A 51534-nucleotide genomic window follows, 5' to 3' on the forward strand; every position below is an offset into this window, starting at 1 on the left:
CTGGTGTCTTCTGCGGCTTGACGCCCCGTCCGACGTTTCAAACTCTAGCCGATCCCTGCTCCGAAAAGCGAATCGACCGCAATCCAATAAAACGAGCACACCGATATACACACCGGGCCTCGCTCGCGCATGGCAAGCCGACCCGGCCCGAACCCGGGACGTGATGTTTCGAAAGGATTGGCCGCCCCGGGACCGTCCGCGCCGATGCGTGTCCGGTGCTCCCTGCCGAGCGACTGGCTGACAGTACCCCTACTCAGCGCCCGAAACAAATGCCCAGCCCAGGGTGCGCCCGCCAAGGCGCGCACGGACAGACCGTGCTCGACCTCGGCGGACGCACCCCCTACGAAACGCGACGCGCAGGGTCAGCCGACGGCGCCGAGGATCGGCGCCCAGGCGGCACCGGTGAGTGCGGCCACCGCCTGCTGCTCGGAGAGCGGAGGAGCGGCACGGGTCGGCTTCGGCGTCTCGGCGCCGGTGCCGCCGCCGGTGCTGTTCCACTGCACCATCTGAAGCTGCGCGCCGGTCGACTTCAGGGTCACCGTCACCGTCCAGCGGCGGGCGGTGTCGGGACGGACCGGGTGCGCGGCCGCGTTCTGCTGGAACATCACCAGGGCCCCGCCGGGAATCTCGGCGCTGCTCGGCAGCTCGCTCATCTTGCAGGTGTCACCGTCACGCTTGGGCTGCCACTCGCAGCTCAGCCCGTCGCCGTCCTTGAGCGGCAGCTGGAGCCGCACGGCCGAGACACCGACGAAGGCGGCGCCGTGCCCGTCGTCGAGGACCAGTCCGCCGTTGGCGACGCGTCCGTTGGACGGATCCGAGGGGTTGTTGCTCTGCCCGCTCTCCGCGCTGAACCGGCCGCCGGGGAACGTCGCCTCCAGAGCCTGGATCATCTGGGTGTCGGTGATCGCGGAACGCGGCATCGCCATCGCCGCCACCCTGATGTCGGATCCTTCGGAGTGCATCCCGGCGAGCACGTCGGGGATCACCAGGCCGGCCGCCGCGATCACGGTGCAGGCGCCGACCCCGGCGATGACGCCGGCCGTGCGCCGACGCCGGCGGATCCGCCCGCGCTGGACGGCTCCGCGCATGAGCGTGGTGAGGTCTGGTTCGAGGGAGTCGGTCGTGCGGTCCAGGGCGTGTGCGAGGTCTGCTTCGAACGGCATGCTGGCGTCACCTATTTCTGTCGCTGATGGGGGCTTCGTGGCGGTTTCGACCTGCGCGCACCGATGCTCAGTGCGGAACCAGGTCGGACAGGCTGTCGCCGAGCAGGGCACGCACCCTGCCGAGCGCCCGGGTGCCCTGGGAGCGGACCGCGCTGCTGCTCAGCTTGAGCATCCGGGCGGTCTCCTCGATGCTGCGGTCCTCCCAGTAGCGCAGCAGCAGCACCGCCCGGTCGCGGGGCGGAAGTTGGCCGAGCGCGTCCAGCAGTGTGAGTCGCAGTGCGGTGTCGGGGCCGGCCGCCGCGCTGTCGGGCATGTTCCCGATGGGGCGCTCGCCGCTGCTCCGTCGACGCCGCAGGCTGAGGAAGGTGCGGACCAGGACCGTCTGGGCGTAGGCGGCCGGGTTGTCCGCCTTGGCCACCCGCTTCCAGTGCACGTACACCCGGCTGAGGGTCTCCTGGACCAGGTCCTCGGCAAGATGCGCGTCGCCGGCCGCGAGGACGTACGCGGAGCGGTACAACGCCTTCGCCCTCGCCGCCACGAACGCCAGGTACTCATCCTCCTGTGCTGATTTCACTCGGTTCCCGCCTGTTCCCTTGTCCTGTGATCCCCGTGCATACCCCTCATGACTACGTAAGGCGGCAGCATGTCGCGCGGGCGGGGCACCTTCTTCTTTTTCACCGCTGCCGCGTCGGCCGCCCTCCACGGACACCTTCGTCTCCCCTCCGTCTCCCCGCGGCCGACCCCGCGAGAAGCGGCCCCGGCCAGCGGTGATGCGGTCGGTATCATGCGCCCGGGGGTTCGTTTGCAGGCAGAGGGGAACGGTCGGTGGGTGGGTTGCGGTTCACGGTGCTGGGACCGATACGGGGGTGGCGGGACGGCGGCGAGCTCGCACTCGGGTCGCCGCAGCAGCGGAACCTGCTGCTCTCGCTGCTGCTGAGGGCCAACCACCCCGTGTCGACCGGTCAGCTCGTCGACGACCTGTGGGGCGAGGAGCCGCCCGCCAAGCCCGTAGCCGTGATCCGGACGTACGTCCACCGCCTGCGCCGCGTCCTCGGGCCCGCCCCGCTGACCTCGCTCAGCGGGGGCTACCTGCTCACCGTGGATCCCGGGGAGCTGGACACCCACCGCTGCGAGGAACTCGTCGGCGCGGCGAAGGAGCTCAGCGGCGCCGGGGAGCACGCCCGCGCCGCCGCCACGCTGCGCCTGGCGCTGGCCCTCTGGCAGGGCGAGCCGATGTCCGGGCTCTCCGGCCCCTACGCCGAGCGGCAGCGCGGCGAGTGGACCGAACGCCGGGTGACCGTCCTGGAGTCGTGTCTGGAGGCCGAGGTCGAGGCCGGACCGTCCGGCGAGGCCGTCGCCGAACTGACCGCGGTCGCGGCCGAGCACCCGCTCAGGGAACGGTTCTCCGAGCTGCTGATGCTCGCCCTCTACCGGGCCGGCCGGCAGGCCGAGGCCCTGAGCGTGTACCGCGACACGGACCGGCGGCTGCGGGCGCAGCTCGGCGTCGCCGCCGGGCCCGGTCTGCGCGAGTTGCAGCGCCGGATCCTGGTGGCCGACACCGCCCTCGTGGCGCCCGCGCCGCCCCGGCCCGACACCACCACCACGGCCCGCCCGCCGTACCACGCGCCGATCCGGCCGACCCAGGTACCGGCCGACCTCGCCGACTTCACCGGCCGCGAGGCGCAGACGGAGGCGGTGCGGGCCGTCCTGCTCGCGCCCCGCACCGTGCCCGTGGCGACGGTGTCGGGCCTGGGCGGCATGGGCAAGACGGCCCTGGCCGTCCATGTCGCGCACGGCCTGGCCGCCGACTTCCCCGACGGCCAGCTCTACGTCGACCTGCACGGGGCCGACGGCCGCCCGACCCCGCCCGAGGAGGTGCTGGGCGCCTTCCTCCGCGCCCTCGGCGTGCCGGCGGAGGCGCTGCCCGCCGGGCTCGCCGAACGCTCCGCCCAGTTCCGCTCGCTGCTCTCCGGCCGACGCGTGCTGATGGTCCTCGACAACGCCCGGGACGCCGAACAGATCAGGCCGCTGCTGCCCGGCCGGCCCGGTTGCGCCGTGCTCGTCACCAGCCGGGCCAGGCTCGGTTCACTTCCCAACGCGCACGTCGTCGAGCTGCCGGCCTTCGCCCCGGAGGAGGCCCTCGACCTGCTCCGCCAGGTGGTCGGCGGGCAGCGGTTGCGGGCCGAGGCGGACACGGCCAGGGAGCTCGTGCGGATCTGCGGTCACCTCCCGTTGGCCGTGCGCATCCTCGCCGCCCGCCTCTCCTGCCGGCCGGGCTGGACCATGGCCCGGCTGCTCGACAAGCTGTCCGAGAATCGTCGTCGGCTGGACGTGCTGCGCACCGAGGACCTCGCCGTCGAGTCGGCGTTCCGCTTCGGCTACGACCAGCTGACGCCCGACCAGGCCCGGGCCTTCTGTCTGTTGGCGGTGCCGGACGTGCCCGACCTGTCGCCGGGCGCGGTCGCGGCGATCCTCGACCTGCCCGAGCACGAGGCCGAGGAGCTGGCCGAGTCGCTGGTCGACTGCTCGATGCTGGAGACCGCGCCGCCGGACCGCTACCGGTACCACGACCTGCTGCGCGCCTTCGCCCAGCGGCTCGTCCCGGAGACAGCGGCCGACGTCGAGGCCGGCGCGGGCTCGGCCCCGGAGGCGGACCGCCCGGCCGCCGTCCTCACCCGCCTGGTGATCCGCCAGCACGCCGAGACCGTCGCGGCCCTCGGCCCGGCCGCCACCCGCGCGGCCCTGACCGGCGCCGGTGCACCGTACGCTCCCGACTGCCGCGCCGTGGCCCGCGGTCGCGGTGAGTACCACGGCATCGGCGCTCTGGTCGGCCAGTACGCCGGGCTCCCCCAGCCGCCCCGGCTCGATCTGGTGGCCGAACTGCTGCTCGGGGGAAGCCTGTTGTGCGAGACCGGCCAGGCCGCCCGACCGCTGGGGCACGCGGCCAAGGTCCTGCTCCAGGCCGCCGTCCGGCAGGGCGACCGAACGGCCGAGGTCAGGGCCCGGCTGGTGCTCGGCCGGCTGCTGACCGAAGTCGGCTCCGAACCCGCGGCCCTCGGCGAGCTGATCAGGTCCCGCGACCTGTGCATCGCCCACGGCCTGCCGGGGCCGCTGCTCGCCCTGGCCCACGCCTCCCTGGCCGCCCTGTTCGTCCAGGTCGGTCGGCCGGGCGACGCGGTCGACGGCTTCGCGGCGGCGATCGCGGTCTGGGAGCGGCTCGGCGACCGGCGCTCGGTGGCGGGCGAACTGCTCAACCTGGCCGATGCGTTCACCGAGCTCGGCCGGCCCGAGGCGGCGGTCCGCGTCGTCGACCAGTCGCTGCTGATCTGCCACCAGCTCGCCGACCACGAGCTCCAGGCGCTCGCCCTCGACTCGTTGGGGACGATCGCCCACGATCGCGGCGAGTTCGAGCAGGCCCTGCGCCACCACCGCGGCGCCCTCGCCCTGCTGCGGCCGGACGACCGGCGCCGGACGGGCCGCACGCTCCTGCGGCTCACCGAGTCGCTGCGGGCCGTCGGCCGCGGCGACGAGGCGGTGGAGGCGGCCGACCGGGCGGTCGAGGTGCTGACGCTCGACGGCGACCGCCGGGGGCGGGGGCTGGCCCTGGCGGCGCTCGGTGACGCGCTCGCCGACCGCGGCGGCGCCGAGGACGCGGCCCGGGCGTGCCGGTCGGAGGCCTACGACATCCTGGCCTCCATCGGCTCCCCCGAAGCCGACCGGCTGCGCGCCCTGATCGGCCTCGGCGGGGCCGCCGACCGGCCCCGCCGGCAGTGGCCGTCCTGGCTGCCGGCCTGATCCTCCCCTCGCCCCGGGGGTGTTCGGCTGCCGGGCCGACGGGTCAGTGCAGCTCCCACACCTGGTTCTCCGCGTTCGAGCAGGCCGCCACCCTGACGTAGTAACCGGCTCCGTCTGACGTCAGGCAGCCCTTGGTGGCGCCGTTGACGATCTGGTAGCCACCCCGAAGCGGCGTGAGGGACCAGAGCTGGTTGTCGGTGTACGGCGGGCTCGTCCAGATCTGCACGCGCCCGTCGCCCGTGTCCAGGTCCAGCACCTTGGTGTAGTTGCTGGAGGCGTTGCGCAGGAAGTACTTCCCCTCGAAGACCTTCTCCAGCCGCCACACCTGGGCCGACGTGCCGTTGACGCTGAAGGTGCCGACCCGGTTGCCGTTCTGGTCCCCGGAGTAGGAGTTGTCCAGCGCGCCGTTGACGCCGGTGATCTGTGCCTGGGAGGGCAGCTGCGGCTGCGGTTTCGGCTCCGGCGTGGGCGACGTGGGCGGCGCCGACGTCGCGGACGGCGTGGGCGGTTCGTGGGAAGCGGGCGGGGACGGGACGGCGGAGGTCGGCGCGGGCGGGGCCGGGTTCTGGCCGGCGGTGGGCCCCGCGGAGGCCGGAGCCGGCACACCGGGCTGGGACGGGGAGGCGGAGGTCGGCGCGGGCGGGGCCGGGTTCTGGCCGGCGGTGGGCCCCGTGGAGGCCGGAGCCGGCACACCGGGCTGGGACGGGGAGGCGGAGGTCCGCCCGGCGACCGGCTCGGGCTCGGCGCCGGGCGTGGGGCTCCCACCCGCTGCCGGTCCGGGCGACGGCACCGGGGCCGTCGGCTCGGCGGACTGCTGTCCGGCGGGTTGGCGGTCGGCTGCCACCGCCGCGGGAACGGCCGGGCCCGAGAGGCCGGCCACCGGGCCCGCGACGGCGGCGGCGTCCGGAGCGTCGTCCTCGTCGGACCGGATCACCGTCGCGCCGGAGGCCCCGACCACGCAGAGCAGCGACAGCGCCGTCACCCCGATCAGCCCGCGCAGGCGGAACCTGGCCCACGGTGCGCGTCCGGCGACCGGCCGGGGCCCGATCGGAGCCGGCGCCGTCTCCTCGGCCGGTGCGAGGGCGTCCCGTACCGCCGCGGCCATCGTCGCCGCGTCGGGCCAGCGCTCGCCGGGATCCTTGGCCATCGCCCGCTCGACCAGCGCCCACACCGGCGCGGGCACGTCCTCCGGAAGCGGCGGCACGGGCTCCGTCAGGTGCTTGAGGATCAGTTCGAGGGCGGTCTCCCCGTCGAAGGGGAGCTTGCCGGCGAGGCATTCGTAGAGGACGACGCCGAGTGCGTAGAGGTCCGCCGAGGCGGTGACCGTCCCGGTGGAGGCCTGTTCGGGTGCCTGGTAGGCGGCGGTGCCGAGCACCATGCCCGGTACGGTCAGCCGGGCGTCGCAGCCGGGCCGGGCGATGCCGAAGTCCGCGATCACCGTCCGGTCGCCGCGGACCATCAGGTTGGCCGGTTTGATGTCCCGGTGGACCACCCCGGACTCGTGCGCGGCCTCCAGCGCCTCCAGCACCTGGAGTGCGATCCGGAGGGTCTCCTCCACCGGCAGCGCGCCGCGGCGTTCCAGCACGGCGCTCAGCGGTTCCCCGTCGATCAGCTCCATGACCAGGTAGCCGACCGAGGGCCGCCCGTCCACGGCGCTGTGCCCGTAGTCGTACACGCCGACGATGCCCGGGTGGCGCAGCTGCGCCATGACGCGGGCCTCGGCGTGGAAGCGTTCGGCGAAGCCGGATTCGTCCAGTAGGGCCGGCTTCACCACCTTGACCGCGACCCGGCGGCCCAGGACCTCGTCCTCGGCGAGCCACACGTCGCCCATCGACCCGCCGCCCAGCAGGTCCACCAACCGGTAGCGGTCGGCGAGCACGGTGCCGCGCATGATACTCCCTGAATCAAGCCCGAGGACCGGAGCGAATCCGGAGACCGGCCCGGTTCCATGGGCGCACCTTGGTCCGGGGCGCCCTCCGAGGATCATGACACCGGCAAAACAACTACTGGCTGTCCATCATATGAATCACGATCGACTCAAGCCATTCCCGCCCCACGCCCCACCCCACGCCCCCGCGCCTCGACGGCCGCGTTGACGCAGCCGGCCGGGTGGGGTGTCAGGCGCACTCCCCCAGCCGCGACCGGCCACCGGTCACCGGTCCACTCGAAGGAACGCCGTCGTCGAGCCTCGCATCGCGGAAGCCGTCGGCGGGGAGGCGGCTCGTCCTCGGTCCCGGACGGCCGCGGAGCAGGCCGTCAAGGCCTCCCGAAGCGCCGGACCGACTTCTCGCGCTTCTCGCGCCAAAGGTTCGTAGCAAAATTACCTGTCACTGGGATGCAGGTCACCAGGCCTTTTCGCATCGCGCCCCCGGACCGGCCGACCTAGCGTGGTTCGCGGCGCTCCTCCCGGACGTTCCTCGCCGCACGCGAGCCATGGGACTGAGCCGCGGATCCGCCCGAGCACAGCTTCGGCGGCACACGAACAGATGAATTCAGAAAGGCTCAGCCATGGGCTTCAACCATGTCGACGCGGTGATGGCCGTACCCGACAAGCCGAACCAGTTCTGGGTGTTCTCCAACACCGACTACCGGCGCGTCGAAATCACCGTGACGAGCAGCCACCCGTACCCGGACAAGCTCATCCTCAAGGGCACCATCCGCGAGGACTGGCCCAGCCTGTCGGACTTCGCGAAGATCGACGCCGTCATGAAGGTCCCGGACGGCAGCAACGAGTACTGGGTCTTCTCCGGCGACCGGTTCGTGCGGATCAACGTCGCCAACGGGGAGCCGCACACGGACACCAGGACCTACGGTCCGGCGCCGCTGAGCGAGTGGGAAGGCCTCACCAAGGGCTGACGGCCGCCTCGGGTGCCCGGACCGCACCGGACCCGCCGCACCCAGCACTGGACGCCCGGCCGGGCCACCCCCGGCCGGGCGTCTCCCGTACCCGTACGTGCCCCGAGCCGTCGGTCCCTTCGTCCGCCCCACCTCCCCCGCCCACGTTCACCCGCTCCGATCGGAGACCTGCCCATGGGTCAGTTCGTCACAGACGTCAACGTCCTGGTCGCCTACGACGACCCGGTGCGGAGTCCGTTCCACACACCCACCGGGTGGGAGTGGATCGACGTCGACCTGAACAAGGGCGCGCACGGCGCCTACCTGTACCTCGTCTTCGAACGGTCCGCCGACGACCGGCCCGTCACCGGCATCCGCGTCCTGAAGGACGACGAGAAGCCGCCCGCCGGGTACCAGCAGCTGCCGGTCGACCTCAACAGGGGGACGCCCGCACACGGCACGGCCCTGTTCCTGGCCGTCACCCGCCAGGAAGGAGCAGGCCGGCCCATCGTCGACCTCACCGTCACGCACTGGAAGGACGGGGCGCAGGAGATCCCTCCCAGGACGGGCTACACCCGCGTCGACACGGATCTCAACAAGGGCGCCAAGGGCGACTTCATCTACCTCGACTACCTCCGGGCCACCGAGAACGCATCCTCCGGTTCGCCCGCCACGCCGGACCAGGAGAACGCGTGAACACTCCCCACTCCCCGCAGAGCGCTCCGTCGCTGCCGGACTCGCTGCTGAAGGCCCTCAAGCGCGAACCCCGCCCCGGCGGTCTGAAGGCCATCCGACACGTGGTCTTCCTGATGCAGGAGAACCGTTCCTTCGACCACTACTTCGGCAGCAACTTCCGAGGAGTGCGCGGGTACGACGACCGCAACCTCGTCACGTTCCCCGGGACCGGCGGCCGCACCGTCCTCGACCAGCCCGACCCGGACCACCCGTCCACGCCCCGGCGGCCCTACCAGCTCAGACCGGACCAGGGTACGGCCGAGCCGGCGGCCCACAACTGGCCCACCGGCCACCAGGCGTGGAACAACGGTCGCTACGACCAGTGGATCAAGGCCAAGGGGACCGTCACGATGGGCTACTTCGACCAGCCGGAGGTCGTCGGCACCTACCGGGCACTGGCCGGGCGGTTCACCGTGTGCGACGCCTACCACTGCTCGGTGATGAGCGAGACCACCTCGAACCGCAACTACCTCTTCAGCGGATTCGGCGGCTGGGAGCCCGACGGGTCGCGGGTCACCGGATCGGCCGCGCACGACCGCGAGAACCCCGATGCGACCTACGCGGGGGACCGGACGCCGGGCTACGGCTGGTCCAGCTACCCCGAGATCCTGGAGGTCAACAACGACCCCTTCGGCTCCGACGGGATCAGCTGGCGCGTCTACCAGGGCTGGGACAACTACTACGACAACAACCTGGAGTTCCACGCCGAGTTCAAGCGGATCTTCCAGACCGTGCTGAAGAGCGCCAAGCTCGACTACCTGAGCCTGTACGACTTCTACAAGGATCCGAAGCGCGTGCGCCCGGAGGACGTGGAGGCCCTCGCCAAGGCGGTCGCCGACCTGCCGCCGGCCGACCGGAGCCTCTACGACCGCGGGCTCTTCCGCTGCCCGCCCCCGCCGGACTCGAAGCAGAACCCGAAGAACTACCGCGACTTCGTCCACGCGTTCGCCCAGGACGTGGCGGCGAAGAGGGTCCCCCGGGTCTCGTACCTGGTGCCCTCGGACGCGGACTCGGAGCACCCGGGCGACGGCGGTTCGGCCCCCATGGCCGGTGAGGAGGTCGTCGCCCAGGTCCTGGACGTCATCGCCTCCGACGAGGACATGTGGGACTCCACCGTGCTGTTCATCAGCTACGACGAGAACGACGGCTTCTTCGACCACGTGCCGCCGCCGGTGCCCCCGCAGGGCGTCGACGACGAGTACGTCGGCAAGGAGCCCATCGGCCTGGGCATGCGCGTGCCGATGATCGTCGTCTCCCCGTGGACCGTGGGCGGCTACGTCAACTCCCAGGTCTTCGACCACACCTCACAAGTCCGCTTCCTGGAGGAGTGGTTGGGCGTACGGCAGCCCGCCATCAGCCGCTGGCGGCGCACCGTGGCCGGCAACCTCACCTCGGTCTTCGACTTCGACCGCACCGGCGACCCGCCACCGCAACCCACCGACCCCACCCGGCGTCTGGCCCGCCCGCTGCCGTACCAGCCGGACGCCCACGGCGCCCTGGACCAGAAGCAGGGCGCGTTCGTCCTCCAGCCGACCAACACCGGCGCCGCCTCCGTCCACCTGACCCTGTACGACAACGTCGGCACGTCCGGCGCCTACCACGCACCTCAGCACTTCGACGTGCTCGGCACCACGACGCCCGCCACCAAAGTGAAGGTCCGCGAAGGAAGTTACGACTTCTACCTCACCGGCCCCAACGGATTCCGCCGCGAGTTCGCCGGGAAGGCCGCCGGGGCCGCGGCCGAAACCTCCGTGGCCACCGCCATCGCCACCGCCCCGAAGCGCGTTCTCACCCTGACGATCACGTCGCCGAGCGCCACGCCGCAGACCGTCACCGTGGCGCCCCGGCACTACAGCACCGCGAAGGCGCTGACCGGGACCGTCGTCACGGGCAAACCCCTCGTCCTCGTCTGGGACACCGATGCCGCCGACGGCTGGTACGACCTGGACCTCACGATCGCCGAGGACGCGTCCTTCCGCCGCCGTCTCATGGGCCACGTCGAGAACGGCCACCCGAGCATCAGCGGCTGAGCGCCGAAGAGGCCGGCGCCGGGGCGCGGCGCCGGCCTCTTCGGGTGCGAGGCGTCCTACCGGCGGCCGCGGGCCGGTGCGGGGTTGAGCTTGGCACTGAGCACCGACAGGAAGGTCGGGAGCCTGTCCACCGCGGTCTTGGGGACGGGGGTGACCTGGACGGTGTCCCGGACCACGTCCTGCACGACGAGCTTGTAGGTGCCGCCCTCCTCGACGAGTTCGGCGGCGTAGAGCAGTGTTTCTTCCACCAGTGATCCTCCGGTTGTCTGTCGTACGGCGGGTCAGGAGCCGTTGAGCCAGGCGTTCCACGCCTTGGTCGCCTGCTCCTCGTCCGCTCCCTCGGCGAACAGGTGGTGGCCCAGCCAGATCGGCCAGTTCCAGGTGCCGCCGTTGAAGAACCGGTACAGCGCGTCCGGACCGCGCAGGCCGATGAAGTCGGGGCTGAGCCAGTCCACGACGACCGGCTCCGGGCCGCCGTCCGTACCGGGGACGTGGAGTTCGAGCCGGTCGCCGACGGCAGCGTCCTCGGCGAGGCCGAGGCGTCGGCGCAGGGCGGCGAAGTCGGCCGGGTCGGCGGTGGGTTCGGGGCGCTGGGCCTTGACGTAGACGGCGGGGCGGCCGCCGAAGTGCCGCAGGTACTCGGCGAGGCCGTGCTGGTAGAAGTGGACGTGCTTCTCGGCCGCGTCCGCCTTGGTGTCCCAGGTCGCGTCCCAGACGCCCTCGTGCACCCAGTGGATTCCCATCCGCAGGTGGCTCGTTCCGCTGTCCACCGGCTCGATCCGGTAGCTGAGCGTGTTGGAGAACTCGTCGCCCAGGGTCGCCCGGACGGCGAAGTGGCTCGGCGGCTCCCACACCACGACGGTGCTGTCGGACCGGGTGGCCTTTCCGCCGACGCGCGGCTCGACCTCCATCGGGTACAGCCAGCCCAGGTTGCCGGCGCCGGTGGCGACCGCGGCCCAGACCTGTTCGGGTGTCGCGGGCAGGTCCTGTTCCTTGCGGACCTCGAACTCTCGGGTCATGGTCGGTTCTCCTTCGTCGTCGGTCGGGTGTCAGTAGGTGAGCGGGAGGGCGCTCAGCCGCCGTTGCAGCGGGTTGGGCCGCCATTCGAGGGCCGCCCCGCCGGCGGCTTCGTCGGCCAGCCGCAGCTGCGGGAGCCGGCGGACCAGCGTGCTGACGGCCACCTCCACCTGGAGCTTGGCCAGCGGGCCGCCGAGGCAGAAGTGCGGTCCGTGGCCGAAGCTCAGGTGCCGGTTGCCGGGGCGGGTCAGGTCGAGCCGGTCGGGGTCCTCGAAGCGCTCGGGATCGCGGTTGGTCGCACCGAGGAACAGGTACGCCAACTCGCCCTCCCGCAGGGTCCGTCCGCCGATCTCCAGGTCCTCCGCGACGACCCGGACGATCGCCTGGGTCACCGTGTCGTAGCGGGCCAGTTCCTCGACGGCGCCGCGGATCAGTCCCGGGTCCTCGCGCAGCCGGGCCAGCTGGCCGGGGTGGCGCAGCAGGGCGAGCACGCCGTTGCCGACCAGGTGGGTGGTGGTCTCGTCGCCCGCGGTGATCAGGACGAAGCAGGTGGACAGCAGTTCGGAGTCGGTGAGCCGGTCGTCCTGCGCCTGCGTCGCGACCAGGGCGCTGATCAGGTCGTCGCCCGGTTCGCGCCGGCGCTGCCGAATGAGCCCGGACAGGTACTCCTCGTACTGCCCGATCGCCTCCTCGGACTTGTCGATGTCCTCGCCCAGCCGGCCGAAGCGGCGGAACCAGGTCTTGACCTGCGGGCGGTCCTCGTCCGGAATGCCGAAGAGCTCACAGACGACGGACATCGGCAGCGGGGAGGCGACCGCCTCGATCAGGTCCATGGCCGGGCCCGCCGCGAGCGCCTCGTCGATGAGCCGGTCGACGATCCGCTGGACGCCGTCGCGCAGGGCTTCGACCCGCCGGGCGGTGAACGCGCGGTTGGCGAGCTTGCGCAGCCGGGCGTGGTCCGGCGGGTCGGTGTTGGTCATCACCCGGCCGAGCCGGTCGGTGAGCCGGCTGAAGGCCTTCAGGTCACCGCCGAGCGCTCCGTAGGCGCGGGTCATCCGGTCCCGGTCGTTGGACAGCCGCAGGTCGCCCAGGGCCGCCTCGACGTCGGCGTACCGGGTGAGGTGCCAGATGCCCTCGGCGCTGCGGTGGACCGGGCTCTCGCGCCGCATGCGGGCGTAGAACGGGTACGGGTCGCGCCGGGCCTCGGGGGTGAGCAGGTCCGCGGCGAAGTCGTGGGGCGGGGCGAGGCCCGCGCTGCCGCGGGCCTCGTCCAGGGTGTCGGTGGAGGTCACGTCGGCCGCGTTACCGCTGGGCGTCCATGGCCTCGGCGAGGCTCCTGGGCCGCATGTCGGTCCAGGACTTCTCGACGTACTCCAGGCAGGCGGCGTTGGTGTCGGGGCCGTGGGCGACGGTCCAGCCGTCGGGGACGTCCGCGAACTGGGGCCAGAGCGAGTGCTGGTTCTCGTCGTTGACGAGCACGAGGAAGGTGCCGTCCTGGTCGTCGAAGGGGTTGGTCATGGGTCAGTCCTCCTGGTGGGAAAGGGTGGTGGTGCCGTCGGTGTCGCCGGTCGTCTCGGTGATCCTGGCGGCCAGGATCGGCCCGATCTGGGCGAGCGAGCCGGCTTGGGTCATCCGGTCGTGCCGGGTGGTGATCTCGTGGGATTCGATCCGGCCGGCGACGTACGGGCGCCAGATTGCGGGCCCCGCGTTGTCCTCGGCCCGGTCGATCGTGGAGTTGAACAGCAGCAGGTCTCCGCCGAACCTGCCGGGGACGAAGTCGACCGCCAGCTTGGCGTTGTTGATCATGATCTCGACGATCACCTCGATCTGTCGCTCGTTCAGGCCGGCCAGCGCGCTGCCCCGCCGGTTCAGGACCTCGGCAACCTCGGCGTAGGTGATCTCCTGGTCGCCCAGCTCGTCCGGGTCGACGTCGAGCACCCCGACGAGCACGTCGCGCACGGTGGGCACCGGCACCTCCGCGAACTGCACGTCCTTCACCGGGTAGGCGTCGAGGATCGCCAGCAGTGCGGTCCGTTCGCCGCGCGACTGCAGCTCGCAGGCGAGCGCGTGGGCGATCAGCCCGCCGGCGGACCAGCCGAGGAGCAGGTAGGGGCCCTCCGGCTGGATCTTCTGGATCTGGTCGGCGTAGTCGGCCGCCATCTCCTCGTAGGACGTCGGCAGGGGTTCGGGCCGGCCGAGGCCGCGTGCCTGGATGGCGTAGACCGGGTGCTGCGGGCCGAGGTGGTTCAGCAGTCCGCTGTACGACCAGCTGATGCCGCCGCCGGGGTGGACGCAGAACAGCGGTGTGCCGGTCCCGGTCGAACGCAGCGGCAGCACCACGTCCAACGCGTCGTCGGGATTGTCCATGACCAGGCGCTCGGTGAGACCGGCCACGGTCGGCGCCTCGAACAGCATGCGCAGGCCCAACTCCAGGCCGAGCGTCTCGCGGACGCGGGAGGCCAGGCGGGCGGCCAGCAGCGAGTGCCCGCCCAGGTCGAAGAAGTTGTCGTCGATGCTCACCTGCTCCCGGCCGAGGACCTCGGCGACGAGACCGCACAGCAGCTGCTCCTGCGGCGTCCGGGGTCCGCGTCCGGCATCCGAGGCCCCGTACTCGGGGGCGGGCAGGGCGGCCCGGTCGAGCTTGCCGTTGGCGGTCAGCGGCAGCGCGTCCAGGGTGACGAACGCCGCCGGCACCATGTAGTCGGGCAGGTCGCGGCGCAGCCGGCCGGACAGCTCGGCCGCCTCGGGCGCGCCCTCGGGGGCGGGCACCAGGTAGGCGACCAGGCGCTTGTCGCCCGGCCGGTCCTCGCGGGCGACCACGGCCGCCTGGAGGACGCCCGGGCAGCCCGCCAGGACGGCCTCGATCTCGCCGGGCTCGATCCGCAGGCCGCGCAGCTTGACCTGGTGGTCGGCGCGTCCGGCGAAGTCCAGCGCGCCGTCGGTCCGCCACGACGCGAGGTCGCCGGTGCGGTACATCCGGCTGCCGGACGGCCCGTACGGGTCGGCGGTGAAGCGCTCCGCCGTCAGGCCGGCCCGCCCGAGGTAGCCGCGGGCCACGCCCGTCCCCGCGAGGTACAGCTCGCCGACCATGCCGGTCGGCATCGGGCGCAGCCGGTCGTCGAGCACGTAGGCGCGCGTGTTCGCCATCGGCCGGCCGATCGGCACGGTCGCGGCGTGTTCGGGGAGGTCGCCCACCGGGTGCCAGGTGGCCAGGGTGGTGGCCTCGGTGGGCCCGTAGCCGTTGACCACCGCGATGCCGGGGCAGGCCGCCAGCACCCGGGCGACGGCGGCCGGGGAGACCACGTCGCCGCCGGTCCACACCTCGCGCACCCCGGCGAGCAGGCCCGGGCGCTCCTCGGCGACCAGGCGGAACAGTCCGGCCGTGAGCCACAGTCCGGTCACCCCGTTCGAGGCGATCGTGTGCTGGAGCAGGTCGAGGTCGAGCTGCTCCGGCGGGGCGACGACGACCCGGCCGCCGTTGAGCAGCGGCACCCAGAGCTCGTAGGTCGAGAGGTCGAAGGCCGTCGGGGAGTGCATCAGCACCCGCTCGTGTCCACCGCGCCGCCATTCGGGGGACAGGGCGAGGCCCGCCACGTCACGGTGGGTGACGGCCACGCCCTTCGGTCGACCGGTCGAGCCGGAGGTGTACATGATGTACGCCAACTGCCCTGGTTCACAGGGGACTTCGACGTCGGACGGATCGGCGGCCGCGGACTGCACCAGTGCGGTGAGCACCTCCCGGGTGAGCACCAGGGCGGCCCCGCTCTCCCGCAGGATCAGGTCGATCCGGGAGGAGGGGAAGCGCGAGTCCAGCGGCACGTAGGCGCCGCCGGCCTTGATGATCGCCAGGATCGCCACGACCAGCTCCGCCGAGCGGTCCAGCATGACCGCGACCGGCGTCTCCGGCCGTACGCCCTGGCGGATCAGCGCCCGCGCCAGGCGGCCGGCCCGCTGGTCGAGCTCCGCGTAGGTCAGCTCGGTGCCGCCGGCCACGACCGCGACCGCCTCCGGGGTGGCCCGCACCTGGCGGGCGAACAGCTCCGGCACCGCGGCCCGGGGCAGCTCGGCCGCGGCACCGTTGGAGCCGGCGAGCAGTCGGCGGCGTTCCTCGACGGGCATGATGTCGATCCGGCTGATCGGCCGGTCGGGGTCGGCGACGGCCGCGCGCAGCAGACGGGCCAGGCGCTCGAACAGCAGCTCCACGGTGGGCGCGTCGAACAGGTCGGTGGCGTACTCCACGGCGCCGACCAGGCCGTCGGGGGCCCCGTCCGGGCGGAACTGCTCGGCCAGGCTGAAGGTCAGGTCGACCCGCGCGGTCCCGGTCGGCGCCTCCAGGTGGCCGGTCTCCAGGCCGGGCAGGGCGAACTCGCCGAGCGGCGCGTTCTGCAGGGCCAGCATGATCTGGAACAGCGGGTGGTGGGCCAGCGACCGCGCGGGGTTGACCACCTCGACCAGGTACTCGAACGGCACGTCCTGGTGGTCGTACGCGCTGAGCGCCTTCTGCCGGACCCGGCCGAGCAGTTCGGCGAAGCCGGGGTCCCCGCCGGTGTCGGTGCGCAGCACCAGGGTGTTGACGAAGAAGCCGACGAGCTCGTCCAGCGCCTGGTCGGTACGGCCGGCGATCGGGCTGCCGACCGGGATGTCCGTGCCGGCGCCGAGCCGGGTGAGCAGGGCCGCGAGTCCGGCCTGGAGCACCATGAACATGCTGGCGCCGCGCGCGGCGGCCAGGTCCCGCAGGGCCTGGTGCAGGTCGGCGTCCAGCCGGACCGCGACCCGGTCGCCCCGCTGGGAGGCCACCGGCGGCCGCGGCCGGTCGGCGGGCAGCTGCAGCTGTTGCGGGACGCCGGCCAGCTCGTCCTTCCAGTAGGCCAGTTGCCGGGCGAACAGGCTGTCCGGGTCGGCGGCGTCCCCGAGCAGGTCGCGCTGCCAGGCGCTGTAGTCGGCGTACTGCACCGGCAGCGGGGACCACTGCGGGGCCTCGCCCCGGCAGCGGGCCGCGTAGGCCGCGGCGAGGTCACCGGAGAGCGGGCCCATCGACCAGCCGTCGGCGGCGATGTGGTGCACCACGACCAGCAGCGCGTGCCGGTCGGGGGCGAGCGCGTACAGCTCCGCCCGGACGGGCGGCTCCGCGGCCAGGTCGAAGCCGCGCCGGGCCGTCTCCGCCAGCCGTTCGGCCAGTGCGCTCTCGTCGATCTCCACCACCGGCAGTGCGGGGCGCGCCTGAGCGGCGCTCAGCACGACCTGGTACGGCACGCCGTCGATCTCGCGGAAGACCGTCCGCAGGCTCTCGTGCCGGGCGACCACGTCCGCGAGCGCGGCGTGCAGGGCCGGGCGGTCCAGTTCGCCGGTCAGGCTGAGCGCGAGCGGCATGTTGTAGGTGGCGCTCGGCCCGTCCATCCGGTGCAGGAACCACAGGCGGCGCTGGGCGAAGGAGAGCGGCACCCGGTCGGGGCGGGCCTGGGCGGTCAGTGCGGGCCGCGCAGCTCCGGAGCCCTCCAGGCCGGCGGCCAGCCCGGCCACGGTCGGGGTCTCGAACAGCGTCCGGACCTCCAGCTCCGCGCCGAGGACCGCCCGGACCCGGGAGGCCAGGCGGGTGGCCAGCAGGGAGTGCCCGCCCAGGTCGAAGAAGCTGTCGTCGACGCCGACCTGGGCCAGGCCGAGCACCTCGGCGAACAGCTCGGCGAGGAGCTGCTCCTGCGGGGTGCGCGGCGCCCGTCCGGCCGCGACCGGGCCGAGGTCCGGTGCGGGCAGCGCACGGCGGTCGAGCTTGCCATTGGCCGTCAGCGGCAGCGCCTCCAGCGCCACGAACGCCGAGGGGACCAGGTAGTCGGGCAGCCGGTCCCGCAGCCAGTCGCGGAGTTCGCCCAGGAGGGCGCCGGCGCCCCGGTTGCCGGTCGGGCGGTTGGTCAGCGAGGACAGCGACGATCCCGTGGCCCGGGCCGGCCGGTACGCCTCGACCGGGGAGCCGTGGAGCGCCCGGGGGTCGGTGAAGACGACGTCCACGGCGTCCGCCGCGGTGGCCGACCAGGTGACGGCCGTCGAGCGGCCGAACTCCGACCCGAGGGCGTGGAAGTCCTCCGGATCGGGGAGGCCGCCGTCCTCCGGGGCGTGCATCCGTTCCAGCAGCTCGGCGAGCGAGCCGTCCCCGTTCTGCACGGCCCGGGCCAGAGCGGCTTCCCGCGTCACGCGGCGGTTCGGCACCCCCGTGATCCGCAGCACTCCGCCGGACGGCCGGGCGAGCAGCTCGCGCAGTTCGGCCGGCCCGGCGACCTGCCGCCCCCACGCCAGCTCGACGGACCGCTCCGGAGCCGTCGGGGTGACCGGCGGCTTGTGCAGCGTCACGTCGTAGCGGTAGCGGGTCAGCTCGTTGTGGTGGCGGCCGCGCTTGACCTCGACGGCCGTCGTGCCGATGTCCGTACCGTGCTCCCGCAGGGCGGTGAAGAAGTCCGGGTCGACCAGGAGCTCCTTCTCCACCCGCAGGGCCTGCTCCACCGTGCGGCGCACCGCCGTGAGGTCCGCACCTTCGCCGACCCGGTGGAGCTGGACGGCGGTGGCCAGCGGACGCAGCAGTCGCAGGTTGCGGACGTCGCCGACGAAGAGCGCACCGCCGGGGGCGAGCAGCCCCATCAGCTTCCCGATCACGTCGGCGAGGTACTCGGCGGACGGGAAGTACTGCACCACCGAGTTGATCACGATGGTGTCGAACTCCCCGGCCGGGAGCCCGTCGGTGTCGTGCGCCGGGCGGGTCTGCAGCACCACGCGCCCGGCCAGGTCCTCCTGCCCGGCCACCTGGGCGGTGAGCGCCTCGATCGCGGTGGCGGAGAAGTCGGTCGCCCAGTACGTCTCGCAGTGCGGTGCGATCTGCGAGAGCAGCAGACCGGTGCCGACGCCGACCTCCAGCACCCGGCGGGGGCGCAGGGCCAGGATGCGGGCGACGGTGGCGTCCCGCCACTCCCGCATCTGCTCGACGGGGATCGGGCTCGCGTCGTAACTGCTGTTCCAGCCCACGAAGTTCTGGCCGAAGCCGGCGTCCTCGGGAGCGATGGGCAGGGCGTCGTAGATGTCCTGCCACTCGCCCACGTGGTCCGCTTCCAGGGCGCTGTCGCGGGCCTCCTCCTGGCGGGGGACGACGTAGCCGATGAGCCGGTCGTCCTGGGCGAGGACCGCGGCCCGGGCGACGGCCGGGTGCTCGGCCAGGGCCGTCTCGACCTCGCCGGGCTCGACCCGGAAGCCGCGCACCTTCACCTGGTCGTCCGCGCGGCCGACGTACTCCAGCTGCCCGTCGCCGAGCCAGCGGACCAGGTCGCCGGTGCGGTACATCCGAGCACCGGCTGGGCCGAACGGGCAGGCGACGAACCGTCCGGCCGTCAGGCGCGGCCGGTTCAGGTAACCGCGGGCCAGACCCGCGCCCGCGACGTAGAGCTCGCCGGGAACGCCGGGCGGCACCGGCCGCAGCCGGTCGTCCAGCACGTACACCCGGGCGTTGGCGATCGGCCGACCGATCGGCGGTACGCCCGCCCCCGGGGACAGCGGGTCGCTCATGGTCGCGCACACCGTCGTCTCGGTCGGACCGTACGCGTTGATCATCCGCCGGCCCGGCGCCCACCGGGCCACCAGCTCCGGCGGGCAGGCCTCCCCCGCCACGACCAGTGTCGACACCGCCACCGAGCCTTCCGGCACGGCGGCCAGGACGGACGGCGGCACGGTCGCGTGGGTGGCCGCCAGGCCCGGGTCGGTCAGCGCGGCCACCGGGTCCGCCGCCGGGGGCAGTACCAGGGCCGCGCCGCGCAGCAGCGCGGTGTAGATCTCCGACACCGAGGCGTCGAAGCTGGGCGAGGCGAACTGGAGCACCCTGCTGCCGGGTTCGATCGCGAACCGCTCGATCTGGGCGGCGACCAGGCTCGCGACACCGCCGTGGGGGACCACGACGCCCTTGGGGCGGCCGGTCGAGCCCGAGGTGTAGATCACGTAGGCCGGGTGCCGGACGTCGAGTGCGACGTCCGGGTCGGTGTCCGGCCAGTCGCCCTCGGCCACCATGGCGGCGTCGTCGACCATCAGCGCCGGGCGGGCGTCCGCCAGCATGAAGTCGATCCGCGCCTGCGGGTACACCGGATCCACCGGCAGGTACGCCGCCCCGGCCTTCAGGACGCCCAGGACCGCGACCACCGCCTCCACCGAGCGCGGCAGGGCCACCGCCACCAGCTGCTCCGGGCCCACCCCCCGGGCGATCAGCGCGTGAGCGAACCGATTCGCCCGCGCGTTCAACTCCCGGTACGTCAACTCGACGTCGCCGCGGACGAGGGCGACCGCGTTCGGCGTCGCCGCCACCTGCGCCGCGAAGGCCTGCGGCACCGGGACGGCGCCCACCTCGCGGGCGGTCGCGTTGCCCCGTTCCAGCAGCCGGTGCCGCTCGTCGGAGTCGAGGAGGTCGATCCCCCCGATCGACCGGTCCGGGTCGGCGGTGACCGCCTCCAGCAGGAGCGTCCAGCGCCGCACGAGGGCCTCGACCGTCGAACGGTCGAACAGGTCGGTGGCGTACTCCGCCGCGCCGACGATCCCGTCCGGGCTGCCGTCGGGGCCGAACCGCTCGACGAGGCTCACCCCGAGGTCGAACTTGGCGGTTCCGGTGGCCACCGCGTAGGTGGCCACCTCCAGGCCCGGCAGCGAGAACCGGCCCATCGGGGCGTTCTGCACGGCCAGGATGGTCTGGAACAGGGGGTGGTGGGACAGCGAGCGGGACGGGTTCAGTGCCTCCACCAGGTGCTCGAAGGGCACGTCCTGGTGGGCGTACGCCGACAGCGCCGTCTCCCGCACCCGCCCGAGCAGTTCGGCGAAGCTCGGATCACCGCTGGTGTCGGTGCGCAGCACCAGCGTGTTCACGAAGAACCCGACCAGGTCGTCCAACCCCTCGTCGGTACGGCCCGCGATCGGGCTCCCGATCGGGATGTCCGTCCCCGCGCCCAGCCGCGTGTACAGCGCCGCCAGCGCCGCCTGCAGCACCATGAACAGACTGGTGCCGGTGTTCCGCGCCAGCTCGGTCAGAGCGGCGTGCAGTTCGGGGCTCAGTTCCAGGCCGACGTGGTCCCCGTGCCAGCCCGCGACGGCCGGCCGCGGCCGGTCGGCGGGCAGCCGGAGCAGCTCCGGCAGGTCGGACAGCTGGCGCTTCCAGTAGCCGAGCTGCTCGGCGAACCGGCTCTGCGGGTCGGCTGCGTCGCCGAGCAGGTCGCGCTGCCAGAGCGTGTAGTCGGCGTACTGCACCGGCGGGTTCGACCGACTCGGCGCACGGCCCTCGCTCCGGGCGGCGTACGCCTCGGCCAGGTCGCGGGCCAGCGGGCCGGTCGACCAGCCGTCACCGGCGATGTGGTGCATCACCAGCAGCAGCACGTGCTCGTCCGGCGCCACCGCGAACAGCTCCGCCCGCAGCGGCGGCTCCGCCGCCAGGTCGAAGGGCCGCCGGGCGAACTCGGCGAGCCGGTGGTGCAGCTCGGCCTGCGAGACCTCGGTCAACCCGGCCCGGGGCCGGGCCTCGGCCGGGTCCAGGACCCGCTGGCACGGGACGCCGCCCACCTCCGGGAACACCGTCCGCAGGCTCTCGTGCCGGGCCACCACGTCGGCCAGCGCCTCGTCCAGCGCCGCCCGGTCGAGCGTCCCGGTCAGCTGGAGCGCCAGCGGGATGTGGTAGGTCGCGGCCGCACCGTCCATGCGGTGCAGGAACCAGAGCCGGCGCTGGGCGAAGGACAGCGGTACGGCCTCCGGCCGCTCCCGCGCGGTCAGCGCCGGGCGGGCGTTGCCAGCCTCCGTCAACGACCCGGCCAGACCCGCCACCGTGGGCTCCTGGAACAGCGCGCGCAGCCCCAGCTCCACGCCGAGCACCGAGCGCACCCTGGCGGCCAGCCGGGTGGCGAGCAGCGAGTGCCCGCCGAGGTCGAAGAAGTCGTCGTCGATCCCGACCTGCGGGCGACCCAGCACCTCGGCGAACAGCTCGCACAGGACCTGCTCCTGCGGGGTGCGCGGTGCCCGTCCCACAGCCGTGGTCACGTCCTCGGGCGCGGGCAGCGCGGCCCGGTCCAACTTCCCGTTCGGCGTCAGCGGCAGCGCCTCCAGCAGCACGAACGCCGACGGCACCAGGTAGTCCGGCAGGCGCTCACGCAGGTACGCCGCCAACTCCGCCGGACGGACGGTCGTGCCCGGACGAGCCGTGACGTAGCCGACGAGCCGGTCGTCCTGGGCCAGGACCGCGGACTGCGCGACGGCGGAGTGCCCCGCCAGGGCCGCCTCGATCTCGCCGAGTTCGACCCGGAAGCCACGGACCTTCACCTGGTCGTCGGCGCGGCCGACGTACTCCAGCTCCCCGTCGGCCCGGCGGCGCACCACGTCCCCGGTGCGGTACATCCGCTCGCCGACCGCCCCGAACGGGCAGGCGACGAACCGCCCCGCCGTCAGGCCCGGCCGGTCCAGATAGCCGCGCGCCAGCCCCGGCCCCGCGACGTACAGCTCCCCCGCCACGCCCGGCGGCACCAGGCAGAGCCGCTCGTCCAGCACGTACACCCGGAAGCCCGCGACCGGCCGGCCGATCGGCGGCACGCCCGAGCCCGCCGCCAGCGGGGCGCTCATCGTCGCGCACACCGTCGTCTCCGTCGGACCGTACGCGTTGACCATCCGGCGCCCGGGCGCCCAGCGTGCCACCAGCTCCGGCGGGCAGGCCTCACCCGCCACCACCAGGGTGGTGGCCGTGAGGTCGGCGCCGTCCAGCGCGGCCAGGGCCGAGGGCGGCAGCGTCACATGGGTGACGCCGAGCCGGTGGTCCGTCAGCGCCTCCAGCGGGGCGTCCGCCGGGGCCAGGACGAGGGCGGCACCGCTGAGCAGGGCGCTGCACAGGTCCCAGAACGACGCGTCGAAGCTGGGCGAGGCGAACTGGAGCACCCGGCTGCCGGGCGCCACGCCGAGCCGCTCGACCTGCGCCGCCGCCAGGCCCGACACGCCGCTGTGGCTCACCACCACGCCCTTGGGGCGGCCGGTCGAGCCCGAGGTGTAGATCACGTACGCCGGGTGCCGGACGTCGGGCACGACCACCGGATCGGTGTCCGGCCAGTCGCCCTCGGACACCAGCGCCGGATCGTCGACCACCAGCGCCGGACGGGCGTCCTCCAGCATGAACGCGATCCGCGCCTTCGGGTACGCCGGATCCACCGGCAGGTACGCCGCCCCGGCCTTCAACACACCCAGGACGGCCACCACCGACTCCACCGACCGCGGCAGCGCCACCGCCACCAGCTGCTCCGCACCCACACCCCGGGCGATCAGGGCATGCGCGAACCGGTTCGCCCGGGAGTCCAACTGACGGTACGTCAGCTCGACACCGCCGGAGACCAGCGCGACCGCATCCGGTGCCGCCGCCACCCGCGCCGCGAACAGCGCCGGCAGGCTCGCCGCGGCCTCCCCCTCCTCCACGGCGGGGAGCAGGTCGCCGCTCTCCTCGGCGGACAGCAGGTCGATCCCGCCGATCCGCCGGTCCGGAGCCGCGGCGACCGCGGCCAGCAACCTGGTCCAGCGGGCGACCAACGTCTCGACCGTCGTGCGGTCGAACAGGTCGGTGCTGTACTCGACCGCGCCGCCGAGCCCGGCCGGCGCGCCGCCGGGCCCGTACTCCTCCGCGAGGCCGAAGGTCAGGTCGAGCCGCGAAGTCCCGGTGGGCACTGCCACTCCGGAGACCCGGAGGCCGGGGAGTTCGAAGTCGCCGCCCGGCGCGTTCTGCACGACCAGCCCGGTCTGGAACAGCGGGTGGTACGACAGCGACCGGGACGGGTTCAGTGCCTCCACCAGGTGCTCGAACGGCACGTCCTGGTGCCCGAACGCCTCCAGCGCCGTCTCCCGCACCCGCCCCACCAGCTCGGCGAACGACGGATCACCGCCGGTGTCCGTGCGCAGCACCAGCGTGTTGACGAAGAACCCGACGAGGTCGTCCAGCGCCTCGTCCGTGCGCCCCGCGATCGGGCTCCCGATCGCGATGTCCGTCCCCGCGCCCAACCGCGTGTACAGCGCCGCCAGCGCCGCCTGCAGCACCATGAACAGCGTCGCACCCGATCGCCGCGCCAACTCCACCAGGGCGGCGTGCAGTTCGGCGTCGATCCGGATGTCCAGCAGGTCGCCGCCGTAGGTCATGGCGGCCGGGCGCGGCCGGTCGGCGGGCAGTTGCAGCTGGTCGGGCAGCCCGGCCAGCGCCTCGGTCCAGTAGCCGATCTGGCGGGCGAACACGCTGCCCGCGTCGTGCTCGTCGCCGAGGATCTCGCGCTGCCACAGGGTGTAGTCGCCGTAGGTCACCGGCAGCGGCGGCCACGCGGGTGTCCCGCCGCCCTGCCGGGTGGCGTAGGCGGTGGCGAGGTCGTGGGCCAGCGGGTCCATCGACCAGCCGTCGCCGGCGATGTGGTGCATCACCAGCAGCAGCACGTGCTCGTCCGGCGCGACCGCGAACAGCTCGGCCCGCAGCGGCACGTCCGAGGTCAGGTCGAAGCCGCGCACCGCCGCCTCGCGCAGCAGGGCCGGCAGCTCCGCCTCGCCGGCCGCGCGCGCCGTCAACGGGACGACGGCCTCGGCGGCCTCCAGCACCCGCTGGTGCGGGACTCCGCCGGTGTGCGGGAAGACCGTGCGCAGGGTCTCGTGCCGGGCCACCACGTCCACCAGCGCGGCGCCCAGGGCGGCCCGGTCGAGGCGGCCGGACAGCCGCAGGGCCAGCGGCAGGTGGTAGGTGGCACTCGGTGCGCCGAACTGCTGGAGGAACCAGAGCCGGCGCTGGGCGAACGACAGCGGCATCGGCTCACGGCGCGGCCGGGGCACCAGGGCCTGCCGCGCGGTGCCCGCGCCGTGCAGCCCGGCCGCGAGCCCGGCGGGCGTCGGCGTCCGGAACAGGCGGCGCAGCTCCAGCTCGACGCCGAGGGTCGCCCGGACCCGCGACATCAGGCGGGTGGCGAGCAGGGAGTGCCCGCCCAGGTCGAAGAAGTCGTCGTCGACCCCGACCCGCGGCACGCCCAGGACCTCGGCGAACAGCTCGCACAGGATCTGCTCCTGCGGGGTGCGCGGCGCGCGCCCGGCTCCGGCCGGGCCGAGGTCGGGGGCGGGCAGCGCCGCGCGGTCCAGCTTCCCGTTCGGCGTCAGCGGCAGTGTGTCCAGGAGCACGAAGGCCGACGGCACCAGGTGGTCCGGCAGCCGCTCGCGCAGGTACGCCGCCAGTGCCGCCGCGGTGGCCGGGTCCTGCGTCGAGGCCACCGCGTACGCGACGATCCGGGTCTCGCCCGGCCGGTCCTCGCGGGCGAGCACCGCGACCTGGGCCACGCCCGGGTGCGCGGCCAGCTCCGCCTCGATCTCGCCGGGCTCGACCCGGAAGCCGCGCACCTTCACCTGGTGGTCCACCCGGCCCGCGAACTCCAGCTCGCCGTCGGCCGACCACCTGACCAGGTCACCGGTGCGGTACATCAGCGCGCCCGCCGGGCCGTACGGGTTCGCGACGAACCGCGTGGCGGTGAGCCCGGGCCGGTTCAGGTAGCCGCGGGCCAGCCCCGCCCCGGCCAGGTACAGCTCACCCGTCACGCCGGGGGCGACCGGCCGCAGGGCCGGATCCAGCACGTACGCCCGGCAGTTGTCGATCGGACGGCCGATCGGCACCGGAAGCGGGCAGTCGGCAGGGTCGGCCGGCAGCGGGAAAGCGGTGATCACATGGGTCTCGGCAGGCCCGTAGTGGTTGTGCAGCGTCCGGCCCGGGCGGCGGGCCTGGAAGCGGCGCACCGCGCCGCCGAGCCGCATCGCCTCACCGGCCTGCGCGACCAGCCGCAGACTCGGCAGCTCCAGCCCGGCTTCCTCGGCGGCCTCGGCCAGCGCCTCGACCACCAGGTTGGGTGCGAACAGCTCGGCGACCCGGTGCCGGTCGAGCCAGTGCGCGAACAGCTCGGCGCTGCGGCGCTGCTCCTCGGTCGGCACGACCAGGGTCTTGCCGTACAGCAGCGCGGAGAGCACCTCCTGCACCGAGACGTCGAAGCTGATCGCGGTGAACTGCGCGGTGCGGGTGCCGGGTTCGCCGCCGACGGCCTCGTGGTGCCACGCCAGCAGGTTCAGCAGCCCTGCGGCGGGCATCACCACGGCCTTGGGCCGGCCGGTGGAGCCGGAGGTGTAGATGACGTAGGCCGGGTGCCGCGCGTCCACGGCGACGGCCGGGTCGTGCTCCGGCCGCTCCTCTGCCGGGGTGACGGCCGCGAGGTCGTCCAGGACGACGGCCGGCCGGGCGTCCTCCAGCATGTACGCGATGCGGGCGGCCGGGTAGTCCGGGTCGATCGGCAGGTACGCCGCGCCCGTCTTGAGCACGGCGAGGACGGCGACCACCAGCTCGGCGGAGCGCGGCAGCCGCAGGGCGACGACCTGCTCCGGCCCCACCCCACGCGCGATCAGCGCGTGCGCCAGGCGGTTGGCCCGGCGGTTCAGCTCGCGGTACGTCAGCACGGTGTCCTCGAACACCACCGCCGGGGCCTGCGGGGTCGCCCGGACCTGCGCCTCGAAGAGGGCCGGCAGGCCGTCGGCGGGAACCGGTCGGGCGGTGTCGTTGCGCGCCACCAGCAGCTCGTGCCGCTCCTCGGCGGTGAGGACGTCGATCCGGCTCAGCGGCCGGTCCGGCTCGGCGACCACCGCCGCCAGCAGGCGCAGCCACCGGGCGACCAGCGCCTCCACCGTGGTGTGCTCGAACAGGTCGGTGCTGTACTCGACCCGCCCGACGATGCCCTCGGCCGGCCCGCCGGTGCCGCCGCGCTCCAGCAGGTGGAAGCCGAGGTCGAACATCGCCGTGGGCGTGCGGACCAGGAGGATCTCGGCGCCCAGACCGCTCAGCTCGAACTCCGTGCGGGGCACGTTCTGCAGCGCGAGCAGCACCTGGAACAGCGGCTGACGGGCGAGCGACCGGGACGGGTTGAGGGCCTCGACGACGTGCTCGAACGGCAGGTCCTGGTGGGCGTACGCGCCGAGCGCGTCCTCCCGGACCCGGCCCAGCAGCTCGGCGAACGACGGGTCGCCCGAGGTGTCGGTCCGCAGCACCAGGGTGTTGACGAAGAAGCCGACGAGGTCGTCCAGCGCCTGGTCCGTCCGGCCGGCGATCAGGCTGCCGACCGGGATGTCGTCGCCCGCGCCGAGCTTGTCCAGCACCGCCGCCAGCGCGGCCTGCAGCACCATGTAGACGCTGGCCCCGTGCTCCCGGCCCAGGCGCACCAGTGCGCCGTGCAGTTCCGCGTCCAGGTCGATCGCGAGGTGGCCGCCGGCATATGAGGGTGCGGAGGGACGGTGGCGGTCGACGGGGAGCCGGATCTGCTCGGGCAGGTCCGCCAGCGTCCGTGTCCAGTAGGCCGTCTGGCGGGCGAACAGGCTGTCCTGGTCGGCCGCGTCGCCAAGCAGCTGGTGGTGCCACAGGGTGTAGTCGGCGTACTGGACGGGCAGCGGCGCCCACTGCGGTTCCTCGCCCCGGCAGCGCGCCGCGTACGCGGTGGCCAGGTCGGTCGACAACGGGCCCAGCGACCAGCCGTCACCGGCGATGTGGTGGACCACCACCAGCAGCACGTGCTCGTCCGGTGCCGTCTCGAACAACTCGGCACGCAGGGGTGGTTCGGTGGCGAGGTCGAATCCGCGCGCCGCGGCCGCCACCAGCAGCTCCGGCAGGTCCGTCCCGCCGGTCCTGGTGACCGGCAGCTGCGGCCGGACCGTCCGCGCGTCCAGCACGTCCTGGTACGGCACCCCGTCGACCTGCGGGTAGACCGTGCGCAGGCTCTCGTGCCGGTTGACGACGTCAGCCAGCGCCTCCTCCAGGGCCGCCCGGTCCAGCGGGCCGGAGAGCCGCCACGCCAGCGGCATGTTGTAGACCGAACCGGCGCCCTCCAACTGGTCCAGGAACCACAGCCGGCGCTGCGCGAAGGACAGCGGGACCCGGTCGGGCCGGTCAACGTGGCGCAGCGCGAGCCGCGCCTGGCCGGCTCGGCCGAGTCCGGCGGCCACCCCGGCCACCGTCGGCGTCTCGAACAGGCTGCGCAGTTCCAGTTCGACACCCAGGGTGGCACGCGCCCGGGCCACCAGCCGGGTCGCCAGCAGCGAGTGTCCGCCGAGCTCGAAGAAGTCGTCGTCGACCCCGACCTCGGCCACGCCCAGCACCTCGGCGAACACCTCTGCGAGGACGTGTTCCTCCAGTGTGCGCGGGGCCCTGCCGGTCCTCGGCGCGGTGTGGACGGGTGCGGGCAGCGCGCGCCGGTCCAGCTTGCCGGTGGCGGTCAGCGGCAGGCTCCCCAGGGGCACGAAGGCAGCCGGGACCATGTAGTCCGGCAGTCGCTCGCGCAGGTGAGCCCGCAGCTCGTCCGGCCGGAGTTCCGCCCCGGCGACGGCCACCGGGTAGGCGACCAGCCGCACGTCCCCTGCGCGGTCCTCCCGGACGGTCACCGCGACCTGGGCGACCTGCGGATGTTCCGCCAATGCCGCCTCGATCTCGCCGAGTTCGATCCGGAAGCCACGCACCTTCACCTGGTCGTCGGTCCGGCCGAGGAACTCCAGGTTCCGGTCGGCGCCCCAGCGCACCAGGTCGCCGGTGCGGTACATCTGCGTACCGCGCGGACCGAACGGGTCCGCCACGAACCGTGCCGCGGTGAGCGCCGGCCGGTTCAGGTAGCCGCGGGCCAGGCCCGCGCCGGCGAGGTACAGCTCACCCGCCACGCCCGCGGGCACGGGCTGCAGCGTGCTGTCGAGGACGTACAGCCGGATACCCCCGAGCGGCCGGCCGATCACCGGGCGCGGACTCGATTCCAGCGGTGCGACGACGGCGTCCACCGTGCATTCGGACGGCCCGTAGTAGTTCAGGCAGGACACGCGGTCGACGGCCCGCAGCCGCTCCCACAGCTGGTCCGGAACGGCCTCCCCGCCCATCGAGACCACCGCGGGACGGCGCCCCGGGTCGTCCAGGAGCCCCCGTCCGACGAGCACTTGCAGATAGGACGGGGTGGCGTTGACGTAGTCCAGGCCGGCGCGCTTGACGTAGTCGACGAAGGCGTCCGGGTCGGACCAGGTCGCCTCGTCCAGGACGTGCAGCTCGTGGCCCGCGTACAGGCTGGACAGCTGGTCGCAAGAGGCGTCGAAGGACACCGAGGTGGTCAGCCCGATCCGCAGCCGCTCCTTCGTCCCCCGGGGGAACAGCAGCGGACGCTGGCTGACGAACAGGTTGAGCAGGCCGCCGTGGGTCGACACCACGCCCTTGGGCCGGCCGGTGGAGCCGGAGGTGTAGATCACGTAGGCCGGGTGCCTCGGTTCGACGGCCACCAGGGGGTCCGTCGCGGGGCGGTCGGCCACCAGCGCGGCTGTCGCCGGGTCGTCGAGCACCAGCCACCCGGCCGGGCGGGCCTCCGGCAGCCGGTCCCGGGTCCGGGCATCGGTCACCACCAGGACCGGGCCGGCGTCGTCCATCATGTGCCCGATCCGCGTGGCCGGGTACTCGGGATCGACCGGGACGTAGGCCGCCCCGGTCTTGAGCACCGCGAGGATCGCCACCACCAGCTCGGCCGACCTCGGCAGGGCCACCGCCACCAGCCGCTCCGGCCCCGCGCCCCGCACGATCAGGGCGTGCGCCAACCGGTTCGCCCGCTCGTCCAACTCCTCGTACGTCAGCGAGACGTCACCGCACACCAAGGCCACCAGGTCCGGCGTCGCCCGCACCTGTGCCCGGAACAGCTCCGGCACGCTCGCGGCCGGAAGCTCCACCTCCGGTCCGGTGCCCAGTGCCGTCAGCTCATCGCGCTCCTCCGCGGAGAGAAGGCCGTACCGGCTCAGCCGCCGCTGCGGGTCGGCGACCGCGGCGCGGAGAAGTCGCTCCAGGCGCCCGAACATCGTCTCGACGGTGGCCGGGTCGTAGAGGTCGTCGGCGTACTCGACGATCCCGTCGATTCCCTCCGGGGAACCGTCCCGCGCCTGCCGCTCGGACATGGTGAAGATCAGGTCGAGTTTGGCGGTGGTCGTCGCCAGGGGCATGTCGTCGACGTGCAGCCCGGGCGGGGCGAAGTCGGCCCGGGGCGCGTTCTGCAGCGCCAGCATCACCTGGAACAACGGGTGGTGCGCCAGCGACCGCGCCGGGTTGAGGGCTTCGACCAGGTGCTCGAACGGCAGGTCCTGGTGGGCGTACCCGGCCAGCGAGGTGTCCCGGACCCGCGCCAGCAGCTCGGCGAAGGTCGGATCGCCCGAGGTGTCGGTGCGGAAGACCAGGGTGTTGACGAAGTAGCCGACCAGCTCGTCCAGTGCCTGGTCGGTCCGGCCGGCGACCGGGCTGCCGACCGGGATGTCGTCGCCCGCGCCGAGCTTGCTCAGCAGTGTCGCCAGTCCGGCCTGGAGGACCATGAACAGACTGGTGCCGTGTTCCCGGGCGAGCTCACGCAGACCGCGGTGCAGCTCCGCGTCCAGTCCGACGTGCACGAAGCCGCCCCGGTGCGAGGCGACCGCCGGGCGGGGCCGGTCGGCGGGCAGCTGGATCCGCTCCGGGAGATCGGCCAACTGCCGTGTCCAGTAGGCCGCCTGGCGGGCGAGCAGGCTGTCCGGCTCGGCGGATCCACCGAGCAGCTCGTGCTGCCAGAGGGTGTAGTCGGCGTACTGGACCTGCAGTTCCTCCCACTGCGGTTCCTCGCCGCGGCAGCGCGCGGCGTAGGCGGCGGTCAGGTCCTGCGTGAGCGGGCCCAGCGACCAGCCGTCACCCGCGATGTGGTGGAGCACCAGCTGGAGCACGTGCTCGTCCGGCGCCAGCTCGAACAGGTCGACCCGCAGCGGCGCATCGCCCGCCAGGTCGAACGGCCGGTCCTTCGCCGCCGCCATCAGGGCGGGCAGCTCGGCCTCGGTGGTCCGGCTCACGAGCAGCCGCGGGCGGGCCGCCGCGACGTCCAGCACCTGCTGGTACGGGACGCCGTCGACGGCCGGGAAGACGGTCCGCAGGCTCTCGTGCCGCCCGGCCACGTCCGCCAGGGCGGCCTCCAGGGCCCGCCGGTCCAGGGCCCGCCGGTCCAGGGCCCCGGACAGCCGCCAGGCCAGGGAGATGTGGTAGTTGGCGCCGGCGCCCTCCAGCTGGTGCAGGAACCACAGCCGCCGCTGCGCGAACGACAGCGGGATCACCTCGGGGCGCTCGCGCCGTACCAGGGCGGCCTGAGCCGGTCCGGCCGCCGCCAGGGCGGCGGCCAGGCCGGCCGGGGTCGGCGACTCGAACAGGGTCCGCAGCGGCATTTCCACGCCGAGCGTCGCGCGGATCCGGGCGGCCAGCCGGGTGGCCAGCAGCGAGTGCCCGCCCAGGTCGAAGAAGCCGTCCTCGACGCCGACCGAGGTCGCGCCGAGGACCTCGGCGAACAGCTCGCACAGGACCTGCTCCTGCGGGGTGCGCGGCGCGCGGCCGGTGCCCGCGGGGGCGAGGTCGGGAGCGGGCAGGGCCCGGCGGTCCAGCTTGCCGTTGGCGGTCAGTGGCAGCGCGTCCAGCACCACGAAGGCCGACGGCAGCATGTGCTCGGGCAGCCGCCCGGCCAGGTGCGCGCGCAGGTCGGCCGCGCGCGGTGCGGTGCCGGTGGCGGGCACCAGGTAGGCGACCAGCCGGGTGTCGTCGGCGCGGTCCTGCCGGGCCAGCACGGCGACCTGGGCGACGCCGGGGTGCGCGGCGAGGGCCGCCTCGATCTCGCCGAGCTCGATCCGGAAGCCGCGCACCTTCACCTGCTGGTCGGCCCGGCCGACGTAGCGCAGGCTGCCGTCCGCCGCCCGGCGCACCACGTCGCCGCTGCGGTACATCCGGGAGCCGGCCGGCCCGAACGGGTCGGCCACGAACCGCCCGGACGTCAGACCCGGCCGGTTCAGGTAGCCGCGCGCCAGGCCCGCGCCCGCGACGTACAGCTCGCCCGCGACGCCCGGGGCGACCGGGCACAGGCCGCCGTCGAGCACGTACGCCCGCAGGTCCGGGATCGCCGTGCCGATCTGGCCGGCCGGGGTACCGGACCGGTCGAGTGCCGCGTGGGTGACGTGCACCGTCGTCTCGGTGATGCCGTACATGTTGACCAGCCGCGGCGCGTCGTCCGGGTGCCGCTCGTACCAGCTCGCGAGGCGGGCGGGCTCCAGCGCCTCGCCGCCGAACACCACCGTGCGCAGGGCGAGTTCACGGCCGGTCCCGGGCGCCTCGGCGTCCGCCTGGATCAGCTGGTGGAAGGCGGACGGCGTCTGGTTGAGCACGGTCACCCGCTCGCGGGCGAGCAGTTCCAGGAAGCGGCCGGGCGAGCGGCTGGTCTCGTGGTCCACGACCACCAGCCGGCCGCCGTGCAGCAGCGCGCCCCACAGCTCCCACACCGAGAAGTCGAAGGCGTAGGAGTGGAAGAGCGTCCAGACGTCCTCGGCGGAGAAGCCGAACAGTTCCCGGGTGGTGTCGAACAGCCGCACCACGTTCCGGTGCGGGACCACGACGCCCTTGGGGTCGCCGGTGGAGCCGGAGGTGTGGATGACGTAGGCGGGGTGGGCGGGGTCGACCGCGACCTCCGGGTCGGTGTCCGGCTGTCCGTCCAGGTCGGCGGTGTCCAGCAGCAGCCGGTCCACGCCGTCCGCTCCGGGCAGGTCGCCGGTCCGGCCGGTCGTCACGAGCAGCGCGGGCCGGGCGTCCTGGAGCAGGTAGGAGATCCGGGCCGCGGGGTACTCCGGGTCCACCGGCACGTACGCGGCGCCGGCCTTGAGCACCGCGAGGATCGCGACCACCAGCTCGGCCGAGCGCGGCAGCGCCACCGCCACCAGCCGCTCCGGCCCCACGCCCCGGCCGATCAGGGCGTGCGCGAGCCGGTTGGCCCGGGCGTTCAACTCGCCGTACGCCAGGCTGGTTTCGCCGTCCGTGAGCGCGACCGCGGCCGGGTTCGCCCGGACCTGCCGCTCGAACAGCGCGGTGATGCTGCTCTCCGGCGCCTGCGCGCCGAGGCCTCCGCCGTCCGGGAGCAGCGCGCTCAGCTCGTCGGCGGACAGCACGTCCACCCGGCCGATCCGCCGGCCGGGGTCGGCGGCCACGGCCCGCAGCAGTCGCAGCCACCGCTCGACGATCCCGGCGGCGGTGGCCTCGTCGAACAGGTCGGTGCTGTACTCCAGGACGCCCGAGAGGCCGTCGGGCTGTTCGGCCAGGACGAAGGTCAGGTCGCACTTGGCCGTCCCGGTCTGGACCAGATCGGTCGCCACCCGCAGCCCCGGCAGCTCGAACGCGCCGAGCGGAGCGTTCTGCAGGGCGAGCATGGTCTGGAACAGCGGGTGGTGCGCCAGCGTCCGGGACGGGTTCAGTGCCTCCACCAGCTGCTCGAACGGCACGTCCTGGTGCGCGTACGCGGCGAGCGCGTCGGCGCGCACCCGGCCGAGCAGTTCGGTGAAGGACGGGTCGCCCGACAGGTCGGTGCGCAGCACCAGGGTGTTGACGAAGAAGCCGACCAGGTCGTCCAGCGCCTCGTCGGTGCGTCCGGCGATCGGCGTTCCGATCGGGACATCGGTACCGGCGCCGAGCTTGCCCAGCAGCGCGGCCAGCCCGGCCTGGAGCACCATGAACAGGCTGGCCCCGCCGTCCCGGGCGAGCGCGCGCAGGCCCTGGTGCAGCTCGGCGTCGATCCGCACCGGCAGCTGGGCGCCCCGGTAGGACATCGCCGTCGGCCGGGGCCGGTCGAACGGCAGCTCCACCTGCTCGGGCAGGTCCGCCAGCTGCGCGCGCCAGTAGGCGAGTTGGCCGTTCAGCAGGCTGTCCGGGTCCGAGCCGTCGCCGAGCAGGTCCCGCTGCCACAGGGCGTAGTCGGCGTACTGGACGGGCAGCGGCGCCCAGTCCGGTTTCGCGCCCTCGGCGCGGGCCGCGTAGGCGGTCGTCAGGTCCTGCGAGAGCGGCCCCGTCGACCAGCCGTCACCGGCGATGTGGTGCACCACCAGGAGGAGCACGTGCTCCTCCCGTCCCAGCCGGAACAGTTCGGCGTGCAGCGGCGGCTCCGCGGCGAGGTCGAATGCGCGCCGGGCCGCCTCGGCCAGCCGGTCCGGCAGGTCACGCTCGCCGACCTCGGTCATCCGCAGCCGCGGCCGGGCCGCGTCGGGGTCCAGCACCCGCTGGTACGGCACGCCGTCGACCGCCGGAAACACCGTGCGCAGGCTCTCGTGCCGCTCGACCAGGTCCGCGAGGGCGTCCGCCAGGGCCCGCTGGTCCAGCTCTCCGGACAGCCGCAGCGTCAGCGGGATGTTGTACGTGGCGCTCGGGCCCTCCATGCGGTGCAGGAACCAGAGCCGGCGCTGCGCGAAGGACAGCGGGACCGTCCCCGGCCGCTCCCGCCGTCCCAGGGCCGGCCGTGCCCGGCCGGCGGCGTCCACCGCCGCCGCCAGCTCCGCCACCGTCGGCGCGTCGAACAGGTCGCCCAGCCGCAGTTCCACGCCGAGGGTCGTCCGCGCCCGGGCGACCAGCCGGGTGGCCAGCAGCGAGTGCCCGCCGAGGTCGAAGAAGCTGTCGTCCAAGCCGGGCTCGGACACCCCGAGGACCTCGGCGAACAGCCCGACGAGCAGGTGCTCGGTCGCGGTGCGCGGGGCGCGGCCCGGCGTGGCGGGCTGTGACTCGGGCGCGGGGAGGGCCCGGCGGTCCAGCTTGCCGTTCGGCGTCAGCGGCAGTACGTCCAGGACCACGAACGCCGACGGCACCATGTACTCCGGCAGCCGCTCGCGCAGCCGGGCCCGCAGGTCGTCCGGCTGGACGACCTGCCCCGCCGCGGGAACGGCGTAGGCGACCAGCCGGGGTTCCTCCTCGTTGCGCACCGTCACGGCGGCCCGGGCGACCTGGGGGTGTTCGGCGAGCGCGGCCTCGATCTCGCCGAGCTCGACCCGGAAGCCGCGAATCTTGACCTGGTCGTCGGTCCGGCCGAGGAACTCCAGGTTCCCGTCCGGGTTCCAGCACACCAGGTCCCCGGTGCGGTACATCCGCGATCCGGACGGCCCGAACGGGTTCGCCACGAAGCGCCCGGCGGTCAAGCCCGGCCGGTTGAGGTAGCCGCGGGCCAGTCCCGCGCCCGCGATGTACAACTCACCCGGCACGCCGGTCGGCAGTGGCCGCAGGGCGCCGTCGAGCACGTGCAGCCGGGCGTTGGTGACGGGTCGGCCGATGACCGGGCGCGGGCTCGAACCCACCGGCGCGACCACCGAGTTGACCGTGCACTCGGACGGCCCGTAGAGGTTGAGTCCGCGAACCCCTCCGGCCTCCCGCAGGTCCGCCCAGAGCTGCTCGGGGACGGCCTCGCCGCCCGCCGCGACCAGCGTCGGCCGCCACTGCGGATCGCTCAACAGCCCGTGCGCGACCAGGACCCGGAGGTAGGACGGGGTGGCCTCGATGTAGTCGAGCCCGCAGCGCGCGGCGTAGCCGACGAAGGCGTCCGGGTCGGTCCAGGTCGCGTGGTCCAGGACGTGCAGCTCGTGGCCCCCGAACAGGGCGAGCAGCTGGTTCAGGGAGGCGTCGAAGGACACCGACGTGGTCAGCGCGACCCGCAGCCGCTGCCGTCCGTCGAGCACCGGCCGGAACATGGCCTGCCGGTGCTCGGTGAGCAGGTTCAGCAGGCCGCCGTACGTCGGCAGCACGCCCTTGGGCCGCCCGGTGGAGCCGGAGGTGTGGATGACGTAGGCCGGGTGTGCCGGATCGACGGCCACCCTCGGGTCCGTATCCGGCAGCGCGTCCAGGTCGGCGGTGTCAAGCACCAGCCGGTCGACGGGGCCCGCCTCGGGCAGCCGCTCGCCGCTGCGGGCGTCGGTCACCAGCAGCGTCGGCCGCGCGTCGTCGAGCAGGTACCCGATCCGGGCGGCCGGGTACTCCGGGTCGACCGGGACGTACGCCGCGCCGGTCTTCAGCACCGCGAGGATCGCCACCACCAGCTCGGCCGAGCGCGGCAGCGCCACCGCCACCAGCCGCTCCGGTCCGGCGCCGCGGGCGATCAGGGCGTGCGCCAGCCGGTTCGCGCGCGCGTCCAGCTCCGCGTACGTCAGCGAGACGTCCCCGCAGACCAGCGCGACGAGGTCCGGGGTCGCCCGCACGTGCTCCCGGAACAGCTCCGGCAGGCTCGCGGCCGGGACCTCCGCCGCCGGCCCGCTGCCGACGGCCGCCAGCTCGCCGCGTTCCTCGGCCGTGAGCAGCTCGATCCGGCCCACCAGGTCGTCCGGGTCGCGGTCCGCGAGGGTGTCGAGCAGCAGGAGCAGCCGCTGCTGGTGCGCGGCGAGGTCGTCGTCGCCGTACGCCTGCGGTGCTCCGTGGAGCCTGAGCAGCGGGGGGTTGCCGTCCCGGTAGTCGAACACCCAGACCGCCAGGTCGGTGGTCGAGCCCGACACGAAGTGGTGCACGGAGGCGGGGTGCCCGGCGAAGCTCGGCCTGGAGTTGAAGGCCATGATGTTGACGATCAGCGGGAACGCCGTCCCGATGCCGCCGGGCGCACCGAGGTCGCGCAGCAGGTCCTCACTGCGGTAGCGCTCGTGCGCGACGGCCGCCTCGACCTCCCGTGCCGTCTGGGCGACGAGCTCGCGCCACGACATGTCCGGCCGCACCGTCATCCGCAGCGGCACCACGTTGGACATCGTGCCGGGCACGGCCATCAGGTCGCGGTCGGCGCCCCGGCGGGCGGTGACGGGCAGGGCGAGCACCACGTCCTGGGCACCGGTCAGCCGGTGGGCGTAGAGCGCCGTCGCCGCGATCAGCAGCCGGGACCACCGGACGCCGACCCGGCCGGCCGCCGCCCGCAGGGCGTCCGGGCGCCGCAGTTCCCGTTCCTCGGCCAGCCGGAGGGCGAGGTTGGGGTCGGTCGGGGAGGCGCCGGTGAGCCGGGTGGGGGCGGGCCGGTCCGCGAACCGCTCCGTCCAGTAGGCGCGGTCGGCGGCGAAGTCCGCGGACGAGCGGTAGGCGGCGTCGCTGTCGACCAGGTCCCGCAGCGAACCGAACGGGCACGGCGGCACGGCGCCGCCCCCGGCCAGCGCCGAGTACACCTCGCCGACCCGCTGCCGGACCAGTGAGCTGCTCAGCGCGTCCAGCACCACGTGGTGGTAGTTCAGGTACCAGAGGTACTCGGTCGGTGACAGCCGGATCAGCGCGTGCCCGAACAGCGGGTCGCGGGAGAGGTCCAGCGGGCGCAGCAGGTCGCGTTCCATCCACTCCCGGGCCGCCGCACGGGAGTCGGGCTCCCCGCTGAGGTCGAGGTGCGCCGGCGCCCAGTCCCAACTCTCCCGGAGGACCTGGCGCGGGCCCTCGCCGTCGTCGAGGAAGCTCACGTGCAGGGCGTCGACCTCGTGGACCACCCGGCGCACCGCGGTCTCGAACAGCTCCCGGTCCACCGGCCCGTGGATCTCCAGGCACTCACCGACGCGGTAGCCCGGGATCGGGTTCCGGGACCGCTGTTCGGCGAGCCAGATCTCGCGCTGGGCGGCTGTCAGGGGAAGGGTGTCGCCATCGCGACGGGACATGGGGGTACCTCCGAAAGTGTGGGCAGGCGTGGTCGCAGGGCGCGCCGGAGCACACCGATCGCGGTGACGTCACGCGGTGGGTGCTCGGGTGGCGCGGCTGCTGCGGTCAGGCGGCGAGTTCGCCGGCCTGGAGCTGCCAGAGGGATGCGTAGAGTCCGTGCTGGGCGAGGAGTTCGTCGTGGGTGCCCTGTTCGGCCACGACGCCGCCCTTGTCCATGACGTAGATCCGGTCGGCGTGGCGGACGGTGGAGAGCCGGTGGGCGATCACGACCATGGTCCGCTCGGCGGCGAACCTCCGGAGCGTGCGCTGGATGGCGGCCTCGGTCTCGTTGTCCACGGCGGAGGTGGCCTCGTCGAGGATCACGACCGGCGCGTCCTTGAGGATCGCCCGCGCCAGGGCGATCCGCTGCCGCTGGCCGCCCGAGAGCGCGGCGCCGCGTTCGCCGATCAGGGTGTCGTAGCCGTCCGGCAGCGTCGCGACGAAGGCGTGCGCCTCGGCCATCATGGCCGCCTCGACCACGGCCTCGTCCGAGGCGCCGAAGCTGCCGTAGCGGATGTTGTCGGCGATGCTGCCGTCGAAGAGGAACGGGTCCTGGGCGACGAACCCGACCGCGTCCCGCAGGTCCCGGCGCGGCAGGTCGCGCACGTCGCGCCCGTCGAGCAGCACGGCGCCGGACTCCGCGTCCTGGAAGCGCATCAGCAGCTTGGCGACGGTCGTCTTGCCGGAGCCGGTGGCACCGACGAGGGCGGTGACCTGGCCTGCGGGAATGGTCAGCGAGAGGTCCTCCAGCACCGGCGGGCGGCCGGGGTAGGCGAAGGTCACGTCGTCGAGGACGATCTCGCCCCGCACCTTCCCGGTGTCGAGCGGTCCGCCGGTGCCCTCGGCCTCGACGGGCAGGGCCCGCAGGTGGTGGACCCGGTCGTAGGCGGCGAGCGTGCGCTGGTACTGGTCGACGATGCCGCCGAGTCGGTTCATCCGCAGCAGCACCATCTGGGGCAGCCCGATCAGCGGGCTGAACACCTCGAACGGCAGGCTGCCGTCGAGCACCGACCGGCCGCCGATCAGCAGGGTGCCGGCCATCGAGCTGGTCGTGCAGACCCTGACGGTCTCGACGTGGCGGATCGTGCTCCGGTCGGTCCGCTCGTTGCTCTCCTGGGCCGCCGCGCTCAGCCGGTCGATGCGCTCGGCCTCGTAGTCCTCGGTGCAGAAGCTCTTGACGGTGGCGCCGGCCTCCAGGCTGTTGACCAGCTGGCTGTGCAGCCTGGCCCGGTCCTCACCGGAGACGGCGTAGTCGGCCGTGACCTTCTCCTGGTAACGGAGCGACAGCCAGGCGATGACCGGGATGGGCAGGAACGCGATCCAGGCGATCTGCGGTGCCAGCAGGAGGAACACCGGCACCAGGATGGCCAGGCTGGTGCCCAGCTGGAGCACGTCGTTGGCCGAGGTGGTGAAGAAGGCGCCCAGCTGGCGGACGTCGTCGGTGAGCACGCCGGCGATCCGGGTGGTCCGTTCGCCTTCCAGGTGCCGCAGTTCGAGGTGCTGGACGTGGTCGTACGTGCGGCTCCGCCAGTCGTGCTCGATGTCCTGGCCGAGTCGGCGCCACTGGAGGTTCGAGGAGTAGGAGAGGCCCGCGACGGCGGCACAAGCGACGGCCACCAGCCCTGCCAGGCCCCAGAGTTGGGCGGACGCGGTGGTCAGACCGATGCGGACCAACGGCGCGGCCTCGCCCTTGATGAGGACCAGCGCGGTCCAGCCGAGGAAGGTGGCGAGCGCCATCTCCGCGACCTGGCAGGCGACCGAGAGCGCGGAGGCGCGGAAGAGCCGGCGCCGGTGCGGTCCGACGACCTCCAGCAGGGGGTGGCGTTCGGTTCCGGTCCCGGCCGGCTCGCCGGCCGTGTCGGCCGTTCCGCGCCAGGCCTTCCGAAGGACGGCCACGGTCGCGGTCGCGACCCCGCCGAGTGCCACCAGTTGCCTGCTCAGCGCCGACCCCCGGATCAGCGCGACGCCGGCCGCCACCCCGCCGCCGACGGCGAGGACCGGTCGCACGACGAGGCCGCGGTCCGGGCGCGGGGCCGGTGCGGCGGGCCGCGCCGACGCCGGACTCACCGTCCCGGTCGGCCCCTGCACGACCAGGGCGACGGCCCTGCGGACGATCCGGCCGACGTCCGCGGCGCGCACCCGCGCGTCGTGCCGGACGAGCACCCCACCGGTGACCGGACTCGCCTGCGCCTCGGTGATCCCGGGGACGCGCCGCAGGGCGGCGGCGAGGATCTCGGCCGTCCGGGGCCGTCCGAGGACCGGCTTGACGTCCCAGCGCTGGCGCCCCGGGATGACCGAGCGCGGGCGCACGTCCGAATCCACGGGAAGGTTCCCGGCTGCTGCGGCCAGCAGAGATGGCATGTGTACGATCACCTGTTTGCGGAGGTCACGGATGGACCGTCATTGGGCATGACGGAGCACCGCGGCAAATGGAAAGTCTGAAGGGGAAAGCGATACGGCCGACAGGGCGGTGGTAGCTGCTCGGGCACATCTTCCGAGACCGGTCGAAACATGCGCCCGAGCGACTGATCGGTCCGCGGGGCGGAGCGTCAGGGAGTCTTGCCGGCGCCGACGGTCGCGGTCGCGCGGATCTTCGGGGCCCTCGACTCGTGCTCGACCCGGTGGACGGGCTCGGTCTTCTCCTTGTGCGGGACGGGGCCCTCGGCGGCCCGGTGGTGCTCGTCGGAGGTGATCTGCGCGGCCACCATGTCGGCGGCCACCTCGGCCGCGAGGTCGTGGATTCCCTCTCCGGCCTCATGGGCCGCCTTCTTCACCTCCATGGCGATGCCGACGGACGTCTTGACGACGCCACGGACCAGCGGCTTGAGGAGCCGCTTGGCCAGCGGCGCGACGATGAGGCCGATCAGGAAGGGCGGTACTACGGGCGGCATGATGCTCCAACCTCTCCACGCAGACGGATGACAGGGGACCCCGGGGGCACTGCGAACTCCGGAGCACACACAACAGGGCGGACGGAAGCACCCATGTCCGAAATTCTTCGTTCCCGTGCCGGATTCCCTGCTGGGCCGAAAATTCCTCTGGGGTCCACCGCCCGCTCCCTGGTCACCGTAGTCGAGCCAGGTCCACCGAGAGCAAACGTCCTTGGCGGAATTCACCCGTGCGAGTGCTTTAAATCCAATCCGCCTCCACGGGTCGGAATATGCATACTCACCAAATAAGCCAATTATCCTATTTAACTATCAGGTCCCGTCCTGGGCCCCTCGTTCCACCCGTCGGCGCAACACGGGGAACGGCAGCCCGCCACCACCCAGCACGGCCTCGTGGAAGGTCCGCACCTCGAAACCGGCCCCCTTCTCGGCCTCCGCCCGGGCCCGCAACCGAACGAACTCCAGGTAGCCCGCACGGTAGGACAGCGCCTGCCCGGGCAGGTCCGTCGAGTACCGCAGCAGGTCCGAGGCGATCTGGCCGTCCGCCTCGGTGGAGTTGGCGCGCATGAAGTCCCGGGCCTGCTCCAGGCTCATCGTCCCGAGGTTGAGCCCGGTGTCCACGACGAGGCGCTGCGCGGTGAATCGCTCCTGCGCAAGGCGCCCGTAGGCGTCCCAGGGGTCGTCGTAGAGGCCCATCTCCCAGCCGAGGCCCGCCGCGTACTCGGCCCAGCCCTCGTTGAAGGCGCCGAACTCGGCCACCTCACGACGCAGTTGCGGCAGCACGCGGTTCTCGGCCTGCCGGGCGAGGTGGAAGTGGTGCCCGGGGGCCAGCTCGTGGTGGATCAGGGAGGCCGCGCCGATCAGCGAGCGCCCTTCCAGACCGGAACCGTTGTAGCGGTAGCGCCCGATCGGGGCGGCCGGAGTGGGCAGCTCGTAGTACCCGAAGGTCATCCCCGCCTCCAGCGCCGGATCCAGCCGCGCCAGTCCGTACGGCGCGGCCGGCAGCACCGCGAACCAGCGCGGCAGCAGCGGGGCGAGCCGGTCGAGGTAGCCGCGGTAGCGGGCCTCGACCTCCTCGGGAGTCCGCGCGTAGAGCCGGGGCTCGGTGCGCAGCCGCTCGTGGAACTCCCCCTCCGGGCCGTGGAATCCGAGGGCGGCTCGGGCCTCCCGCATCCGCTCGGCGAGCTCCCGGCACTGCTCCCGGCCGAGCTCGTGGAGCCGCTCGGGCGGCGTGTCGCCCCCGCTGTGGATCCGGACGAACTCCCGGTACGCCCCCTCACCGCCTTCGTACCGGGCCCAGCCGACGGCCCGCGGCGCCTCGCGCAGGTAGTCCGGGTCGTCGAGGACGGCGAGCAGGCCGTCGAAGGCCGGCAGCAACTCGGCTTCCACCAGCCGCCGCACGCCGCTCCGGACCCGTCCGCGCTCGGCCGGCCCCAACTCACCGAGCCGGGCCTCGTCCACCTCCACGCGCTCCGCCACCGACGCCCGCAGGCCCGCGAGGGTGGCGCGCACCCCGGGCAGGGCCGGAGCGGGCACCCGGAAGCCGCGCGCGGCCTGCCCCGCCGCCTTGTCACCGATCGAGCCGACCACCCGGGCCAGCTCGCGTACCAGCACCAAGTACCGTTCGGCGTCCGCTGGTTCGCCGAACCGGTGGCCCCGCAGGACCACGTCGACGTACTGCGACAGCGGGAACAGCCGGTACGGCGTAGCCGCGGGCGTCAGCCAGTAGCAGCGGTGGGCGCGCACCTCCTGCTCGGCCAACCCCGCGAGGAATCCGACGGTGTCGGCATCGGTACCGGACAGCTCCGCGCCGTCGAGCGTCCGCGCCCGGGCCAGCACCTCCTCGGCGAACCGCGCCCGCTCCTCGGCCTCGGCGGGCGACGCTCCGGGGAGCGTCTCGACCGGGAGCCCCTGGCGGACTCTCAGCAGTGGATCGCGCTCCAGCAGGAACTCCCAGTAGCGGTCCGCCAGATGGCTCGTCGCCCGGCCCGGCTCGTTCGTCCTCGCGCTCATGCGGCCAGTGTGGCGGTGCCGGGCCTGCCGCCCTGCCCGGTCGCCCGAAACAGCGGCCTCGGTATCCCCCGAACGGATGAGGCGGCGGGTTTCGCCCCCGCCCCGTGCGGAAGGCGACCGCATCAACCGGAGCCCCGGGATGTCACCGTGCGCACGGATGTTCTGATGAGCTTACTTGTCCCCGGTCGGCGCGCCGGGAGGGTCGGCTGTGCGTGCGCCGCAGCCGGTTCCCGGGATCACGGCGCCCTCACCCCCCGGACCGCCCGACGTAGCGTGCTCGGCGACCCCTGCGCCTCCGGCCGCCGCCACACCGCCCCGGAGGTCCTGATCGCGCCCGAGCGGAGCACCGTCGCATGACCGTCACCCAGGACAAGCCCCTGCACCACCACACCGGCGCGGGGTTACCCGCCCCGTTCGCCGTCGCGGGGACCGGGGTGCACCTGCCCCCGACCGTCGTCACCAACGAGCAGCTGACCCGCTCCCTCGACACCAGCGACGCATGGATCACCAGCCGCACCGGCATCCGTGAACGCCGCCGCCTGGCCCCGGACCTGGCCACCTCCGACATGTGCGTCGACGCCGCGCACCAGGCCCTGGACGCGGCGGGCACCGCCCCCGCCCAGTTGGACGCGGTGATCGTCGCCACCTACACCTGGGACCAGCCCCTGCCCTCCACCGCGCTGATCGTCAAGGACGCCCTGGGCGCCCACCGGGCCCTGTCCCTGGACGTCACCCAGGCGGCCTGCGCCTCCGGCGTCCAGGCCGTGCTGATCGCCGCCCACCTCCTCCAGAACCCTTCCATCACCACCATCCTGGTCCTCGCCGCCGACTGCGCCTCCAGGATCACCGACCCCACGGACCGCACCACCGGCGTCTTCTTCGGCGACGCCGCGGCCGCCGTCGTGCTCACCCGCTCCGAGACCGCGGGCGCGGGCCTGCTCTCCTACGACCTGGGCTCCCAGCTCTCCTACGACGTCCAGGTCCCGGCCGGCGGCTCCCGGCTGCCCACCAGCGCATCCACCCTGGCCGCCGGCGCCCACTACCTGCGCATGGACGGCCGCTCCGTCTGGAACACCGCCACCACCCGCCTGCCCGAGAGCATCACCAGCGCCGCCCGGCAGGCCGGCGTGCCGCTCGACGAGATCCGGCACTTCTTCCTGCACCAGGCCAACCTGAACCTCCTCACCGAAACCGTGAAGACCATGGGCGTCCCTCAGGACCGCGTCCCCGTCACCGTCGACCGGCTCGGCAACACCGGATCGGCCGGCCTGTTCACCGCACTCCACTCCACCGTCGCCGCGGGCGGCCTGCGACCGGGCGACACCTACGTCCTGTCCGGGATCGGCGCGGGCTTCCAGTGGGGCACCCTCTGCCTCCGGCACGCCTGACCCCGACCACCGTGCCACATTCGAACACTCTTACCGGGCAAGCGAGTTGACTCGCCACTGGCAGAACTCGGTGGCACCATGACGGCCATGCCCCGTCGTACCCCGCCGCCCGTCCGGACGGCCGCCGCCACCGTCCTGGCCGCCGCACTGACCGTCACGGTGGCCGGCTGCGGGGGCGCGGCCCGTCCCTCGACGAGCACCCCGCTCGTCGAACACGGGACCGTCCGGATCGCCGCGTCCAGCGAGACGCCGAGCTTCGACCCGTACACGGCCTTCGGCGCCGCCCAGGCCCGCTACGCCTACGACTCGCTGGTCAACGTCTCCGCCGACGCCACCCTGGTCTCCGGCCTGGCCTCCTCCTGGGAGGCCACCACCACCACGGCCGTCTTCACCCTCCGCCCGGGGATCACCTGCTCCGACGGCACCCCCCTCACCGCCACGGCCGTCGCCCGCGCGCTGACCTACGCCGGAGACCCGGCCAACCAGCTCGCCGGCGCCCAGACCGTCCTGCCCAGCGTCCCGTACACCGCGAGCGCCGACGACGCGACCGGCACCGTGACGGCGACCACCACCACCCCCTTCCCGTTCCTCACCCGCACCCTCGGCCTGCTGCCGATCGTCTGCCCCGCCGGCCTCGACCGGCCCCGGACGCTGGACCGCTCCACCCGGGGCACCGGACCGTACGTGCTGACCCACTACACCCCGGGCGGGCCGTACGAGTTCACCGTCCGAGAGGGCTACACCTGGGGCCCGGCCGGCGCGACCACCGCGGAGCCCGGCCTGCCGGCCCGCCTCGTCATCTCGGTGGTGCCCCAGGCCTCCACCACCGCGAACCTGCTGCTCACCGGGGGCGTCGACATCGCGGACGTGAACGGGCCGGACCGCACCCGGCTCACCGGCCACGGCCTGTCCACCACCGACGTGGCGACCGTCGTCGGGATGACCTTCTTCAACCAGCGCCCCGGCCGGCCGCTGGCCGAACCGGCCCTGCGCCGGGCCCTGGTGTCCGCGCTCGACCGCCAGGGCCTCGCCAACGTCGCCGTCGGCGGCACCGGCACGCCCGCCACCGACTTCGACGCCGAGGGCGCCGTCTGCCACGCCGACCTCGCCACCGCCAACCTGCCCGCGCAGGACGCCACCGAGGCACTGCGCGCCGCCGGCTGGACCCGTGGCCCGGACGGCCGGCTGACCAAGGACGGCAAGCCGCTCCGGCTGCGCCTGATCACCAGCCCCGACCTCGGCCCCACGCTGGCACCCGTCGCCGAGCTGATGGCCCGGACCTGGACGGCGCTGGGCGCGGACGTCAAGCTGGTCACCGAGAGCCTGCCCGCGCTCGTCAACGCCATGTACCAGACCGGCGACTTCGACGTCGTGGTCGGCACCTCCCCCGGCTTCGCCCTGCCCGTCGGCTTCATCCCCTTCTTCTCCGGCCCGCCCCCCGCCCAGGGCCTCAACTTCGCGGGCGTGGCCAACCCCGAATACGACGCCCTGGTCGCCCAGGCCCTCCGGGAACCGGACACCGAAGGCTGCGCCACCTGGAACCGGGCCGCCGCCGCCCTCTTCCGATCGGCCGACGCCCTGCCGATCGCCGACGGCCGGAGCACCGTGTACGGGCGCAGTACCACCTTCGCCACCACCTTCGGCGGCCAGCTCGTCCCCACCAGCATCCGCCTGCACCGATGACCGGGGGAACCCGCGTGACCGTACCCCGCCGTTCGCCGCCTCTGCCGCATCTGCCGCATCTGCCGCGGCACCTCATGCCCCGCCTCCTGCGGCACCCGTGGACGGCGTTCCTCGGCCGGCGCACCGTCCGGCTGCTCCTCTCGCTCGGGGTCGTGCTCACCGCGTCGTTCGCGATGATCCGCCTGGTGCCCGGAGACCCGGTCCGCGCGGCGCTCGGCGTCGACGCCTCCCCCGCCCTGGTGGCCGCACGCCGGCACCAACTCGGGCTCGACGAACCCTTCCTGGCCCAGTACCGGCACTATGTCGACGGCCTCGTGCACGGCGACCTCGGCACCTCGCTGGTCACCTCGACACCGGTCGCGGAGCTCGTCCGCACCCGGCTGCCGGCCACCCTGGAGATCGCCGGCCTGGCCTTCCTCGTCACCCTCGCCGTCGCCCTGCCCGGCGGCCTGCTCGCCGCCGTCCGCACCCGGGACGGCCGGCACCCGCGCAGCGAACTGGCGTTCACCACGCTCACCGCCGGCCTGGCCGGAATCCCCGACTTCGTCCTGGCCGCCGGGCTCACCGCGCTGCTGGCCGTCGGCCTCCAACTGCTGCCGGTGGCCGGCACCGCGGGCGCCGGGTCCTTCGTCCTGCCGGTCCTCGCGCTCTCCGTGGCACCCACCGCCGTCCTGGTGCGCATCGTCCGGGTGGAGGCGCTGAAGGTGCTGTCCGAGGACTACCTGCGCACCGCCCGGGGGAAGCGGCTGTCCCCGGCACGCCGCTACCTGCGGCACGCGGCGCCGAACATGGCCACCGCCGCGCTCACCGTCGCCGGAGGCCTGCTGCCCGCCCTGATCGCCGGCACCGTGCTGGTGGAAAAGGTCTTCGCCTGGCCCGGCATCGGTTCGGCCCTGGCGCAGTCCGTGAGCTCGCAGGACTACCCGGTGATCCAGGCGATGGTCCTGATCCTCGGCACGACCGTCCTGCTCGCCGCCCTCCTGGTCGACGTGCTGCTGGCGCTGCTCGACCCGCGCTCGACGATCCGGGAGAGCTGAGGTGCCGATGCCCCTTCCCACCAGGTACCTCCGCTCGCCCATGGCCTGGGCCGCCACCGCCATGCTGGCCTCTCTGGTCGTGCTCGCGCTGGCGGGCCCGCTCGTCTGGGGCGCGGCAGCCGACCTGCCCGACCCCTCGGCGGTGCTCCAAGGCCCCTCCACTGCCCACCCCTTCGGCACCGACAACCTCGGACGGGACCTGCTCGCCCGGGTCCTGACCGCCACCCGGCCCTCCCTGCTGCTCGCGCTGGCCGCGACCGCGATCGGCGCGAGCGCGGGCATCCTCCTCGGCGCGTCCACCGCCGTCGTCGGCCCCCGCGCCCGCCGCCTGCTCGCGGCACTGATCAACCTCCTGCTCGCCTTCCCCGCGCTCCTGGTCGCGCTCTTCCTCGCGGTCGTGTTCGGCGCGGGCGCGGCCGGGGCGATGCTCGCCCTCGCCGTCGCCGGTGTACCCGGCTTCGCCCGGCTCGCCCAGACCCTCGCCGCCGCCGTCGCGGGCACCGACCACCTGGCCTCCGCCCGGGTCCTCGGCCTGCGCCGGCACCGGCTGCTGTGGCGGCACGTCCTGCCCAACATCGCCGAACCGCTGCTGCTGAGCGCGACCACGGCGGCGGGCACCTCCCTGGTCGCGCTCTCCGGGCTGAGCTTCCTCGGCCTGGGCGTCCAACCGCCCGGCTACGACTGGGGGCAACTGCTCAACCAGGGGCTCGACCGGATCTACGCACAGCCGCTGCCCGCCCTCGCCCCCGGCCTGGCCATCCTCTACGCGGCGGTGACGTTCCAACTGCTCGGCGAGGTCCTGGCCGGAGGCGCCGCCCGGCGCAGCCCGGCGGACCGTGCGGACCGTACGCCCCGGCGGCGGATCGCGCCGAGTGCACCGAGCGGGCCGAGCGGGCCCGACGAGGACGGCCTCGTCCTCCAGGTCGAGGAGCTGAGCGTCGAACTCCCCACCCCGGAAGGCGTGATCCGGCCGGTCCGCGGCGTGAGCCTCTCCCTGCGGCCGGGCGAGATCGTCGGACTCGTCGGCGAGTCCGGCTCCGGCAAGTCGCTCACCGCGCTCGCGATCGCCGACCTGCTCCCCGAGCGCGCCCGGGTATCCCACCGCACCCTCCGGCTGCTCGGCGCCGACCTGGACGCCATGACGCCGAAGCAGCGCGACCAGCACCTCGCGACCGGCCTGGCGATGGTCTTCCAGAACCCGGCCACGGCACTCAACCCGTCACTCCGGATCGCCACCCAGCTCACCGAGGCGCCCCGCACCCATCTCGGCACGAGCCGCACCCAGGCCCTGCGCGATGCCGCGGACGCCCTGCAACGGGTGGCCCTGTCCCCCGCCCTGCTGCGGTCACGCCCCCACCAGCTCTCCGGCGGCCAGCGCCAGCGCGTGATGATCGCCGCCGGCCTGATGATGCGGCCCGGCCTGATCATCGCCGACGAACCGACGACCGCCCTCGACACCACCGTGCAGCGGCAGATCACCGAACTGCTCTCCGACCTGCGGCGGGACACCTCCGCCGCCGTCCTGTTCATCAGCCACGACATCGCGCTCGTGAGCGGATTCTGCGAACGCGTCCTGGTGATGTACGCGGGCTCCGTCGTCGAGACCCTCCCCGCCGACCGGCTCGCCACCGCCGCCCGGCACCCCTACACCCGGGCCCTGGTCGCCTCGGTGCCGGACCTCACCGCGGACCGCGACCGGCCGCTGCCCACCGTGGCGGGCGCGCCGCCCGACCCGATCGCCCTCACCCCGGGCTGCCCGTTCGAGCCCCGCTGCCCGTACCGGCAGGACCGCTGCGCCCGGGAGGCTCCGCAGCTGGACGACGTCGACGCGCTCCAGCGGGTCGCCTGCTGGTACCCCCCTCCGGCGCCGGCAGAGACGGACCGGGCGACGGAACCTACGGAACATCAGGTGGAGGCGGACCCGTCATGACCAGCCTGCGGCTCTGCGACCTCACCGTCCGCCACCACGGCCCGCGCGGCCCCGTCACCGCCGTGGACCGCGTCTCACTGGAGGTCCCGGCCGGCACCACGCTCGGGCTCGTCGGCGAGTCCGGCTCGGGGAAGTCGACCCTGGCCCGCGCGATCGTCGGACTCGCCCCCGTGCACGGGGGCCGGGTCCTCGTCGACGGCCAGGACGTCCGGGTCCGTACCGTCCGTGCCCGGCGCCGGCTCGGCCGCCTGGTCCAGATCGTCCTCCAGGACCCGGACACCGCGCTCGACCCCCGGATGACCGTCCGCCAGACCCTCGTCGAGGCCGCCACCGTCTTCCAGTGGCTCGACCGGCACGCCCGTACCGAGCGCGTCGCCGCGCTGCTCGACCTCGTCGGACTGGACCCCCGGCTCGCCGGCCGCCTGCCCCGGCAGCTGTCCGGCGGCCAGCGCCAACGGGTCGCCGTCGCCCGTGCCCTGGCCGTCGGACCCGGACTCCTGATCGCCGACGAGATCACCTCGGCACTCGACGTCTCGGTACAGGCGTCCGTCCTCAACACGATCCGCGAACTCCGGCAACGGCTCGGCCTGTCCATGCTGTTCATCGGCCACAACCTGCCCGCGGTCTGCTACGTCTCCGATACGGTGGCGGTGATGCAGCGCGGCCGGATCGTCGAAACGGGCCCCACCGACGCCCTCCTGCGCGACCCGCAGCACCCCTACACGCGCGAGCTCCTCGCCGCCGTCCCCCGCCTGTCCGGCCCACCGCCCTCCCGGAGGTCCCGATGACCGTCGACCGACCCGACGCGGTGGTGGTCGGGGCCGGGGTGATCGGCACCGCCGTCGCCCTCGAACTCGCCCGCACCGGACGGCAGGTGGTCGTGGTGGACAAGGCCGGCGCGGCCGGCCACGGATCGACCGGCGCGTCCAGCGCGATCGTCCGGTTCAACTACTCCACCTTCGACGGCGTCGCCACGGCCTGGGAGTCCCTCCACCTGTGGGCGTCCTGGCCCGAGCACCTCGGGCTCACCACCGACCGCCGCCCGCTCGCGGCCTTCCGCCGCACCGGCGCCGTGCTGCTCGACGCGCCCTTCCCCGAACCCGCCGACACCGCGGCCCTGTTCGACCTGGCCGGCGTCCCGTACGAACGGTGGGACACCGCGACCCTGCGCGGGCGCCTGCCCGGGATCGACGCCGGGCGGTACTGGCCGCCGAAGCCCGTGGACGACGACGCCTTCTTCGACGGCCCGGCCGGTGAGCTCGGTGCCCTGTTCACCCCGGACGCCGGGTTCGTCGACGACCCGCAGCTCGCGGCCCAGAATCTCGCCGACGCGGCGGGCGAGCTGGGTGCGCGCTTCCTGTTCCACCGCACCGTGGTGGCCGTCGACCGGCACGCGGACCGCGTGGCAGGCCTCCATCTGGCCGACGGGGCCCGGATCGCCGCGCCGGTCGTGGTCAACGCCGCCGGCCCGTGGTCGGGAGGCCTCAACCGGCTGGCGGGTGTCGGCAGCGACTTCACCATCGGTGTACGCCCCCTGCGCGAGGAGGTCCACCAGATCGCCGCGCCCGACAGCTCCACCACCCGCCTCACCAGCGGCCCCAGCGCCCGCCCCGGGCCGGTTCCGGTCGTCGCCGACCTCGACCTCGGCACCTACCTGCGCCCGGCCGCCGGGGGCCGCCTGCTCATCGGCGGCACCCAGCCGGCCTGCGACCCACCGGAGTGGATCGACGACCCGGACGAAGCCGACCCGCGCCCCACCGCCCACCGCTTCCGGACCCAGGTAACCCGCGCGGCCCGCCGCTTCCCCGGGATCACGGTCCCCAGCCGGCCCGTCGGCGTCGCGGGCGTGTACGACGTCGCCGACGACTGGACCCCGATCTACGACCGCACCGCCCTCGACGGCTACTACGTCGCCATGGGCACGAGCGGCAACCAGTTCAAGAACGCACCGCTGGTGGGCCGCTACCTCGCATCCCTGATCGACCTGGTCGAGGCCGGCCACGACCATGACGGCGACCCGGTCCGCTACCGCTGCGAGCACACCGGCAACGTCGTGGACCTGGGCGCGTTCTCCCGCCGCCGCCCGGTCCGGACCGGCTCCGCCCGCACGGTCATGGGCTGAGGGTGCGCAGTTCGCTCACCAGATCCGAGACCACCCCGACCACGAACCCGGGCTCCTCGGTCGGGAAGTCATGGCCGGTTCCCGTCGGCGTGTGCACCACCCGGGACGCGGTCGACGCCGCCAGGTAGCGGGTTCGGGCCCCGAGGTAGAAGCGGGCCGTCCGCTCGGTCTCGGCGGCGTCCCCGGCGGCGGCCAGCACCGTCTCCCCTCCCGTGAGGTCGCGGGGTATGACCAGCACCAGCGGCAGGTCGCCGAGGTCCCCGTCGTAGACCACGGTCTCCCAGCCCACCTCCGCCAGGCCGACGGGCGAGAGCTCCGCGAAGATCGACGCGGCGGCGCAGTACTGGCCGGTCCGACTGTCCCGGCCCCGGCCCCGGCCCCGGTGAACACCGAACAGGTGCCGCACCGCCGTCAGCAGGAACTCCCGGCGCATGCCCGCGACCAGCCGATTGGGCGGCGCGAAGGCGATGACCTCCAGGGGCGTCGGATCCAGCAGCACGAGTCCGGCCACCACGTCCGGCCGCCGCCTGGCGGCATTCGCGACCAGCAGCCCGCCGAAGGAATGGCCGACGAACACGTACGGGGCCCGCTCCCCCGCCGCCTCCAGCGCGGCCACCAGCTCCTCCGCCTCGGCCGCCGTCGTCCTCGGGAAGGGCCCGACGTCACTCCAGCCCGAGCCGAACCGGTCGACCAGCACCGAGCGGGTCCGGGCCGCCATCATCGCGTGCAACTGCCCGAACTCCTCGCCCGGCGCGTGCCCACCCGGCATCCAGACCACCGTCGGCCCATCCCCGGCAACCCCCTCGGCGAGGACGTGCATCCGGCGTCCGCCCACCCCCACCAGCCGCCCCGGCGCCCCGCCCGCCCCCGCGCCCCGGCCGACCAGCACCAGATGCCGCACCGCGCCGACCGCCAGCACCACACCCACAGTCACCACTAAGCACCCGAGCGCCACCAGCCATCCCGCACCGCCCCCGACCAGCCCGACCCCCACACCCACCACCAGCACCGCGACCGGCACTCCCGCCCAGTCCCGGCTCAGCGACGCGAGCAGGGCATCCGCCACCCGTCCGTTCCGGCGCATCGGTCCTCCACGGCATCCGAGAGGCGACCTCTCCCCCTGTTCTTCCCCCATCCACCCACCCCGACGCGCCCCCACGAACACGCATTCGACACAGCAGGCCCTGCCCGCCCGGCGCCCCACCCACCGCGCGCCCCGCCGCCGTATCGCTGCCCATCGGAGAGGAGCCGGCCACCAGGCCACATCTCCACAAATGCAAAGAACCCCCATCCGGTTTCCCGGATGGGGGTTCTCTGTGAATGATTGTTCGGCGGCGTCCTACTCTCCCACAGGGTCCCCCCTGCAG

At 73.8% G+C, this 51534-nt stretch carries 22 protein-coding genes; 10 read left to right on the top strand and 12 right to left on the bottom strand.

Features of this window, described 5'->3' with window-relative positions:
• Positions 1-362 precede the first annotated feature (362 nt).
• Together AB0O19_RS35440 and AB0O19_RS35445 are read right to left on the bottom strand one after the other, a co-directional pair.
• Entirely contained in the window at positions 363-1163 is an 801-nt protein-coding gene (locus AB0O19_RS35440; RefSeq protein ID WP_363625533.1) for a hypothetical protein, read from the bottom strand.
• Between the two features lie 67 nt (positions 1164-1230).
• On the bottom strand, positions 1231-1737 hold the full coding sequence (locus AB0O19_RS35445) for a SigE family RNA polymerase sigma factor (protein ID WP_363587258.1): 507 nt from the start codon (positions 1735-1737) through the stop codon (positions 1231-1233).
• Between the two features lie 272 nt (positions 1738-2009).
• On the opposite strand from AB0O19_RS35445, the gene AB0O19_RS35450 reads away from it, so the two are divergent.
• On the top strand, positions 2010-4958 hold the full coding sequence (locus AB0O19_RS35450) for a BTAD domain-containing putative transcriptional regulator (protein ID WP_363625535.1): 2949 nt from the start codon (positions 2010-2012) through the stop codon (positions 4956-4958).
• 43 nt (positions 4959-5001) lie between these two features.
• Here AB0O19_RS35450 and AB0O19_RS35455 read toward each other — a convergent pair whose 3' ends face one another.
• Positions 5002-6849 (bottom strand): protein kinase, encoded by a 1848-nt coding sequence (locus AB0O19_RS35455; protein WP_363625537.1) that lies wholly within the window; start codon positions 6847-6849, stop codon positions 5002-5004.
• Between the two features lie 617 nt (positions 6850-7466).
• Here AB0O19_RS35455 and AB0O19_RS35460 point away from each other — a divergent pair.
• The 3 genes from AB0O19_RS35460 (at position 7467) to AB0O19_RS35470 (ending at position 10558) form a co-directional block, all read left to right on the top strand.
• The gene (locus tag AB0O19_RS35460) at positions 7467-7814 is read left to right on the top strand and encodes a hypothetical protein (protein WP_363625539.1); all 348 of its coding nucleotides are present in this window, start codon (positions 7467-7469) and stop codon (positions 7812-7814) included.
• A gap of 174 nt (positions 7815-7988) precedes the next feature.
• Positions 7989-8489 carry a hypothetical protein gene (locus tag AB0O19_RS35465; RefSeq protein WP_363625541.1) on the top strand — a complete coding sequence of 167 codons (501 nt, stop codon included), beginning with the start codon at positions 7989-7991 and terminating at the stop codon, positions 8487-8489.
• A complete protein-coding gene (locus AB0O19_RS35470) occupies positions 8486-10558 on the top strand; it encodes an alkaline phosphatase family protein (RefSeq protein ID WP_363625542.1) in 2073 nt (690 codons plus the stop codon). Before AB0O19_RS35465 ends, AB0O19_RS35470 begins: the two co-directional genes overlap by 4 nt.
• A gap of 56 nt (positions 10559-10614) precedes the next feature.
• Here the strand turns inward: AB0O19_RS35470 and AB0O19_RS35475 are convergent, their stop codons facing one another.
• The 8 genes from AB0O19_RS35475 to AB0O19_RS35510 all read right to left on the bottom strand — a co-directional run bounded on the left by AB0O19_RS35475 (position 10615) and on the right by AB0O19_RS35510 (position 42007).
• The gene (locus tag AB0O19_RS35475) at positions 10615-10806 is read right to left on the bottom strand and encodes a hypothetical protein (protein ID WP_244293816.1); all 192 of its coding nucleotides are present in this window, start codon (positions 10804-10806) and stop codon (positions 10615-10617) included.
• Positions 10807-10839: 33 nt separating this feature from the next.
• Positions 10840-11577, bottom strand: coding sequence for an SRPBCC domain-containing protein (locus AB0O19_RS35480; protein ID WP_363625544.1), 738 nt, complete (start codon positions 11575-11577; stop codon positions 10840-10842).
• Between the two features lie 30 nt (positions 11578-11607).
• Positions 11608-12867, bottom strand: coding sequence for a cytochrome P450 (locus AB0O19_RS35485; protein WP_363625546.1), 1260 nt, complete (start codon positions 12865-12867; stop codon positions 11608-11610).
• A gap of 10 nt (positions 12868-12877) precedes the next feature.
• Complete coding sequence (locus tag AB0O19_RS35490; protein ID WP_363625548.1) at positions 12878-13093, bottom strand: MbtH family protein; 216 nt, start codon at positions 13091-13093, stop codon at positions 12878-12880.
• 3 nt (positions 13094-13096) lie between these two features.
• Complete coding sequence (locus tag AB0O19_RS35495) at positions 13097-37066, bottom strand: non-ribosomal peptide synthase/polyketide synthase (RefSeq protein ID WP_363625550.1); 23970 nt, start codon at positions 37064-37066, stop codon at positions 13097-13099.
• 106 nt (positions 37067-37172) lie between these two features.
• Entirely contained in the window at positions 37173-39467 is a 2295-nt protein-coding gene (locus AB0O19_RS35500) for an ATP-binding cassette domain-containing protein (protein ID WP_363625552.1), read from the bottom strand.
• A gap of 188 nt (positions 39468-39655) precedes the next feature.
• Positions 39656-39997 carry a DUF5132 domain-containing protein gene (locus AB0O19_RS35505; RefSeq protein ID WP_363625554.1) on the bottom strand — a complete coding sequence of 114 codons (342 nt, stop codon included), beginning with the start codon at positions 39995-39997 and terminating at the stop codon, positions 39656-39658.
• A gap of 309 nt (positions 39998-40306) precedes the next feature.
• Positions 40307-42007, bottom strand: a complete 1701-nt coding sequence (locus AB0O19_RS35510) for a DUF885 domain-containing protein (protein WP_363625556.1) — start codon at positions 42005-42007, stop codon at positions 40307-40309.
• A 353-nt stretch (positions 42008-42360) separates the two neighbouring features.
• On the opposite strand from AB0O19_RS35510, the gene AB0O19_RS35515 reads away from it, so the two are divergent.
• The 6 genes from AB0O19_RS35515 to AB0O19_RS35540 all read left to right on the top strand — a co-directional run bounded on the left by AB0O19_RS35515 (position 42361) and on the right by AB0O19_RS35540 (position 50167).
• Positions 42361-43395 (top strand): beta-ketoacyl-ACP synthase 3, encoded by a 1035-nt coding sequence (locus tag AB0O19_RS35515; RefSeq protein ID WP_363625558.1) that lies wholly within the window; start codon positions 42361-42363, stop codon positions 43393-43395.
• Between the two features lie 87 nt (positions 43396-43482).
• Positions 43483-45078 (top strand): ABC transporter substrate-binding protein, encoded by a 1596-nt coding sequence (locus tag AB0O19_RS35520; protein ID WP_363625560.1) that lies wholly within the window; start codon positions 43483-43485, stop codon positions 45076-45078.
• Positions 45079-45152: 74 nt separating this feature from the next.
• On the top strand, positions 45153-46115 hold the full coding sequence (locus AB0O19_RS35525) for an ABC transporter permease (protein ID WP_363625562.1): 963 nt from the start codon (positions 45153-45155) through the stop codon (positions 46113-46115).
• 7 nt (positions 46116-46122) lie between these two features.
• Positions 46123-48045: a dipeptide/oligopeptide/nickel ABC transporter permease/ATP-binding protein gene (locus tag AB0O19_RS35530; RefSeq protein ID WP_363625570.1), complete on the top strand. Its 1923-nt coding sequence runs from the start codon at positions 46123-46125 to the stop codon at positions 48043-48045.
• Complete coding sequence (locus AB0O19_RS35535) at positions 48042-48833, top strand: ATP-binding cassette domain-containing protein (protein WP_363625564.1); 792 nt, start codon at positions 48042-48044, stop codon at positions 48831-48833. The genes AB0O19_RS35530 and AB0O19_RS35535 overlap by 4 nt, the downstream gene beginning before the upstream one ends.
• The gene (locus AB0O19_RS35540; RefSeq protein ID WP_363625566.1) at positions 48830-50167 is read left to right on the top strand and encodes an FAD-dependent oxidoreductase; all 1338 of its coding nucleotides are present in this window, start codon (positions 48830-48832) and stop codon (positions 50165-50167) included. Before AB0O19_RS35535 ends, AB0O19_RS35540 begins: the two co-directional genes overlap by 4 nt.
• On the opposite strand, the gene AB0O19_RS35545 is transcribed toward AB0O19_RS35540, so the two are convergent.
• On the bottom strand, positions 50157-51251 hold the full coding sequence (locus AB0O19_RS35545) for an alpha/beta hydrolase (protein ID WP_363625568.1): 1095 nt from the start codon (positions 51249-51251) through the stop codon (positions 50157-50159). The two genes, AB0O19_RS35540 and AB0O19_RS35545, sit on opposite strands and share 11 nt — an antisense overlap.
• Positions 51252-51534 lie beyond the last annotated feature (283 nt).

The organism is Kitasatospora sp. NPDC091276, assembly GCF_040684355.1.
GTDB lineage: Bacteria > Actinomycetota > Actinomycetes > Streptomycetales > Streptomycetaceae > Kitasatospora.

Excerpts from the sequence above, each read along its gene's own strand:
- AB0O19_RS35490 (WP_363625548.1), bottom strand. The coding sequence starts at position 13,093 with ATGACCAACCCCTTCGACGACCAGGACGGCACCTTCCTCGTGCTCGTC.
- AB0O19_RS35545 (WP_363625568.1), bottom strand. The coding sequence starts at position 51,251 with ATGCGCCGGAACGGACGGGTGGCGGATGCCCTGCTCGCGTCGCTGAGC.
- AB0O19_RS35505 (WP_363625554.1), bottom strand. The coding sequence starts at position 39,997 with ATGCCGCCCGTAGTACCGCCCTTCCTGATCGGCCTCATCGTCGCGCCG.
- AB0O19_RS35520 (WP_363625560.1), top strand. The coding sequence starts at position 43,483 with ATGCCCCGTCGTACCCCGCCGCCCGTCCGGACGGCCGCCGCCACCGTC.
- AB0O19_RS35440 (WP_363625533.1), bottom strand. The coding sequence starts at position 1,163 with ATGCCGTTCGAAGCAGACCTCGCACACGCCCTGGACCGCACGACCGAC.
- AB0O19_RS35455 (WP_363625537.1), bottom strand. The coding sequence starts at position 6,849 with ATGCGCGGCACCGTGCTCGCCGACCGCTACCGGTTGGTGGACCTGCTG.
- AB0O19_RS35525 (WP_363625562.1), top strand. The coding sequence starts at position 45,153 with ATGCCCCGCCTCCTGCGGCACCCGTGGACGGCGTTCCTCGGCCGGCGC.
- AB0O19_RS35515 (WP_363625558.1), top strand. The coding sequence starts at position 42,361 with ATGACCGTCACCCAGGACAAGCCCCTGCACCACCACACCGGCGCGGGG.
- AB0O19_RS35510 (WP_363625556.1), bottom strand. The coding sequence starts at position 42,007 with ATGAGCGCGAGGACGAACGAGCCGGGCCGGGCGACGAGCCATCTGGCG.
- AB0O19_RS35495 (WP_363625550.1), bottom strand. The coding sequence starts at position 37,066 with ATGTCCCGTCGCGATGGCGACACCCTTCCCCTGACAGCCGCCCAGCGC.
- AB0O19_RS35480 (WP_363625544.1), bottom strand. The coding sequence starts at position 11,577 with ATGACCCGAGAGTTCGAGGTCCGCAAGGAACAGGACCTGCCCGCGACA.
- AB0O19_RS35535 (WP_363625564.1), top strand. The coding sequence starts at position 48,042 with ATGACCAGCCTGCGGCTCTGCGACCTCACCGTCCGCCACCACGGCCCG.
- AB0O19_RS35465 (WP_363625541.1), top strand. The coding sequence starts at position 7,989 with ATGGGTCAGTTCGTCACAGACGTCAACGTCCTGGTCGCCTACGACGAC.
- AB0O19_RS35530 (WP_363625570.1), top strand. The coding sequence starts at position 46,123 with ATGCCCCTTCCCACCAGGTACCTCCGCTCGCCCATGGCCTGGGCCGCC.
- AB0O19_RS35460 (WP_363625539.1), top strand. The coding sequence starts at position 7,467 with ATGGGCTTCAACCATGTCGACGCGGTGATGGCCGTACCCGACAAGCCG.
- AB0O19_RS35540 (WP_363625566.1), top strand. The coding sequence starts at position 48,830 with ATGACCGTCGACCGACCCGACGCGGTGGTGGTCGGGGCCGGGGTGATC.
- AB0O19_RS35500 (WP_363625552.1), bottom strand. The coding sequence starts at position 39,467 with ATGCCATCTCTGCTGGCCGCAGCAGCCGGGAACCTTCCCGTGGATTCG.